The 57,671-nt window shown below is 67.2% G+C and carries 46 protein-coding genes (1 of these 46 running past the window's edge); 17 read left to right on the top strand and 29 right to left on the bottom strand.

Going from position 1 to position 57,671, the window contains the following annotated elements; genetic code table 11:
- The 3 genes in view from Q3A80_RS24245 to Q3A80_RS24235 are tightly spaced (each overlapping or abutting the next) and all read right to left on the bottom strand, a layout consistent with a single transcriptional unit that may run on beyond the window.
- A protein-coding gene (locus Q3A80_RS24245; RefSeq protein ID WP_446331400.1) for a PqiC family protein crosses the window boundary here: on the bottom strand, positions 1-428 show its 5' portion. It extends 214 nt beyond the left edge of the window; only the first 428 of its 642 coding nucleotides appear in the window; its start codon is at positions 426-428; the stop codon falls past the left edge of the window.
- Positions 425-1,720 carry an MlaD family protein gene (locus Q3A80_RS24240; RefSeq protein ID WP_446331399.1) on the bottom strand — a complete coding sequence of 432 codons (1,296 nt, stop codon included), beginning with the start codon at positions 1,718-1,720 and terminating at the stop codon, positions 425-427. Before Q3A80_RS24240 ends, Q3A80_RS24245 begins: the two co-directional genes overlap by 4 nt.
- The gene (locus Q3A80_RS24235; protein ID WP_446331398.1) at positions 1,717-2,922 is read right to left on the bottom strand and encodes a paraquat-inducible protein A; all 1,206 of its coding nucleotides are present in this window, start codon (positions 2,920-2,922) and stop codon (positions 1,717-1,719) included. Before Q3A80_RS24235 ends, Q3A80_RS24240 begins: the two co-directional genes overlap by 4 nt.
- 613 nt (positions 2,923-3,535) lie before the next feature.
- Here Q3A80_RS24235 and gfa point away from each other — a divergent pair.
- A complete protein-coding gene (gene gfa / locus Q3A80_RS24230) occupies positions 3,536-4,111 on the top strand; it encodes an S-(hydroxymethyl)glutathione synthase (protein ID WP_446331397.1) in 576 nt (191 codons plus the stop codon).
- 126 nt (positions 4,112-4,237) lie between these two features.
- Here gfa and Q3A80_RS24225 read toward each other — a convergent pair whose 3' ends face one another.
- Positions 4,238-5,911: an electron transfer flavoprotein-ubiquinone oxidoreductase gene (locus Q3A80_RS24225; protein WP_446331396.1), complete on the bottom strand. Its 1,674-nt coding sequence runs from the start codon at positions 5,909-5,911 to the stop codon at positions 4,238-4,240.
- Between the two features lie 294 nt (positions 5,912-6,205).
- The gene (locus tag Q3A80_RS24220; protein ID WP_446331395.1) at positions 6,206-7,561 is read right to left on the bottom strand and encodes an MFS transporter; all 1,356 of its coding nucleotides are present in this window, start codon (positions 7,559-7,561) and stop codon (positions 6,206-6,208) included.
- Positions 7,562-8,258: 697 nt separating this feature from the next.
- Between Q3A80_RS24220 and Q3A80_RS24215 the strand changes: the two genes are divergently transcribed.
- From Q3A80_RS24215 to Q3A80_RS24200, 4 genes are read left to right on the top strand one after another with little or no spacing between them, the layout of a single operon-like run.
- Positions 8,259-9,446, top strand: a complete 1,188-nt coding sequence (locus tag Q3A80_RS24215) for an NAD(P)/FAD-dependent oxidoreductase (RefSeq protein ID WP_446331394.1) — start codon at positions 8,259-8,261, stop codon at positions 9,444-9,446.
- Positions 9,447-9,456: 10 nt separating this feature from the next.
- Positions 9,457-10,056: a HutD/Ves family protein gene (locus tag Q3A80_RS24210; protein ID WP_446331393.1), complete on the top strand. Its 600-nt coding sequence runs from the start codon at positions 9,457-9,459 to the stop codon at positions 10,054-10,056.
- An 18-nt stretch (positions 10,057-10,074) separates the two neighbouring features.
- Positions 10,075-10,824, top strand: coding sequence for an electron transfer flavoprotein subunit beta/FixA family protein (locus tag Q3A80_RS24205; protein WP_446331392.1), 750 nt, complete (start codon positions 10,075-10,077; stop codon positions 10,822-10,824).
- Positions 10,825-11,754: an electron transfer flavoprotein subunit alpha/FixB family protein gene (locus tag Q3A80_RS24200; protein ID WP_446331391.1), complete on the top strand. Its 930-nt coding sequence runs from the start codon at positions 10,825-10,827 to the stop codon at positions 11,752-11,754.
- 163 nt (positions 11,755-11,917) lie between these two features.
- Here Q3A80_RS24200 and hutG read toward each other — a convergent pair whose 3' ends face one another.
- The 6 genes from hutG to pruA all read right to left on the bottom strand — a co-directional run bounded on the left by hutG (position 11,918) and on the right by pruA (position 22,083).
- Positions 11,918-12,721, bottom strand: coding sequence for an N-formylglutamate deformylase (gene hutG, locus Q3A80_RS24195; protein WP_446331390.1), 804 nt, complete (start codon positions 12,719-12,721; stop codon positions 11,918-11,920).
- Positions 12,722-13,051: 330 nt separating this feature from the next.
- Complete coding sequence (putA, locus tag Q3A80_RS24190; RefSeq protein WP_446331389.1) at positions 13,052-16,795, bottom strand: bifunctional proline dehydrogenase/L-glutamate gamma-semialdehyde dehydrogenase PutA; 3,744 nt, start codon at positions 16,793-16,795, stop codon at positions 13,052-13,054.
- A gap of 86 nt (positions 16,796-16,881) precedes the next feature.
- On the bottom strand, positions 16,882-17,712 hold the full coding sequence (locus Q3A80_RS24185) for an ABC transporter permease (RefSeq protein WP_446331388.1): 831 nt from the start codon (positions 17,710-17,712) through the stop codon (positions 16,882-16,884).
- A 4-nt stretch (positions 17,713-17,716) separates the two neighbouring features.
- On the bottom strand, positions 17,717-18,997 hold the full coding sequence (locus Q3A80_RS24180; RefSeq protein WP_446331387.1) for an ABC transporter permease: 1,281 nt from the start codon (positions 18,995-18,997) through the stop codon (positions 17,717-17,719).
- A gap of 224 nt (positions 18,998-19,221) precedes the next feature.
- The gene (locus tag Q3A80_RS24175) at positions 19,222-20,295 is read right to left on the bottom strand and encodes an ABC transporter ATP-binding protein (RefSeq protein ID WP_446331386.1); all 1,074 of its coding nucleotides are present in this window, start codon (positions 20,293-20,295) and stop codon (positions 19,222-19,224) included.
- A 177-nt stretch (positions 20,296-20,472) separates the two neighbouring features.
- Entirely contained in the window at positions 20,473-22,083 is a 1,611-nt protein-coding gene (gene pruA, locus Q3A80_RS24170; protein ID WP_446331385.1) for an L-glutamate gamma-semialdehyde dehydrogenase, read from the bottom strand.
- Positions 22,084-22,690: 607 nt separating this feature from the next.
- Between pruA and Q3A80_RS24165 the strand changes: the two genes are divergently transcribed.
- Complete coding sequence (locus Q3A80_RS24165; protein WP_446331384.1) at positions 22,691-23,350, top strand: TetR family transcriptional regulator C-terminal domain-containing protein; 660 nt, start codon at positions 22,691-22,693, stop codon at positions 23,348-23,350.
- 33 nt (positions 23,351-23,383) lie between these two features.
- Here the strand turns inward: Q3A80_RS24165 and Q3A80_RS24160 are convergent, their stop codons facing one another.
- Together Q3A80_RS24160 and Q3A80_RS24155 are read right to left on the bottom strand one after the other, a co-directional pair.
- Positions 23,384-24,394, bottom strand: a complete 1,011-nt coding sequence (locus Q3A80_RS24160; protein WP_446331383.1) for a LysR family transcriptional regulator — start codon at positions 24,392-24,394, stop codon at positions 23,384-23,386.
- Between the two features lie 46 nt (positions 24,395-24,440).
- The gene (locus tag Q3A80_RS24155) at positions 24,441-25,277 is read right to left on the bottom strand and encodes an N-formylglutamate amidohydrolase (RefSeq protein WP_446331382.1); all 837 of its coding nucleotides are present in this window, start codon (positions 25,275-25,277) and stop codon (positions 24,441-24,443) included.
- 284 nt (positions 25,278-25,561) lie between these two features.
- Here Q3A80_RS24155 and Q3A80_RS24150 point away from each other — a divergent pair, with 284 nt between their 5' ends.
- On the top strand, positions 25,562-26,626 hold the full coding sequence (locus tag Q3A80_RS24150) for a polyamine ABC transporter substrate-binding protein (RefSeq protein ID WP_446331381.1): 1,065 nt from the start codon (positions 25,562-25,564) through the stop codon (positions 26,624-26,626).
- A 118-nt stretch (positions 26,627-26,744) separates the two neighbouring features.
- On the opposite strand, the gene Q3A80_RS24145 is transcribed toward Q3A80_RS24150, so the two are convergent.
- The 3 genes from Q3A80_RS24145 to Q3A80_RS24135 all read right to left on the bottom strand — a co-directional run bounded on the left by Q3A80_RS24145 (position 26,745) and on the right by Q3A80_RS24135 (position 30,245).
- The gene (locus Q3A80_RS24145) at positions 26,745-27,734 is read right to left on the bottom strand and encodes a GlxA family transcriptional regulator (protein WP_446331380.1); all 990 of its coding nucleotides are present in this window, start codon (positions 27,732-27,734) and stop codon (positions 26,745-26,747) included.
- A gap of 97 nt (positions 27,735-27,831) precedes the next feature.
- On the bottom strand, positions 27,832-28,977 hold the full coding sequence (locus Q3A80_RS24140) for a 2Fe-2S iron-sulfur cluster-binding protein (protein WP_446331379.1): 1,146 nt from the start codon (positions 28,975-28,977) through the stop codon (positions 27,832-27,834).
- Positions 28,978-28,985: 8 nt separating this feature from the next.
- Positions 28,986-30,245: an aromatic ring-hydroxylating oxygenase subunit alpha gene (locus Q3A80_RS24135; protein ID WP_446331378.1), complete on the bottom strand. Its 1,260-nt coding sequence runs from the start codon at positions 30,243-30,245 to the stop codon at positions 28,986-28,988.
- Between the two features lie 274 nt (positions 30,246-30,519).
- Between Q3A80_RS24135 and Q3A80_RS24130 the strand changes: the two genes are divergently transcribed.
- On the top strand, positions 30,520-31,440 hold the full coding sequence (locus Q3A80_RS24130; protein WP_446331377.1) for a LysR substrate-binding domain-containing protein: 921 nt from the start codon (positions 30,520-30,522) through the stop codon (positions 31,438-31,440).
- 281 nt (positions 31,441-31,721) lie between these two features.
- The gene (locus tag Q3A80_RS24125) at positions 31,722-32,963 is read left to right on the top strand and encodes a M24 family metallopeptidase (RefSeq protein WP_446331376.1); all 1,242 of its coding nucleotides are present in this window, start codon (positions 31,722-31,724) and stop codon (positions 32,961-32,963) included.
- Between the two features lie 218 nt (positions 32,964-33,181).
- Here the strand turns inward: Q3A80_RS24125 and Q3A80_RS24120 are convergent, their stop codons facing one another.
- From Q3A80_RS24120 to Q3A80_RS24100, 5 genes are all read right to left on the bottom strand, one after another.
- Positions 33,182-33,370, bottom strand: coding sequence for a 4-oxalocrotonate tautomerase (locus Q3A80_RS24120; RefSeq protein ID WP_446331375.1), 189 nt, complete (start codon positions 33,368-33,370; stop codon positions 33,182-33,184).
- A 98-nt stretch (positions 33,371-33,468) separates the two neighbouring features.
- Positions 33,469-34,239, bottom strand: a complete 771-nt coding sequence (locus tag Q3A80_RS24115) for a pyrroline-5-carboxylate reductase (protein WP_446331374.1) — start codon at positions 34,237-34,239, stop codon at positions 33,469-33,471.
- A gap of 114 nt (positions 34,240-34,353) precedes the next feature.
- On the bottom strand, positions 34,354-35,310 hold the full coding sequence (locus tag Q3A80_RS24110; RefSeq protein ID WP_446331373.1) for a DMT family transporter: 957 nt from the start codon (positions 35,308-35,310) through the stop codon (positions 34,354-34,356).
- Between the two features lie 30 nt (positions 35,311-35,340).
- Positions 35,341-36,312, bottom strand: coding sequence for an Ldh family oxidoreductase (locus Q3A80_RS24105; RefSeq protein WP_446331372.1), 972 nt, complete (start codon positions 36,310-36,312; stop codon positions 35,341-35,343).
- 93 nt (positions 36,313-36,405) lie between these two features.
- Positions 36,406-37,458 carry a proline racemase family protein gene (locus Q3A80_RS24100; protein ID WP_446331371.1) on the bottom strand — a complete coding sequence of 351 codons (1,053 nt, stop codon included), beginning with the start codon at positions 37,456-37,458 and terminating at the stop codon, positions 36,406-36,408.
- Positions 37,459-38,252: 794 nt separating this feature from the next.
- On the opposite strand from Q3A80_RS24100, the gene msrB reads away from it, so the two are divergent.
- From msrB to Q3A80_RS24080, 4 genes are all read left to right on the top strand, one after another.
- Positions 38,253-38,804, top strand: a complete 552-nt coding sequence (gene msrB / locus Q3A80_RS24095; protein ID WP_446331370.1) for a peptide-methionine (R)-S-oxide reductase MsrB — start codon at positions 38,253-38,255, stop codon at positions 38,802-38,804.
- Positions 38,805-38,841: 37 nt separating this feature from the next.
- Entirely contained in the window at positions 38,842-40,710 is a 1,869-nt protein-coding gene (locus Q3A80_RS24090; protein WP_446331369.1) for a cytochrome c biogenesis protein DipZ, read from the top strand.
- Positions 40,711-40,768: 58 nt separating this feature from the next.
- Positions 40,769-41,512: a peptide-methionine (S)-S-oxide reductase MsrA gene (msrA, locus tag Q3A80_RS24085; RefSeq protein WP_446331368.1), complete on the top strand. Its 744-nt coding sequence runs from the start codon at positions 40,769-40,771 to the stop codon at positions 41,510-41,512.
- Positions 41,513-41,737: 225 nt separating this feature from the next.
- The gene (locus Q3A80_RS24080; RefSeq protein ID WP_446331367.1) at positions 41,738-42,859 is read left to right on the top strand and encodes a Rieske 2Fe-2S domain-containing protein; all 1,122 of its coding nucleotides are present in this window, start codon (positions 41,738-41,740) and stop codon (positions 42,857-42,859) included.
- A 45-nt stretch (positions 42,860-42,904) separates the two neighbouring features.
- Here the strand turns inward: Q3A80_RS24080 and hydA are convergent, their stop codons facing one another.
- The 5 genes from hydA to Q3A80_RS24055 all read right to left on the bottom strand — a co-directional run bounded on the left by hydA (position 42,905) and on the right by Q3A80_RS24055 (position 50,205).
- On the bottom strand, positions 42,905-44,362 hold the full coding sequence (gene hydA, locus Q3A80_RS24075; protein WP_446331366.1) for a dihydropyrimidinase: 1,458 nt from the start codon (positions 44,360-44,362) through the stop codon (positions 42,905-42,907).
- Positions 44,363-44,441: 79 nt separating this feature from the next.
- Complete coding sequence (locus Q3A80_RS24070; protein WP_446331365.1) at positions 44,442-45,950, bottom strand: NCS1 family nucleobase:cation symporter-1; 1,509 nt, start codon at positions 45,948-45,950, stop codon at positions 44,442-44,444.
- A 100-nt stretch (positions 45,951-46,050) separates the two neighbouring features.
- Positions 46,051-47,358 (bottom strand): NAD-dependent dihydropyrimidine dehydrogenase subunit PreA, encoded by a 1,308-nt coding sequence (gene preA, locus Q3A80_RS24065; protein WP_446331364.1) that lies wholly within the window; start codon positions 47,356-47,358, stop codon positions 46,051-46,053.
- A 100-nt stretch (positions 47,359-47,458) separates the two neighbouring features.
- Positions 47,459-48,796 carry an NAD(P)-dependent oxidoreductase gene (locus Q3A80_RS24060; protein WP_446331363.1) on the bottom strand — a complete coding sequence of 446 codons (1,338 nt, stop codon included), beginning with the start codon at positions 48,794-48,796 and terminating at the stop codon, positions 47,459-47,461.
- Positions 48,797-48,924: 128 nt separating this feature from the next.
- Positions 48,925-50,205: an allantoate amidohydrolase gene (locus tag Q3A80_RS24055; RefSeq protein ID WP_446331362.1), complete on the bottom strand. Its 1,281-nt coding sequence runs from the start codon at positions 50,203-50,205 to the stop codon at positions 48,925-48,927.
- Positions 50,206-50,569: 364 nt separating this feature from the next.
- Here Q3A80_RS24055 and Q3A80_RS24050 point away from each other — a divergent pair, with 364 nt between their 5' ends.
- Positions 50,570-51,262: a TetR family transcriptional regulator C-terminal domain-containing protein gene (locus Q3A80_RS24050; protein WP_446331361.1), complete on the top strand. Its 693-nt coding sequence runs from the start codon at positions 50,570-50,572 to the stop codon at positions 51,260-51,262.
- Between the two features lie 194 nt (positions 51,263-51,456).
- On the opposite strand, the gene Q3A80_RS24045 is transcribed toward Q3A80_RS24050, so the two are convergent.
- From Q3A80_RS24045 to Q3A80_RS24035, 3 genes are read right to left on the bottom strand one after another with little or no spacing between them, the layout of a single operon-like run.
- On the bottom strand, positions 51,457-52,647 hold the full coding sequence (locus Q3A80_RS24045; RefSeq protein ID WP_446331360.1) for an acetyl-CoA C-acetyltransferase: 1,191 nt from the start codon (positions 52,645-52,647) through the stop codon (positions 51,457-51,459).
- A gap of 18 nt (positions 52,648-52,665) precedes the next feature.
- Complete coding sequence (locus Q3A80_RS24040; RefSeq protein ID WP_446331359.1) at positions 52,666-53,433, bottom strand: 3-hydroxyacyl-CoA dehydrogenase; 768 nt, start codon at positions 53,431-53,433, stop codon at positions 52,666-52,668.
- Between the two features lie 27 nt (positions 53,434-53,460).
- Positions 53,461-55,134: an acyl-CoA synthetase gene (locus Q3A80_RS24035; protein ID WP_446331358.1), complete on the bottom strand. Its 1,674-nt coding sequence runs from the start codon at positions 55,132-55,134 to the stop codon at positions 53,461-53,463.
- A 135-nt stretch (positions 55,135-55,269) separates the two neighbouring features.
- Between Q3A80_RS24035 and Q3A80_RS24030 the strand changes: the two genes are divergently transcribed.
- The 3 genes from Q3A80_RS24030 (at position 55,270) to Q3A80_RS24020 (ending at position 57,502) form a co-directional block, all read left to right on the top strand.
- On the top strand, positions 55,270-56,274 hold the full coding sequence (locus tag Q3A80_RS24030) for an AraC family transcriptional regulator (protein WP_446331452.1): 1,005 nt from the start codon (positions 55,270-55,272) through the stop codon (positions 56,272-56,274).
- Between the two features lie 148 nt (positions 56,275-56,422).
- Entirely contained in the window at positions 56,423-57,022 is a 600-nt protein-coding gene (locus tag Q3A80_RS24025; protein ID WP_446331357.1) for a hypothetical protein, read from the top strand.
- Between the two features lie 105 nt (positions 57,023-57,127).
- A complete protein-coding gene (locus Q3A80_RS24020) occupies positions 57,128-57,502 on the top strand; it encodes a nuclear transport factor 2 family protein (protein WP_446331451.1) in 375 nt (124 codons plus the stop codon).
- Positions 57,503-57,671 lie beyond the last annotated feature (169 nt).

The following is a 57,671-nucleotide window of genomic DNA, read 5'->3' as shown; positions in this document are numbered from 1 at the left end:
GTGACGACGAGCGAACGTGTACCGGCCGGCCGCGGCGCGTCGGGCAGCACGACGGCGCCGTCGGGCAGGCGCGTGAGCAGATCCTGAGCGAGCGTGCGGCGCATCATCCGGTCGAGCGGCGCGCCCCAGCGCGCGCCGTCGTCGATCACGAGCCGGTTCGCCGAACGCTGCACGACGACTTCGAGGCGATCGAGTTCCGCCGGAACGTGCACGGCAGTCAGTTGTACCGGCGCGATCGGCTCGCTTGCGTGCGGCGCGGAGCCCGGCATCGCATTCAGCGCCACGTAGCGCGTCGGCGGGCTGTGCCCGCATCCGGCGACGAGCGCGGCGCTCAGCGCGATGACGATGACGGTGGCGATAGCAGCGCGTGCCGGTTCCGCCACCTTCCGCACCGCTATTGCGATCCATTGCCGCGCAATGCCGATCATGGCTTCTCCTCCTGCCTGCCGCGCACGAACGCTTCCGGATGCCGGTCGAGATAGTCGGCGAGCGCGCGCACCGAACGCGCGGTATCGGTCAGCTCGCGCAGCGCGGCGGGCAAACTGTTTTGCGCGGTCGCATCGTCGCCGAGCGTGCGATTGGCCGACGCCACGGCCTGATCCGCGGCATTCGCCGTGTCGCGCAGTTGCGCGACGAGCGGGCCGATCTGCGGCGATACCTGCTGCAGCGTCCGGTCGATCTGTGCGACCGCGCGGTCGATATGCGCAAGGCTGTCGCGCAGCTGCGGCGACGCGGTGAGTGCGTTGATCCGTGCGGCGATGCTGCGCACGTCGTCGCCGGTCTCCTTGATCGGCAGCGCATCGATCTTGCCGGCGATGTCGTTGGCGCGGGCCGCGATCGCGTCGAAGTCCGCGGACGAGACGCTCGGTATCTCGGCCGGCCCCTGCGCCGCAGCGAGCGTCGCGGCCGGCGCGCCGCTGACGAAGTCGAGGCTGATCATGCGCGTGCCGACCAGCGGCGGATCCTGCACGAGGCGCGCGCGCAAGCCCTGCGCGACGAGCCGCCCGAGCATCGCGTCGACGATCGGGCGCCAGTTGCCGTCGGCCGGCGGCCGCGCGCCGGTGATCCCCAGCGCCGACGGCTCGATTGCGATCTGCACGGGCGTACCGAGCTGCCCGGTGTCGACGTCGTAACTCAAACGCACGCGGGTGACGGTCCCGATCTGAAAACCGCGCAGCTTCACGGGCGCGCCGCCCTTGAGTTCGCCGGCCGCGCCTGCAAAGCGGATGACGTAGGTGACGACGGGCCCGTGCTCGGGCCCGAGCGCCGGCTGGCGCTCGGTACCGTCGAAGTGCCGCGCCGGCTTGCCGGGCCCCGGCTCCATGACGATTTCCGGCCCGACGATGAGTGCGCGCAGCGACGCCGGATCGCTCATCTCGGGTTGCGCGCCGCGCAGGAAAAACCGCGTTCCGCTGCGCAGGTACTTCTCCTCCGCCCGCGCGATTCTGAGCGTGGCCTCGACGTGCTGGCCATCGGCGGCCAACGCGATGCCCGACAGTTTCCCCACCCTGACGCCGCGCAGCGTGACTTCGGTATCGTCGACCTTCATGCCATGCGCGTTGGAGAACACGACGGTCACGGTTTCGCCGCGATCGGCCAGCGCGCGCATGCCGAGCCATCCGACCACGCCGAGCGTCGCGATCGGCACGGCCCAGATCCAGCCCGGCCATGCACTGCGGCGCACGTCGGCCCGCGTGCGCGGCGTGCGCGGCCCGTTCATCGGCCGCTCCTGTCGCGCGAGTCCCACATCAGCCGCGGATCGAATGCATGCGACGCGAGCATCGTGAAGAAGACCACGAGCGCGAACGCGGTGGCGCCCGCCGCCGGGTCGGCGGACGCGATGCCGTCGAAGCGAATCAATGGAATGAACGCCGCAATCGTGAACACGTCGACGTTCGACCATCGGCCGAGTTCGTCGATCCATCGGTAGAGTCGCCCTTTCATGCGCAGGTGCCGGCGCGAGCGCCGCAGCACGGACACGACGAACCAGGCCATCCCGACGATCTTGCCGACCGGTATCGCGACGCTCGTGATGAACGTCAGGATGCCGAACGGCCACAGCCCGACGTGGAACAGCTGCAACACGCCGTCCACGATCCGATGCGTGACCACGTGGCCGAACTGCATCGATCGCGTCATCGGCAGCAGGTTGGCGGGCACGGTCAGCACGAGCGCCGCCAGCGACAGCGCGCTCGCGCGCGCAAGCGGCGCCGGCTTACGTATGCGCAGCTTGAGTCCGCAGCGCGGACACGGATGCCCTTCGAGAGAAACCGGCAGGACCAGGTCGCAAGCGTTGCATGCGACGGTGACCTCCCGCGGTTCCGGGTACCGCTCGGCCGCGATGGCCCGCCACACGGTGCGCCGATCGAGCGACGCGCGCGTGATCATCGACATCAGCCCGGCGGCGACGAGGCAATAGCCGCCCGCGTCGACCGTGCCGGTCAGGTTCTGCGTGACGCGCGCGTAGCCGACGATGCAGCCGACCAGGTACACGTCCGGCATCGCCCATGCATCGAGCCAGAGCGTCCAGCGGAACAGCATGCCGATGCCGGTGAAACGCCAGCCGAAACGAACCGCGCCAAGCACCAGCATCAGGCCGCCGAAGCGCGCGAACGGCAGCACGATGCCGAACATCGCGAGCAGCGCGGCCAGGATCGCCCAACCGCCGTCCCACATAGTCAGAATGCCCGACGCCAATACCGACGAGTGCGCGGTTCCGAGCATCGTGACGGTCATCAGCGGCGCGAGATTGGCCGGAAACAGCAGGATGAACGTCGCGGTCGTGCATGCCAGTGCGGCCTGCACGCTGCGGCCGCTGCGGCGCTCCAGCGGCGCATGGCAGCGCCGGCAGCGCACCAGCGCGCGGGCGCCGAGCGGCGGAATGTCCTCGAGCGTTCCGCATGCGGGGCAGCCGATGGTCATGACGCGGCCTCGGCCGGGGTGCGCTTGCCGTTGCGCTGCGCGTGATGACAAACGTGACACGCGCGATGGCAGAACTTGCCCGCCATCCGTCCTTGTTCGCGCATTCCGGTTCGCATGGATTCTCCTGCTCGATCGCGCCGCCACCCCATCGCCGGACGCCGATGGTCGGCGCCCGGTACTCGTCGGCCCGGTTTCGTCGCTCGAGATGCACACGCCGGAACGCGCGGTGAGCGCGCACGAGCCGATTGCCGCCGTGTCGGCTAGCAAGCGTCGTGCCTCGGCTCGCCGCGCCGGTCGCCGGTTGGCGAGGCAGCCGTCGTCGCGCTCCAGGGTGCCGGCGCGAGACCGGCCCGGCAATGCCACGCGAAAGGGCGCGACGCATCCATGCGCGGCCCGCGCCTCACGCTTTCACCGCGCCGAACGCTGCAACCGCCCGCCTCGGGAATGGCCCGATATACTCCCTACCAGTATCCGGCATATACTCCCCCCCAGTTTCATTCGACGAATGCAAGCCGCCACACGGCCGCGCAGAATGAAGTGCGCGCGCTGATGCACGACGGGAAGCCGATCCGAACCGTCCCCCCCTGATGAAGCACCGAAAAGGAGCATGACCATGTCCGTCGCCATTCACCCCACCGTCGATCGCGGCATTCAGAAAGGAGCCGCTCAATTCGCGGGCGGCACGCTGCGCTGCCGGTGCACGCAGGATCCGGTCGAGGTCCGGATCGATTCGCAGGTCGCGTTCAATCACGCATGCGGTTGCACGAAGTGCTGGAAGCCGGCCGGCGCACTGTTCTCCGTCGTCGGCGTCGTGCCGCGCGACAAGGTCACCGTGACCGCGCATGGCGAGAAGCTGCGCGTCGTGGACGACAAGGCGCTGATCCGGCGCCACGCATGCTCCGCGTGCGGCACGCATTTGTTCGGACGGATCGAAAATCGCGATCACGCGTTCTACGGCCTGGACTTCATCCACACCGAACTGTCGCAGGACGCCGGCTGGGACGGGCCGGGTTTTGCCGCGTTCGTGTCGTCGATCATCGAGAGCGGCACGCCGCCGTCATTGATGGCGGACGTGCGCGACACGCTGCGCAGCAAGGGCCTCGAACCCTACGATTGCCTGAATCCGGCGCTGATGGACGCGCTGGCGACACATACGGCCAAGGCCAAGGGAACCTACCGCGACGCGTAACGGCAGCCGCGTGGCCGGTGCGCGGCAGGAGGTGTGCCGCGCACCGCGTCAGTATCGCCGCCGCGGACGCCGGCTCGCGCGGCGGCCAGCCGACGAATCCGACGTTCGAATCCGTCGCCCAGCGCGTCACATGTTCGGATAGTTCGGCCCCCCGCCGCCCTCCGGAGTGACCCATACGATGTTCTGAGTCGGGTCCTTGATGTCGCAGGTCTTGCAGTGCACGCAGTTCTGCGCGTTGATCACGAGCGCATCCGCACCGTCCGCGCCGGTACCGAACTCGTACACGCCCGCGGGACAAAACCTCGCCTCGGGCCCCGCGTACTTCGCCAGGTTCACGCGAACCGGCACGTGCGGGTCCTTCAACGTCAGGTGAGCCGGCTGATTCTCGTCATGGTTCGCGTTCGACAGGTACACGGACGACAACCGGTCGAACGTCAGCTTGCCGTCCGGTTTCGGATAGACGATCTCCGTGCATTCCGACGCCGGCCTGAGCGTCTCGTGGTCGGCATGCCGGTGATGCAGCGTCCACGGTACGCGCCCGCCGAGCACCTTCTGCTCGAGTCCCACCATGAAGCTGCCGAGATAGAGCCCCTTGCTCATCCACTGCTTGAAGTTGCGCGCGCGATGAAGCTCCTGCTTCAACCACGAACGCTCGAACGCTTGCGGATACTCGACCAGCTCGTCGCGTTGCCGGCCGCCCTGAATCGCGTCGTATACCGCTTCGGCGGCCATCTTGCCCGTCGCGATCGCCGCATGGCTGCCCTTGATCCGCGATGCGTTCAGGAAGCCCGCGTCGCAGCCGATCAGCGCGCCGCCGGGAAACGTCAGCTTCGGCAGCGACATCAGGCCGCCCGCCGCAATCGCGCGCGCACCGTACGACACGCGCTTGCCGCCTTCGAGGAACGTGCGGATCGCCGGATGCGTCTTGTATCGCTGGAATTCCTCGAACGGCGACAGGAACGGGTTCGAATAGCCGAGTCCGACCACGAAGCCGACGACGACCTGGTTGTTGTCGAGGTGGTACAGGAACGATCCGCCGTACGTATCGCTCGAGAGCGGCCAGCCGGCCGTGTGGATCACCAGCCCCGGCTGGTGCTTCGCCGGATCGATTTCCCACAGTTCCTTGATGCCCAGCCCATACACCTGCGGATCGGCGCCGTCGTTCAGCCTGAAGCGGTCCATCAACTGCCGGCCGAGATGGCCGCGCGCCCCTTCCGCGAACAGCGTGTAACGCGCGTGCAGTTCCATGCCGAGCTGAAAGTTGTCGGTCGGTTCGCCGTTCTTGCCGATACCCATGTTGCCGGTCGCGACGCCCGCCACTTCGCCGCGTTCGCCATACAGGATCTCCGCCGCCGGAAAGCCCGCGAAAATCTCGACGCCGAGCGCCTCCGCTTGCTGGCCGAGCCAGCGCGTGACGTTCCCGAGGCTGACGACGTAGTTGCCGTGGTTCTTGAAGTTGTCGGGAAGCAGCCAGTTCGGCACCTGCGTCGCGCCGCTTGCGGACAGGAACAGGAAGCGGTCTTCGGTCACCTCGACATCGAGCGGTGCACCGTTCGCGCGCCAGTCCGGCAGCAGTTCGTCGAGCGCGCGAGGATCCATGACGGCGCCGGACAGCGTGTGCGCACCGATCTCGGAACCCTTCTCGAGCACGCACACACTGACGTCGCCGCCCTTCTGCTGCGCGAGCTGCTTGATCCGTATCGCCGCCGACAGCCCTGCCGGCCCGCCGCCGACGATGACGACGTCATACTCCATGGAGTCACGCGGGCCGAACTGTTCGACGAGAGTCTGTGTATTCATGACTGTGGATTTCAGATAGTCAGGTTACGAAGCATTCCTGAATTCATGCATTGAATCTCGATGATTGAACAGCGTGAATTCCGGCCTGCTTCAGCGGTGATGCTGGACGAATCTTAGCCGCCGAAAAGATGGTCACGCGCGATATAAGGGGCACTTATGCTGCAAACAATCGTCGATTGGATTGCCTGAAGCAGCATCGTGCAAGCGCAGGTCTTGCCGGGCGATCGTTGTTGGCGCATCGCCCGGCGGGATCCCGATGATGTACGTCGATGCCGCGTCAAGCGCGGCGCACGATCATCCGCGGCGCGGTGCCGACGCCTCGCCGAGCAATTTCCCCTTCGTCTCCGGCGCGAGTGCATACGAAATCACGCCGCCGACGAGGCTGATGCCTGCCGCGATCATCAACGCCGTGCCGACGCCGCGCGAATCGATGATCACCGGCAGCAGGAACGTCCCCATCGCGGCGCCGATGCGCGAGATGGCCGTGGCGACGCCCACGCCGATCCCGCGGATCTCGGTCGGAAACACTTCGCCCGGGTAGACGCCGGTCAGCGTCGTCGAGATTGCATTCACGAACGAGAACGTGAAGAAGCACACGAGGATGAGCTCCGACGACACATGCGAGAACAGCGCGACGCTCAGCAGCGCGATCGCGGAAATGAAGAACGGCGGAATGGCCAGCATGCGGCGTCCAACCTTCTCGATGAACATCACCGCGACGACGGTCCCGAGCACCGCAACGCCGTTGAGCACGAGGCCGCCCGTCAACCCTTCCTTGAGCCCGAGCCGCTCGAGCACGATCGGCGCGAACGCACCGATTGCGAAGTACGGCGTCACGTTGCAGACCCAGAACATCGACACGAAGAACGTCGTCTTGAAGTAGTCGGCCGAGAACAGCGAGCGGAACCCGAGCTTTCGCGCGCCGGCGCCGTGGCTGTGCAGATCGCCGTGCTCGTCGTGCCCCATGTATTCGAGCGCCAGTTCCTTCGCTTCGTCGACGCGCCCCTTCGTCATCAGCCAGCGCGGCGACTCGGGCGTGCCGAGACGCATCAGGAACACGATGACGGTCGGCACCGTGCTGAGGCCAAGGATCACCTGCCATCCCGCGATCGCGGACTCGGTCAGCCCCCAGCCGATCGCATAGGACATCAGGTAGCCGACGTACCAGACCAGTTCCAGCACCGCGAGCAGTTTCCCGCGCAGCCGCGCCGGCGCGAATTCGGCCAGCAGCGGCCAGCCGATCGAGTAATCGGCGCCGATCGCGATCCCCATCACCAGCCGCACGACGAACAGCTGCCAGGCTTCTGCGACGAAGAACTGCGCAACGGAGCCGACCAGGAAGATCGCGAGGTCGATCGTGAACATCGGACGGCGCCCGACCTTGTCCGCGAGCCACCCGCCCACCGGCCCGCCGATGAAGATGCCGATCAGCGCGGACGCGCCGATCAGCCCCTGCCAGGCCGGCGACAAATGCAGATCGCGGGTGATCGCCGGCATCACGATGCCGATGCAGCCGAGGATGAACCCGTCGATGAACATGCCGCCCGCGATCACGGCCGTGAGCTTGGTCAGAAATTTCCGGTGCTTGCCGGACAGCGCCACCACGCGCGAACGATGGGTCGGAACGGGACGAGAGAAAGCCTTTGACACGATGAAGTCTTACATGGGCACCTTCCGGAGCGACAGGCGAGCGTCAATGTGGCGCAACAGCCGGCAGATCGATGCCGGGCGGGCGGACAGGCGCACTCGTCCACCGCGGGATCGGTATTGTCGGCACATGACGGTCAACCCGTTCACCCTGTCGGCGTCCAGTCTCCTTGGTAAGTTGATTTTCCGCGCGGCATGCGCCGCGCAACCGTGTTGCCACGTCGAGCGCGACGTCGCACAGCCGTCGCTGCCGCGGGCGCCGGCACGTCGCCCCGGGGGATCGGGCGTATCGATGCGCCGCGCGCGACGTGGACTGAAGGATCGACGATCCACCTTCATGAGCCGGCCGCCAAGGGTGACGGCACCGCACCGATCCTAGTCGCCGCTAGCGTCACGGCGTGCCGGCATAAGCGGTTCTTATGCTCGACTCAATCAGCAGTTGATTTGGCCTGCCGCAGTGGTGTGCGGTTCGTCGCTGCCGTCCGATCCGGTCCGGCGCCGCGGACGAATCGGCGTTCACGGGCGCGATTGTGCGCCGCGCATTACACGATCGCCATCCGGAGTTTCAAGGGTGTGGACAGCGGCCGGCGGCAGCGCCCCGGCTGCCGGTTTTGCTAAAAATAGCGCCCGCTTATATTGCCGTGCGCCCGTTCGTTCCGCGTCAGACTCGCCCATACCCTGACCAGAAGGAAACGGAATCATGAACTCGTATGACGTCGTCGTAATCGGTGCTGGCGTGATCGGCAGCTCCGTGGCGTTCCACCTGTCGAAGCTCGGCGCCAAGAACGTGCTCGTTCTGGACCGGGGCACGATCGGCGCCGGCACCACCTCGCAGTCGTCGGGCATTCTGCGCACGCACTATTCGGTGAAGGAGAACGTCGAACTCGCGCGCAAGTCGTGGCACGTCTTCAACAACTTTGCCGACTACCTCGGCGACGACGAAGCGTCGTGCGGTCTCGTCAAGTGCGGCTACATGATCGTCGCAGCCGAAGGCGACAAGCTCGAACCGCTGCGCGCATCGCTGAACCAGCAAAAGGAACAGGGCATTCCGCTGGAACTGCTGAGCCGCCAGCAAGCCGCCGAACTGCTGCCGATCGCGCGGTTCGACGACGCGGCGCTGATCGGCTACGAGCCGGAGGCCGGTTTCGCCGATGCGTATCTCGTCGCGACGAGCTTCGCGCGTGCGGCACGGCGCGCCGGCGTGACGGTGAAGGAAAACGTCAACGTCAAGCAGGTGCTGATCGAGAACGGCAAGGTGGTCGGCGTGTCGACCGACATCGGCGACTTCAGCACGTCGATGGTCATCAGCACGCAGAACATCTGGACGCCTGAACTGGCCGGCTGGACCGACCGCGCGCTGCCGATCATGCCGGAACGGCACGCGGTGCTCGCGCTCGAGTGCGATGCCGCCAGGTATGCGTTCACCATGCCCGTCTTCAAGGATCTCGCGTCGCCCGGCATGCTGTATTACCGCAGCTACGGCGGCAACCAGATGCTGGTCAGCGAAGGCGTCGTCGGCGAGAAGCTCAATACGGCCGAAGTCGAGCAGGGCGACATCCCGATGGACTACATCGTCGATGTCGGCGCGCAGGTCGCCGAGCGCTTCCCCGCATACGAAACCGCCGGCATCGCGTCGTCGTGGACCGGCGTGTACGACGTGACGCCCGACTGGAATCCCGTGCTCGGCAAGCTGCCCGGCATCGACGGCCTCGTCGTCGGCTACGGCTTCTCCGGCCACGGCTTCAAGCTGTCGCCGACCGTCGGCCTCGTGCTCGCGCAGGAAGCGCTGGGCGTGCCGACCGAGGTGTCGCTGAAGCCGTACTCGATCGAGCGCTTCGCGACGGGCGAGCTGCTGACCGGCAAGTACGGCCTCGGTGCGGTGTCCTGAGGATCGCGCGATGACGCAGATCGACGTCCATCCGCTCGATTCCGTCGCGCCGGAAGCGTGGCGCAACGGCGGCGGCACGACGAGAACCCTCGCAACGGGCGGCGACGCCTGGCGTGTCAGCCTGGCGTCCATCGAGCGCGACGGCCCGTATTCGCGCTTTCCGGGCATCGAGCGCACGTCGCTGATCGTAAGCGGCGCCGGCGTCACGTTGACGAGCGATGAAGCCGTCGTGCAACTGCGCCCGTTCGCCGCCGAAACGTACGACGGCGACGTCGCGTGGGCCGCCGCACTCGTCGGCGGCCCGTGCGTGGCCCTCAACGCGATGACCGCGAAGGGCCGCTACCGCGCGCATGTATGCGTCGTCGACGCGCCCGTCGTCGTACGCCCCGGATGCACGGCGATCGCGGTCGCGCTGGGCGCCGGCTACAGCGTCGCCGAAGGCGATGAAACGCCCGGCCGCGACGTCGGCCCCGGCCACGTGCTGGTATCGGAACATCGTGCCCGCGCGCTGCGGCTCGTCCCGCTCGCTGTCGCTGCCGAACGCGACGGGCAAAACGCTTGTGCGGCGCTCGTCGTCATCGAGCCCGCTTCCGTTCAGAAATACGCTTGAAATCCACAGGTATCCGACATGAAAGTTATTGCAGCCGTAAAACGCGTGGTCGACTACAACGTCAAGGTGCGCGTGAAGTCCGACCACACCGGTGTCGACATCGGCAACGTGAAGATGTCGATGAACCCGTTCGACGAAATCGCCGTCGAAGCGGCGACGCGACTGAAGGAAGCCGGCACGGCGACCGAGGTCGTGGCCGTCACGTGCGGCGTCGGCCAGTCGCAGGAAACGCTGCGCACCGCACTCGCGATCGGCGCCGACCGCGGCGTGCTGGTCGAAACCGACGCGGAACTGCAGCCACTCGCCGTCGCGAAACTGCTGAAGGCCGTGATCGATAACGAACAACCGCAACTCGTGATCCTCGGCAAACAGGCGATCGACGACGACGCCGGCCAGACCGGCCAGTTGCTCGCTGCGCTGCTCGACTGGCCGCAGGCGACCTTCGCGAGCCACATCGAGATCGGCGACGGCATCGCCACGGTCACGCGCGAAGTCGACGGCGGACTGGAGGTGATCGCGCTGAAGCTCCCCGCGATCGTGACGACCGACCTGCGCCTGAACGAGCCGCGCTACGTGACGCTGCCGAACATCATGAAGGCGAAGAAGAAGCCGCTCGATACCGTGACGCCCGCGGCGCTCGGCGTGGATCCGTCGCCGCGGCTGAAGACGCTGAAGGTCGTCGAGCCGCCCGTCCGCAAGGCCGGTGTGCAGGTGCCCGACGTCGCGACGCTGGTCGAGAAACTGAAATCCGAAGCAAAGGTGATCTAAATGACGACGCTCGTGATCGCAGAACACGACAACGCTCAACTGAAGAGCGCCACGCTCCACACCATCGCCGCCGCACTGAAGCTGTCGAACGGCGTGCACGTGCTGGTCGCCGGCAGCGGCGCGCAGCCGGTCGCGGAAGCGGCCCGCAAGGTCGCCGGCGTCGACAAGGTCATCCTCGTCGATGCGCCGCATCTCGCCGACGGCCTGGCGGAAAACGTCGCCGCACAGGTGCTGGCATTCGCGAGCGACTACTCGCACCTGTTCTTCCCGGCCACCGCGGCCGGCAAGAACGTCGCGCCGCGCGTCGCCGCGAAGCTCGACGCCGCGCAAATCTCCGACGTGATCGCGATCGATTCCGCCGATACGTTCCAGCGGCCGATCTACGCAGGCAACGCGATCGCCACCGTGCAGTCGCCCGACCCGGTGAAGGTCGCGACGATCCGCACGACGGCGTTCGACGCCGCGGCCGCGGACGGCGGCAATGCACCGGTCGACACGGCGCCGGCCGTGGCCGACACCGGGCTGTCGACGTTCGTCCGCCGTGAAGTCGCGACCAGCGACCGGCCGGAACTCACCGCCGCGCGCGTGGTGGTATCGGGCGGCCGCGGCCTCGGCAGTGCCGAGAACTTCGCGCTGCTCGACCCGCTCGCGGAAAAGCTCGGCGCGGCAGTGGGCGCATCGCGCGCCGCGGTCGATTCGGGCTACGCGCCGAACGACTGGCAAGTCGGCCAGACCGGCAAGATTGTCGCGCCCGAACTCTATATCGCGGTCGGGATTTCCGGCGCAATCCAGCATCTGGCCGGCATGAAGGACTCGAAGGTGATCGTCGCGATCAACAAGGATGCGGACGCACCGATTTTCGGCGTCGCCGATTACGGTCTCGTCGGCGATCTCTTCGAAGTGGTTCCGCAGCTGAACGCGCTGCTCTGATATCGATCGTCGCTACGACTCGTCGCTACGACGCGCGGGTAGCCGGTCTGGCTCCCGTCTTTGCCGCCATCTCTGGATCTCCGCGATGGCGGTTTTTTTGCGCCCGTTTTTTTGCGCGATCTGCAAGAGCCGGCATCGACGCCGGCCCGCACTTGCGCATGGCCTACTTTCCGATCGCGTGCAACGCATCCACTGCCGCGAGCACCATCCGCTCGACGACGGGCTTCACGTCGTCCGCGCGATCCGCACGGTATGCGAACGGCGGCGTCTCGTCCATGTACGTCGACTGGCACATCTCGAGCTGGATCGCATGGATACCGTCCGCCGGCCGCCCATACTCGCGCGTGATGTAGCCGCCCTTGAACCGGCCATTCGCGACCCACGTGAACGGCTGCGCGCCGAGCGTACCGGTCACCGCGTCGAGAATCCGCGCGTCGCAGCTCGCACCCGAATTCGTGCCGAGGTTCAGATCCGGCAGCTTGCCGTCGAACAGCCGCGGCAGCACGCTCGCGATCGAATGCGCCTCCCACAGCAACACCGCGCCGTGCCGCGCTTTCAAGCGTGCGAGCTCGTCGTGCAGCCGTGCGTGATAGGGCTTCCAGTACGCGTCCAGACGCTCGGCGATGTCGGCGGCGTCGGGGCCGGCGCCGTCCGCGTAAAGCGGCTCGCCATGAAACGTCTCGGTCGGGCAGAGTCCGGTGGTCGTCTGTCCCGGATACAGGCTTTCTCCACCGGGCGGCCGGTTCAGGTCGATCACGTACCGGGAAATCCGCGCGCCGAGAATCGATGCGCCGGCGGCTTTCGCGAACGCGTACACGCGGTCCAGATGCCAGTCGGTATCGGCGACGTCGTCGGCGATCGGCGCGAGCCGGCTCCGGATCGGCGCCGGGATGTCGGTACCGAGGTGGGGAATCGAGATCAGCAGCGGCAGCTCGCCCTGGTGAAAATGAAATACGGTGTCGGTCAAGATTGAACCTCCATGGATGATTGGATTCCGGATCCGCCGCGCTGACGCGAAACGGCAGGCGCCGGCACGCGCCGTCCCCGGATGTGCACAAACGGCAAACGGCCGCGCACGAACGGACGGACACGCAACTGGATTGCACGCTATCCGTCTGCCCGTCGCGGCCGTTTCATCGCGCGACACCAGCGCTACTGCGCTGCCGTCCGCGTCGGACCGTGTGGCAATGGGCCGGCGCACGCGGCCGGCCGGTTTGCGATTCGGCGTTGATTCGCCGGTTTCGTTCTGGTCGTCGATGCAACCAACCTGCGCTGGCCAACAACGACGCGCACACCGTTACGCCACATCCTCGCTCAGCACCATCAACTGCGTATTGCCGCCCGCGGCGCTCGCGTTGACCGTCGTCACGCGCTCGCGAACGAGGTGCGTCCAGTCGTACATCCCGTGAACGTCCGGTTCGAGCACGAGCGCGCCGCCATCGGTCGCCGCGGCGCGAATCGCCGCGAGCCTCGACTCGTCGACGTCGGCCAGCACGACCGCAGGACGCACGCCCGCGACTTCGCCGCGTATCACGCGCAGCACATCGTCCGACTCGACGATCCGGCATTGGCCCGCAACACGCGCCGCCACGTCGCCGGCGATGGCGGACTTCAGCAGGATCACTTCGTTGCCGAACGCCGTCGCGGCGATGGCCTGTGCGATGACGGCACCGCTCGACGCGCCTGCGCACAGCACCTGGCCGCGGCCGAGCACCTCGATCGTGTTCTCTTCGCCCGTCAGCGCCGGCAAGCCGACCGGCGCGGTGTCCGCAATCAGCCGGGACAGCCGGATGTTCGCCTTCGCGATCACGTCGGCGGCCGCCAGTCGCCGCTCCGATGCCAGCGCGAACAGCGCGTCGACGCGCGCGCGGCTCGCCTGTTGCGCGTGCTGCAGCGCAGTCTGGCGCGGCACGAACCTGCGTTCGGCGGTCTGCACCGGAAACTCGTAGAACTTTTCGCTGGTGAGCGTCGGCGACGGCGCGAACGGTCCGGTTGCCGCCACGTACGAATCCGGCGTCTGCCGCGTCAGCGCGAACAGCGTCAGCGGGCCGCCCAGCATCGGGCCCGTACCGGAAGCCGCTACGCCGCCGAACGGCTGCATGCCGATAAACGCGCTGTGCATCGCGCGATTCACGCACACGCTGTTGGCCGTCGAACGGGACAGCAGCTGGCCCGCGGCCTCGTTGATCCGCGTATGCAGCCCGACGACACCGCAACCGATCGCGTTCAGGCGATCCAGCAGCGCGTCCATTTCACCGGTCTTCCAGCGCACGACGTGCAGCACCGGGCCCGCGAGCGTCAGGTCGAGCCCGGACAGCGCGTCCAGTCCGCCGACGTCGACGATCGCCGGCGTGACGAACAGCCCCTTCGGGCAATCGCCGGACACCGGCGCGCGCACGATCCTGAAACCGCGGCGCGCCATCTGCGCGAGATAGGTGTCCGCATGATCGCGGATCTTGCGCGACGCGACCGGACCGATGTCGGTCGCGGTGTCCAGCGGATCGCCGGTGCGGCGCTCGCTCAGCATCCCGGTCAGCATCCGCAGCACGGTATCGGCCGATGAATCCTGCAGGCACAGGACCCGCAGCGACGATGCGAGCTGGCCCGCATGCTTGAATGCCGACACCATCGCGTCCGAGATGACTTGTTCCGGCAACGCGGAACTGTCCACCACCATCGCATTGGCGCTGCCGACGGCGGCAATGAACTTCGCCGGATGCGCGCCCTGCGCGAGCTGCGCGGCGATCGTCTTCGCGACATGGGCCGTACCCGAGAAGAGCACGGCAGCAACCCGTGGGTCGGCCACGAGCGCGCGCCCGACATCCTGCCCCGTGCCGAGCAGAAGCTGGACGACGGCGTCGGGCATGCCGGCATCCGCGAACAGGCGGACCGCATCGTGCGCAACCAGCGCGCCGGCCGCCGAAGACGGCTTCGCGACCACCGCATTGCCGGCCGCAATCGCGGCCGCGATCTGGCCGACGATCGTCGCGAGCGGCGATGCCGCGGGCGTGATGCTCGCGACGACACCCAGCGGCTCCGCCGCCTCCAGACGACGGTCGGTGCGCAATTGATACGCATACAGACGACAGAGGTTGACCGACTTGCGAACCTCGTCGGCCGCTTCGGCCAGCGTCGCACCGCTTTCCAGCACGAGCAGCGCACCGAGTCGGTTCGCGCTCTTCTCGATCCGGTCGGCCGCCGCGTCGAGGCGTGCCGCGCGCTCGGCGGCCGGCGTGCGGCGCCATGTCGCCGTCGCCTGCATGGCAGCGTCGAGCGCGGCCGCGACGGCGTCGGACCGGCACGCGGCCACGCTGCCGATCACCGCGGACGAGTCGCTCGCACTGAACACCAGCGCGGTCGCATCGGACTGTACGTCCGGCGCGCCGGCGACGATCGATTGCGCGCTCGTGCGGTTCGTACGCAGCTCGGCAATCGCGGCATCGAATCCCGGCGACGCACCGAAGTTCAGCGCGCCGGCGTTGACGCGTCCCGGCAGCACACCAGTAGGCGCAACGATGCCCGCGTGCGGGCGGCCACCGGTGCGCGCCGCGCGTTCGACCGGGTCTTCGACGATATCGGCGATGCTGACCGCTTCGTCGACGATCTGGTTGACGAACGACGAGTTCGCGCCGTTCTCGAGCAGGCGGCGCACCAGGTACGCGAGCAGCGTCGCGTGCGGCCCGACCGGCGCGTAGATCCGGCACGCGCGCCCGAGCTTCGACTTGCCGACCACCTGGTCGTACACCGTCTCGCCCATCCCGTGCAGGCACTGGAATTCGAATTCCTGGTTGCCGCCGAGCGTGAACGCCGCGGCGAGCGAAAATGCATTGTGCGTCGCGAACTGCGGGAAGATCGCGTCCGGCGCGGCGAGCAACGCCTTCGCGCATGCGATGTAGCTGACGTCCGAGTGCACCTTGCGCGTGAACACCGGATAACCCGCGGCACCGGCATCCTGCGCGAGCTTGATCTCGGTATCCCAGTACGCGCCCTTCACCAAGCGGATGTTGATGCGGCGCCCGGTCGCGCGTGCCAGCGCGATGATCCAGTCGGCCACCGCGCGGCCGCGCTTCTGGTACGCCTGCAACGAAATGCCGATGCCGTTCCAGCCGCGCAGGCTCGGTTCGCGGCACAGCCGCTCCAGCATCTCGAGCGTCAGGTCGAAGCGTGCCGATTCCTCCTGGTCGAGGTGGAAGCCGATCTGGTAACGCTTCGCGAGCTCGGCCAGCTGCAGCAGCCGCGGATACAGCTCCGCAATCACGCGTTCGCGCTGCGGCAATTCGTAGCGCGCGTGCAGGCCGGAAATCTTCACCGATACGCCGGGGCCTTCGATCGGCCCGAGCCCTTTCGCGTCCTTGCCGATCGCCTCGATCGCATGCTTGTACGAGTTGAAGTACGCGAGCGCGTCCTCGTCGGTCAGTGCCGCTTCGCCGAGCATGTCGTACGTATAGCGATAGCCGCTCGCTTCATGGCCTTTCGCGACGCCGATCGCCTCCTCGATCGTCTGCCCGGTGACGAACTGCTTGCCGAGCATCCGCATCGCATACGCGACCCCGGCGCGCACGACCGTTTCGCCGCCCTTGCGCAGCACGCTCATCAGCGCTTCGGTCAATGCGGCATCGTCAGGCTTCTTCAACAGCTTGCCGGTCACCAGCAGCCCCCATGCGGTCGCATTGACGAAGAACGACGGCGACTTGCCGATATGCGCGCGCCAGTCCGCATCGACGATCTTGTCGCGGATCAGCTGGTTGCGCGTTTCGGTGTCCGGAATGCGCAGCATCGCTTCCGCGAGACACATCAGCGCGATCCCCTCGCGGCTGTCGAGCGAGAACTCCTGCGTGAGCAGATCGACGCCGCCCGCATCGATGCGCGCGTCGCGCACGCCCTGCGCGAGCTTGCTCGCGAGCGCCTGCGCCTTCGCGAGCGTCGGGCCGTCCATCCTGGCTTCCTGCATCAGCGCGTGGACGACGACCTGTTCCTCCATCGAGGAAGCGTCGACGATACGGCGGCGCAGTTCGCCCAGATCCGTCGAGACCGGTTGCATTGCTTTGAATTCCGTCAGCATTTTGATTGACCCACTGTTTGCTTCGACAATTTGTTTGGTTGCGCTTGCGCCGCGGCTCGCGTCGTTCAGCCCGCGTGGCCGCGCAGCCGTTCGGTGCGGCGCCGCAGCCATTCGAGCGTGACGAGCAGCAGCGTCGACACGACGACGAGCACGGTCGCGACGGCGAGGATGGTCGGGCTCAGCTGCTCGCGGATGCCGGCCCACATCTGCCGCGGAATCGTGCGTTGATCGGGGCCGGTCAGGAACAGCGCGACGACGATTTCGTCGAACGACGTCGCGAACGCGAACAGCGCGCCCGAGATCACGCCCGGCGCGATGATCGGCAGCTTCACCTGCCAGAACACGCGCATCGGCGATGCGCCGAGACTGCGGCCGGCGCGCGTGAGCGTCTCGTTGAAACCGGCGAGCGTGGCCGTCACCGTCACGACGACGAACGGCACACCGAGCGCCGCATGCGCGAGCGTCAGGCCGAACAGGCTGCTGGTCAGCCCCAGCGGGCTGAATGCGAAGTACACGCCGACCGCGGTGATGATCACCGGCACGATCATCGGCGACACCAGCACGCCGGTGATGAACGACTTGCCCTTCAGACGCGGATGCATCAGGCCGAGCGACGCCAGCACGCCGAGCGCGGTCGCGAGCAGCGTCGAGCACACGCCGACGATCGCCGTGTTGCGCAGCGCGAACATCCATTCGGCGCTGCCGAAGAATTCGTCGTACCAGCGCAGGCTGAACCCGGGCATCGGATAGGTGAAGTACGGCTGCGAATTGAACGACAGCGGCATCACGACCAGCACGGGCAGCACCAGGAACACGAGCACGAGCAGCGACAGCGCGACGTGCGCATAGCGGCCCGCACGCCCCCAGATCGTCACGTAGGCAGGAAAATTGAACATGGCTTCACCCCAGCTTCACGCCGGCACCGCCGGTCAGTCGAACGAACATTCCGTACACCAGCAGCACGCCCGCCAGCAGGATCGTCGCGAGTGCGCTCGCGAGCCCCCAGTTCAACGTCGTGTTCACGTGGTTCGCGATGTAGTAGCTCGCCAGCTGGTCTTCAGGGCCGCCGACGATCGCCGGCGTGATGTAGTAGCCGACCGCGAGGATGAAGGTCAGCATGCCGGCCGCGCCGACACCGGGCAGCGTCTGCGGGAAATACACCTGGAAGAACGAGCGGATCGGGCCGGCGCCGAGCGAGCGCGCCGCCTTCATGTACAGGTTCGGCACGCCCTTCATCACGCTGTACAGCGACAGGATCGCGTACGGCAGCAGGATGTGCGTCATCGCAACCAGCACGCCGAAGCGGTTGTAGATCAGCGGCAATGCGCTGTCCGTGACGCCGAGCCGGATCAGCCAGTCGTTGAGCACGCCGTTGGTCTGCAGCACGACGACCCACGCGGTCGTGCGCACGAGGATCGACGTCCAGAACGGCAGCAGCACCATGATCATGAACACGTTGCTGTAGCGCGCCGGGATGTTCGCGAGGAAGTAGGCGACCGGATACCCGAACAGCAGGCACAGCAGGCTCACCGAGATACTCACCCACGCGGTGCGCAGGAACACGCCGATATACAGGCGCTCGCCCTTCGACTGCAGCACGATGTCGCCCGTGGCGTCGCGCCGGAAGTCGAGCGCCTTCAGGTAATAACCGAACGTCCACGGCGACGATGCGTACTTGATGGTCGACCACGTGCGCAGCTCGTCCCAGCGCGGATCGATCGCGCTCATCCGTTCATGCCAGGTGCCGCCCGTGTCTTCGGCGAGATGCCGGGCCGTCTTCATCAACAGGCCGCGCATCCCGGTCTCGTCGTAGTTCAGCCGCGACGCGACGCGGCTGAGTCCCTCGCCCGCGCGGCTCGCGACCAGCTCCCTGGCGAACGTCGCGTACAGCTGCTCGTCCGGCAGCTTGCCGCCCTTCGGCTCCCAGGCACGCAGCATCGCGGCAGCCTGCGGCAGCTCCTGCGACACCGTCGGGTCGCGCAGGCTTTTCAGCAGCAGGCTGCCGATCGGAACGAGGAACGTCACGAGCAGAAAGGCCAGCAGCGGAAACATCAGCAGCATCGCCCTGATCTGCCCCGCCCGCTCGGTCCTGCGCAGTTTGGCCTTCAGCGCCTTCGAATCGGGAACGGCCACGTTCTCGATGCCGTGCGTCATCACCGTCATATCACTGGGAAGAATCATCATTTTCAGCGGTCGCTACCGCGCCTCCTGCTGTGAACAGTCGTCAGTCCGCTTGTTTCCGGATCGCCCGGCCTGCGAACCTCTGGTTCGAATCGTCCGTGTGGTTCGCTCGGACACATCCCGGTACATTCAGGACCGCCAACGATTGCTTTCTCATTGCTGTTGTGTCTGCACCCGATGTCTGCGCGGCGCCTCGCCGAGCCGTCCGCGTTGCTACGGCGAAACTACAGTGCCCGACACGCGTCGGCCATCCAGCCGATCGCGACGGAGTCGCCGACCCGCAGGTTGCGCGCCGCGCCGTCGTTCGGCAGCTTCACGATGAAGTCGTTGCGGCCGCAGACCTGCATCACGATGCGCAGGTGGTCGCCGTAATAGATCAGGTCCTTCACGCCGGCATCGAACACGTTGTCGCAGCCGCGCGCCTGCTCGCCGACCGCGATGCGCTCGGGGCGCAGCGACACGCTCGTGTTGCCGGACAGCTGGATCCCGCCGTTCGGGCACGCATGGATCGCATGCCCGCCGTCGAGCCGCACGACGCAGCGCTGGTGGTCGAGCGACGACACCACGCCGTTCAGTTCGTTGCTCTCGCCGATGAAGCGCGCGACGAACGCATTTGCCGGCTTCTCGTAGAGCTCGGACGGCGAGGCGAGCTGCTGGATGATCCCGTTGTTGAACACCGCGATCCGGTCCGACATCGTCATCGCCTCGCCCTGGTCATGGGTGACGTACACGACGGTCAGACCGCTCTGCTCGTGAATCTGCTTGATCTCGTACTGCATCTGTTCGCGCAGCTGCTTGTCGAGCGCGCCGAGCGGCTCGTCCATCAGCACCAGCGCGGGTTCGAACACGAGCGCGCGGGCCACTGCGATCCGCTGCTGCTGGCCGCCCGACAGTTGCGCAGGCATCCGGTGCGCGAACTTCTCCATGTTCACCATGCGCAGCGCGCGCATGACTTTCGTTTCGATGTCGCTTTTCGCGACCTTGCGCACCTTCAGCGGGAACGCGAGGTTCTCGGCCACCGACTTGTGCGGAAACAGCGCATAGCTCTGGAACACCATGCCGATGTTGCGGCGCTCCGGCGGAATCCGGTTGATCGGCTTGCCCTGCAGCAGGATCTCGCCGTGCGTCGCGGTCTCGAAGCCGGCCAGCATCATCAGGCAGGTCGTCTTGCCCGACCCGGACGGCCCGAGCATCGTCAGGAATTCGCCCTGCTCGATGTCGAGGTTGAGATTCTTCACGACCAGCGTTTCGCCGTCGTAGGTCTTCTGGACGTTCTTGAAAGAGACAATCGTCGACATCGTGTTCTCCAGTGGATCGGCGCAGGCGCATCGGCGCGTACCCGAATCCGATGCTTCGCGGGCGACCCGGACGGATGCTCTCGCGGCGTGTCGGGCGGGTCCGGTGCGCCTGCACCGGACCCGCCCCATGCGCCGCACCCGGATCCCGTGCGACGCGCCGACGAAGCGGTTCCTGCGTTACGCGCCGAAGCGCCACTCGCGCGGCGGCAGGTAGGTTTCCTTCACCACACGCGGCGACGCCCAGCGCAGCAGGTTCAGATACGAACCGGCCTTGTCGTTGGTGCCGCTCGCGCGGCCGCCGCCGAACGGCTGCTGGCCGATCATCGCGCCGGTCGGCTTGTCGTTCAGATACAGGTTGCCAGCCGCGTTGATCAGCGCGCCTTCCGCCTGATGCAGCGCGAAGCGGTCGGTGCTGAAAATGGAGCCGGTCAGCGCGTACGGGCTCGTCGCGTCGATCAGCTCGAGCGTATCGGCCCATGCGTTGTCGTCGTAGACGAACACCGACAGCACCGGGCCGAACAGCTCTTCCGTCATCAGCGCATGGCGCGGATCCGACACCTGCAGCACGGTCGGCTCGACGAAGTAGCCGGGATCCGACCACGTCTTGCCGCCGGCCACGATCGTCACGGCCGCATCCTCGCGCGCGGCACCCAGCACGCGGCTCAGCTTCTGATGCGACGCCTGCGAGATCACGGCGCCCATGAACGTGTCGGCGTCGGCGACATCGCCGACCTTCAGTTCCGCGAGGCGCTCGCGCAATTCCTTGCTCACCGCCGGCCACAGGCTCGCCGGGATATACGCACGCGATGCGGCGCTGCACTTCTGGCCCTGGTACTCGAATGCGCCGCGGATCAGCGCGATCGCGACTTCGGATGCGTGCGCCGATGCGTGTGCCAGCACGAAGTCCTTGCCGCCCGTCTCGCCGACCAGGCGCGGAATCGTGCGGAACGCATCGACCTTCGATGCGACGCCCTTCCACAGCGACTGGAACACGGCCGACGAGCCGGTGAAGTGGATGCCGGCGAGGTCGCGCGAAGCCAGCACCGCACGCGTCGTCATCTCGGCGTCGCCCGGCACGAAGTTGATCACGCCCGGCGGCAGACCGGCTTCCTCGAGCGCTTCGAAGAAGATGTAATTCGCGAGCGCCGATTTTTCGGACGGCTTCCACAGCACCGTGTTGCCCATGATCGCCGGCGCCGTCGTCAGGTTGCCGCCGATGGCCGTGAAGTTGAACGGCGAGATCGCATAGACGAAACCTTCGAGCGGGCGCCAGTCGGCGCGGTTGACCGCGGTCGGCACCGACAGCGGCTGCTCCGCATACACGCGCTGCGCGTTGAACGCGTTGAAGCGCAGGAAGTCCATCAGCTCGCACGCGCTGTCCGGCTCCGCCTGGTCGATCGTCTTGCTCTGGCCGAGCATCGTCGCCGCGTTGATCTTCACGCGCAGCCGCGTGCCGATGATTTCAGCGGCGCGATGCAGTATCGTCGCGCGGCTCGCATACGGCATGCTCGCCCAGTCGCGCGCCACCGACTTCGAACTCGCGATCGCATCGGCGACCTGCGCTTCCGTCGGGCGATGAATGCGCGCGAGCACACGCTGGTGATCGTGCGGCGCACGCACCTCGACGGTGTCGTTCGAGAAGAACTTCTTCCCGCCGATCACGGTCGGGATATCGACGATCTCGCGTTGCTCGAGGGCCTTGCTCAACGCAGCGGCGGCCGCGGTGCCCGGGCGGAACGAGACTTCCGGTTCGTTGGCCGGCAGCGGAAATTGTGGACCTGAACTCACGCTAACTCCTTATCAGAACGTTTCGATAAAACCGGTCGCGGGTGTCGCATGCGGCTGCGGGTTTTTCCCGTCGGGCGGTGCGGTTCGGCAGACCTTCCCGGACCGGTCACTTCAGTTTCGAGAGTAGTGGGTGCATAAAAACCGCCGCCCTTCTTCATCCCGACTTATGCAAAGAATCGGACATCGTTATGGAACGCCGTCGCTGAGCAGCGGTTCAGTCGGCAGGGCCGACGAAGTGGAATCCGATTGTCCCGGACACGCGCCCTCGCTGCGGCTCCTCTTTCAGCTAAGCTTGACACGCTGAACACACGTTCAGTTTCAATCGAGCTCTCGCAACTATATCGACTGTCGAACGCTGGTCAAAAACAATTTCATCGTGGAAATATAGGGGTTTACACGAATCAAAACACCCGGTTTCCACTGAAGATGACCGCCATCCATCCGATAATGGATGAACATTCGTTCAGCACTTTATTAATACCGCGCGGGAACGGCGCCGGGATGCGAATGAACAGTTGTTCAGGTCACGAAAATCGGCGCTATCATCGACGGCGCCGTTCATCGCGATGCGGCGACGACGGGCATCCAACCAGGAAGGGAACGGAGCGTGGAAACAAGCGACAACGACCTCGAGTGCATCCCCCGCGACGCGCGCCGCGACGAGTCGGCGCAGTACGAAGGCATGCGCATGAAGCTGATCAACTCGACGCTGGAAGTCGTCGGGCAGCTGGGGCTCGAGAATCTGACCATCCGCAAGGTGAGCGAACATGCGGGCGTGTCGGTCGGGCTCGCGCACCATCACTTCACCAACAAGGACAATCTCGTCTACAAGACGTTTCTGTACATGATCTGGCGAGTCCGCGCGCAGCTCACGGCCGGGCGACGCAATATCGCCGATCCGGTCGAGCGGATGAAGTTCACGGCGGACATGTGTTTCAGCGACGAAGTGATGAGCCCCGGTGCGGCGAACGTGTGGCCGCACATGTGGAGTTCGTCCGCGCACGACGACGAAGTGAAGCGGCTGTGCACCGCGTTTTCGCGGCGCCTGCGCTCGAACTTCATACACGACCTGCGACAGGCCGGCTGCGACCGCACGATGGCGACCATCTGGGCCATTCAGGCGATGGCACTCGTGCACGGGCTCTGGATCGAGCATCGCGTCGCGGCGACGATCACGCTCGATCAGGTGATCGGCATCTTCCACGGGATGATCGACGACGCGACCGGACAGAGCTGGCGGCAGAACCTGCGCCGCGCGGTCCGCTAGGATGCGCGCGGCGCGGGTCGGCCGGCGCCGGCATCACTCCGCGTCGGCAAGATAGACGTCGTCCTGCTTCAGCGACAGCGCCTTCGCGACGTCGCGCGACACCTGCCGCTCGTATGCGCGGCGCAGCAGGTCGTACAGATCTGCTGGAAGATGGCCGAGTTCGTTCTCGCGATACGACAGGAAAAACGACCGGCTCAGCGTCGCATACGGCCGCCCGTGGCGCGAGAAGCTCGTCAGCGGCACGACCTTGATGTCGGGCGCGTAGTGCCGCGATTGCCACACGCAAAGCGGCGTCGTGATCGCAAAGCCGAGCCCGGCGGCCACGAGACTGAGCACCGGATCCGTCGCATCGAATTCGCACGATCGCTCGATGTTTTCCGCATGGGCGGCCAGATACGCGTCGATGTGCTGGCCGATGACCGAACGCGCGCTGTAGCGGATGAACTGCAGGTGCTTGCTCAGTTCCGCGAGCGTCGTGAAGCGGTCGACTTCGAAGCCTTTCGGCAGCACGACGAAGTACGGCTCGGAAAACAGCTTCTGCTTGCGAATGCCGAGCGCCGGCGTGGAACCGCTCGTCGTCACGGCGACGTCCAGCTGACGCGCTTCCAGCTGCGCGTCGAGCGTCGGCGTGATGCCCGACCACAGCCGAATCTGGTGCGACGCGCCCGACAGCGCCTTGATGATGATCGGCCCGATCGTCGCGGCAAACGAATCGACGCATCCGAGCCGCACGACCACACGCTTGGCGCGCGACACATTGCGCACGCTCTCCACCATCTGGTCGGCGCCCTGCAGCAACACCGTCGCGTGTTCGAACAGCCGCTGGCCGGCCGCGGTCGGCCGCGCGGGACGCGTCGCACGGTCGAGCAGCGTGGTATCGAGCAGCGTCTCGAGCGCCTTGATGCGTTGCGACACCCCGGCTTGCGAGATGTTCAGCCGGTCGGCCGCATCGGAGATGGAACCGGCTTCCACCACCGCGAGCCAGCTGGCAAGGAGATCCCAGTCGGGATACCGCTCGGGTCCGCTGTCTTTCATGGTCGGCATCAACGTGACAGATGAGGTAGCACGATAGCGCGCCCGTTCGAATTCGTCACGTGGATGGCCCCGTTGCCGAGCCGGCGCGCGCGGCCCGGTCCGGCGTACGCGACAGCGGCAGCTCGTCGAGCAGCCCGGCGAGCACCGCCGCGAACTCATCGACCGCCGACGTACCGGCCGGCGGCGCCGTGCACGCCTCGCGCCAGTTCCCCGCGACCTCGACTTCGACGACGTGAATGCCGTCGGCGGGACACCCGTAGTGCTGCGCCGCGAACGAATCCGCGAGTTGACCGTTCACCACCCACGACCGCCCGCTGCGCTGCACCGTCTGCGTGAGCGCGGTCACGAGCCGCCTGCTGGACGAAGCCCCGTGGTTCGTGCCGACGTTGCAGTCCGACGCGCGATAGGCAGCGCGATACGGCGCCAATCGCGAGCCCGCATGCGACACCAGCAGCAGCACGTCGTCGTGCGCCGCGCGCAGGCGTTGCAGCTCCGCGCGCAATGCGTCGTGATACGGCACCCAGTACCGCGATATGCGCCGCCGCACGTCCGCTTCCGACGGCTCGCCCGCCTCGCCGTACAGCACGTCGCCCGACGGCGAATGCGTGCGGCACAGCACGTTGCGTCCGAGTTCGGAGCCGACCGCCTGACTGTCCGCGGCCGCATTGACGTCGATCACGCACGGATGCGCGCGCGCCGCGATGCACGAGATCCGCAGATTGGCGGCCGCTTCGAGAAACCGCTCGCCGGCCGGATCGGCCGGACGCGCGTGCACCGATTGCCACGCGGGCGACCGCATCAGTTCGTCCGGAACCGCCGTCCCGACATGGGGCGCCGCAACCAGGACAGGCCGGTCGCCCCGATAGATCCGATCGTAGGCTTCATCGTGCATCGGGCGCCTCGCTTTCATGTCCGGGGCGCACGGCCGCCGATCGACAGCCCGTTCGCCCACCCTGTTTCATTCCATTGGCCGACAGTACCGGCCGCGCGCGACGCCCGCGCGATCGTAAGCGCTGCTTTAGCTAAACATAAGCAGCAGTTGCGAAGAAACCGCCCAATTTCGGCCACAGCACGATGGCTTCGCGACCGGAATGTACGATCGCCGGCCGCGGGATCGCGGGATTAGCTGCCTATAACAATCGCGGAGACATCTGCACTTTTCTGATGAGGATTCAAATGAGTATCTCGCTGAAGACGTTAGCGCTGGTCGCCATGGGATTGGCGACCGTTCATGCCACTGCATCCGAACTGGTGTTCGCAAGCTGGGGCGGCTCGTACCAGGACGCGCAGAACGCGACTGCCGTCCGGCCATTCGCGGCGCAGTCGGGCGCGAAGGTAAAGCTCGACACCTATAACGGCGGTATCGCGCAGATCCGCAGCCAGGTCGAGACGAACAACGTGACGTGGGACGTCGTCGACATGCAGCTGGCCGACGCCACGCGCGCGTGCGACGAAGGCCTGCTGGAGAAAGTCGGCTCCGTCACGCTGCCGGCCGGGAAAAACGGCGCCGCGGCGAAATCCGACTTCCTGCCCGGCGGCGTGTCGGACTGCATGATCGGCAACGTTTCGTGGTCGACGATGATCACGTACAACAAGAACGCGTTCAAGAGCGGCGAACCGACGAAGATCGCCGACTTCTTCGACCTGAAGAAATTTCCGGGCAAGCGCGGCCTGCGCAAGTCGCCGGAAGGCGCGCTCGAATGGGCGCTGCTTGCCGACGGCGTGCCGGCCGCGAACGTCTACAAGACGCTCGCCACGCCGGAAGGCCTGCAGCGCGCGTTCAGGAAGCTGGATACGATCAAGTCGTCGATCGTCTGGTGGGAGGCCGGCGCGCAGCCGCCGCAGCTGCTGGCCGACGGCGAGGTGTCGATGACGAGCGCCTATCCGAACCGGATCCTGACCGCCGTCATGCAGGACAAGAAACCGTTCGGGTTCCTCTGGGATGGCGAGGTCAAGAACATCGAAGGCTACGCGATCGTGAAAGGCTCGAAGAACCTGAAGGCCGCGCAGGACTTCATCCGCTTCTCGACGTCGACCGAAGCGCTGGCCAAGCTGTCGTCCGCGACGGCGCTCGGGCCGATGCGCCAGTCGTCGATCCCGCTCGTCGATCCGAAGATGCTGCCGTACCTGCCGACCGCGCCGCAGAACCAGAAGAACGCCGTCGACGTCAACGTCCCGTTCTGGGCCGACCATTCCGACGACCTGAACCAGAAGTTCGCCGTGTGGCTCGGTCAGAAGTAAGCCGTCGAACGCGCGGGTAGCGCGCTGCGCCGGGTGCGGTGCGATGCAGGATGATCGTCCGCCCTACCCGGCCTCGCATCGCGCACCGCACCCGCGATGCGAGGCCCCGCGCATACGATCATGCCGTCACGGGCCGCGGCGCGCGGCGCTCGACGATCGGCGCATGGCCGAACTCCTTCCGATACGCCTTGCTGAACGTGCACGCCGACGGAAATCCGCAGCGCGCCGACACATCGCCGACGAAATCGTTGCCGCGTCGCAGCAGTTCCCGTGCGTGCCGCAGGCGAACGCTTCGGTAGTAGTCGCGCGGCGACACGTTCAGATGTTCCTTGAACACGCGCTGCAACTGCCGTTCCGACAGCCCGACCAGCCGCGCGATTTCGGTGAACGTCAGCGGCTCCTCGACGTTGGCTTCCATCAGCTTCACCGCTTCCACCAGATCGTCGCGCGTCGACTCGAGACGCGCACACACCGGTATCGGCTGCGATTCGTTCACGCCGCGCAGCCGGCTGACGACGAGATGCTTCGACACGTCGACGACGAGATGCGGACCGAAGTCGCTCGACATCAGCGTGAGCATCATGTCCATCGGCGCGATGCCGCCCGTACACGTGATCCGGTCGCGATCGATCACGAACAGCGCGTCCGTGATCTCGACATCGGGAAACTCGGCACGCAGCGCGTACAGGTCGGCCCAGTGCGCCGCGCACCGGTACCGGTCGAGCAGGCCTGCGCTCAGCAGCGCATACGCGCCGCTGCACAGCGCGCCCATCGCGATCCGGCGCCTGGCGAGCGCGCTCAGTGCGTGCCGGGTGCGCGCGTCGACCATCTCGCGGATCCGCGTCCCGCCGCACACGATCATCACGTCGGGCAGCGGACCCGACACGTCGAGCGCCTGCGTGGGCCGCATCGCGATGCCGTTGCTGGCTTCGACCGGGTTGCCGTCGATGGAAAACACCGTCCACCGATAGTGTTCGGTACGGTCGACGTAGTTCGCGACGCGCAGCGCTTCGATCGCGTGCGTCAACGCGATCATCGAATACGACGGCAGCGTGAGAAAGCCGAAATGGCGCGGACGTGAAGCGAGGAAAGCCGGGGTATCGAACACGTTGGCAATACCGGAAGGACGACGGGTCGACGGGTGTCGGGCGAGGCGGGGCGCGCCGATCCGGCTCGGGATCGGCGCGTATCGGGACGACGAACCGCTACAGATCGAGCACGAGATCCGACGTGGGACGGCTGCAGCACATCAGGCGCAGCCCCTTGTCGATTTCGCGCTGACGAATCCCGCCGTTGTGCTGCATGTCGACCGTGCCGTCGAGCACCGCGGTCTTGCAGGTTCCGCAAATGCCCTGGCTGCACGACGACGGCAGCGCGACGCCGGCCTTGCGCGCGGCCGACAGTACCGTCTCCGCCCCGCTCATCGGAAAGGTCTTGCCCGACTTCGCGAGGCGCACCGTATATGTGCGCACGGCCGCCGCCGGTTGCGGCGCATCGGCCGCGCCCGCGGCCGGCTCGACCGTTTCCGCGAAGTTGAAGCTTTCCTGGTGATAGCGGGCCGGATCATGCCCGCCCTGCGCGAGCAGGGCCTGCGCGGCGTTCATGTAGCCCGCGGGGCCGCACGTGAAGACTTCGCGGTCGCGATAGTCGGGAACGTGCCGTTGCAGCAGCTCGAGGCTCAACCGGCCGGTCGGCCCGCACCAGTCCGGCTCGGATCCGAGCGCCTCGCAGACGTGGATCACCTTGAGACGGTCGGCTTCCGCGCTCAGCCGCTCGAGCTCGTCGCGAAACACGATGTCGGCGGGTGTTCGCGCGCTGTGCACGAACACGATGTCGCGATTCAGTCCGAGGTCGATCGCCGCTCTCGTCATCGACATCAGCGGCGTCACGCCCGATCCGGCGGACAGGTAAAGCACCTTCGCGGCCGGCCCGGAGGACGGCGTGAAAATGCCGGACGGCCCGAATGCACGCAGCTCGACACCCGGCTTCATGTTCGCATGCAGCCAGTTCGACATCACGCCGCCCGGCGTGCGCTTGACCGTGATCGACAACGTGTACGGCCGCGTCGGCGGCGACGACACCGTATAGCAGCGGCTGACCGGCACGCCGTCGACGTCGGCCGACACCGTGATGAACTGGCCGGGCTCGAAGCTGAACGGACGCCCGTCTTTCGCGCTGAACACGAAGCTGCGGACGTCGTGCGTCTCGTCGCGCACGCGGCAGCACACCAGCGTCTTCTGTTCGCTGCTGTCCCACTGGACGTCCGCGCGTTCCCAGGTAGCGGGGTCCGACAAGCGATCGGTCGCCGCGGCGGCCGCATCGGCCACGCAAAAGTTCTCTCTGACTGTCATGACGATACTCAGATGCCGTGAGCCTTCAGGCGCGCGTCGTACCACCGCGCGAACTGATCGAGCGCGCCTTCGGTGTACGTCGAGTACGGGCCCGGGACATACGCGGGATCCTGCGTCCCGCTATGCGTGATCGCGACGAGGTCGGCGTCCTGCCGGGTCGTGGCGTCCCACACTTCGGTCAGCGTCTTGACGTCGTAGTCGACGCCTTCGACCGCATCCGCGTGCACGAGCCACACCGTGCGCACCACCGTCTTGTCCGGCGCGATCGGCAGGATGTACGCGACGACCGCGTGATCGCTCATCACGTGCGTCCACGAATGGTGGGTCCACATGTGCACGTCGCCGAGATCGCGGCGCGGCAGATCGCCGAGCAGCTTCGTGCACGCGACCTTGGTGTCCATCGTCTGCGATTCGCACGCGCCGGCGATCACGAGCCGCTGCGAGCGGAAATTCGTCTGGACGCTCTCGTCGACCGATTCGAACGCCTCGCAGATATAGCCGTCCTCTTCCCACTCCTTCTTGCGCGCGGCATTGTGCGCGAGATACGCGTCGTAGTCGCGCAGCGCTTCCTCGCTCTGGCCGTCCGGGCAGAAGCCGAAGTCGTGCGCGAGGAACGATTGCGTGAGTTCCGGGTGCGTACCGCCGCAGTGGTAGCACTCGCGGTTGTTCTCCATCACGAGCTTCCAGTTGCCGTTCTCGACGATGGTCATCTCGTGCGCGATCTTCGTGCGCTGCATGTCGTGCGGCGCGAAGCGCGGCGTCATCACCGACTCGAGCTTCGAGAAATCCTCAGGCGCGTCGTCGGCGAGGCAGACGAACACGTGCGCGCCGACCACCTTCACGTGCACCGGGATCAGGCTGCGGCACTTCGTGTCGAATTCCTTGCCCATGTGCGTCGCGTGCTTGAGGCTGCCGTCCAGGTCGTACGTCCACTGGTGATACGGGCAAACCAGCATGCCGACGGTGGCCTTCGTCGCACTCTTCATCAGGCGCGCGCCGCGGTGGCGGCACACGTTGCGGTACGCACGGATGTTCTCGTCGTCGTCGCGCACGATCAGGATCGACGACTTGCCGATATCGACCGCGTAGACGTCGCCCGGCTCCGGCACGTCGGCCGTCACCGCGACGAAGATCCACAGCTTCTCGAAGAACACCTCGACGTCCGTCTCGAACACGTCCTGTCGGCCCAGCAGCCCGGCCGGCAACCCGTGCCCGGGTTTGCGGCTGTCGAGCAGTTCGCGGTGGCTCTTGAGCGGAATGGCAGACATCGTACTCCTCCAATGGGGTTGATTTTCGCTATGCTTTTTTCAAACTTTGAGCGAAGTATTGGAGGGGCAATTTCACCCGTCAACGCGCTATATTTTCTCGTTCGCATTACTTTAGGTTATGCAAGAACGCACGCGGCGCCGGCCCCTTGGTTAACCCGGATTCGTGCGACGCAAACCTGCCATTGGGTACCCGTTTTCATCGCAACGTCGGCGACTTGACCGGTACAATTTGGAGACAGACGATTCGCCCCCGCCGCACGAAAAACAGACTCAAATGACGAAAGGAACAAAAGGATATCGGCGGATCGTCCCGTCGCTGACTGCCCTGGTCGAATTCGAAGCGGTCGCCCGCCTCGGCAGCTTCACTCACGCGGCGGCCGAACTCGGCGTGACGCAGGCGGCGGTCAGCCGGCAAGTGCGCTTTCTCGAGGAAACGCTCGACGTGCGCCTGTTCCATCGTCTGCACCGTTCGATCTCGCTGACCAACGAAGGCGAAATGCTCTATCTCGCGGTCGCGGAATCGATGCAGCGGATCGCCGGCGCGTTCGACCGCCTGTCGACGGGCGCCGACCAGCAGGAGCTCGTGCTCGCGTCGACTGCGCCGTTCGCGCAGTTCCGCCTGCTGCCGAGGCTGCCGAAGCTCAAGCACCTGAACCCGCCGTTGAAGCTGCGGCTGACGACGCAGATGTTTACCGCGGACCTTCGGCATGTCGAAGTCGACGTCGCGGTGCGCTACGGCGACGGCAAGTGGGCGGACGGGACGTCGATCCTGCTGTTCGACGAAGAAGTGTTCCCGGTGTGCTCGCCGGCGTTCCTCGAGGAAAACGGGATGCCGGCATCAGTCGAGGCGCTCGGCGCGCTGCCGCTGGTCGAATCCGACTCGACGTCGGAAGGCTGGATGGGTTGGGAAGCGTGGTTCCGCTCGGTCGGCTACCGGCCGGCCAAGCTCAACTACGCGCTGCGCTGCAGCCTCTACACGGATGCGGTACAGGCGGCCCGATACGGACAGGGCGTCGCGCTCGGCTGGAGCCGGCTCGTGCACGACCTGCTGGCGACCGGCGAGCTGGTCCGGATGCCGCTCGGGTCGTGCAAGACGAGCGACGCCTATTTCGTCATCGTGCCGCACGGCCGTTCGTTGACGCCCGCGGTCACCCAGTTGATCGACTGGTTGCGCGAGGAACTGCCGGTTCGGTAACGCGCCCTCGCCGGCTCGATTGCCGCCGGCGATCGCGATTCGCAAGGCATCGGCAGCATGCCGCCTGCTTCTGTCGCGCGCGGTCGAGCGCGACGACATCGCGGCCATCGTCGAGCGCGGACCTTCGCATAACTTAATGTAATGCGATCATGAAAATATAGCGCGTTGACCGACCTTTTCGGCGTTTCGATACTGCTTCAAAGGACCCGCCGGCGCCCGGAGCGGCACGCGCGGCGCTGCCACGAGTCCGGACGGATCCATAACGACGAACTGGAGGAGCAATGTCAGCGGTCAGTACGCTTCATGCGGCGACAACGATGCAAACGAACGGGGCCGCCAGCGTTCCGGACGATCTGATGGAGCGCGTGCGCGCGTATCGCATCGAGCGGGTCAGGAAGGAACTCGTTCAGCGGGACTGTCCGGCCATCGTCCTGTACGACCCGGTCAACATCCGCTATGCGACCGATACGTCCAACATGCAAGTCTGGACCGGGCGCAACCCGACGCGCTACGTGATCGTGTTTGCGCACGGGCCCGTCATCGGTTTCGAGTTCCACAACTGCGAGCACGTGTGGAACGACAGCACGCTCGACGTCGAGCTGCGCGGCGCCACCTGCTGGAATTACTTCAGCGCGGGCCCCGAATCGACGCGCAAGGCCCGCCAATGGGCGCGCGAAGTCGCCGGCCTGCTGCGCCAGCACACGCCGTCGGAGATGCGCATCTCGGTCGACCGGCTCGATCCCGAGGGCGTGTACGCGCTGCAGCAGGAAGGCGTCCACGTGGCCGACGGGCAGGCGTTGATGGAACACGCGCGCGCCGTGAAATCCGCGGACGAACTGCAATTGATCAGGACGGCCGTCGACGTGTGCGAGCAAGGCATCCGGCGCATGCACAACGTGTTGACGCCGGGCATGACCGAACAGGATCTGTGGGCCCACCTGCACTACGAGAATATCCGGCTCGGCGGCGAATGGATCGAAACGCGGCTGCTCGCATCGGGGCCGCGCACCAATCCGTGGATGCAGGAATGCAGCGCGCGCACCATGAAGCAGGGCGAGCTGATCGCGTTCGATACCGATCTCGTCGGCCCGTTCGGCTATTGCGCGGACATCTCGCGGACCTGGACCGTCGGCCACGTGCGCCCGACCGACGCGCAGCGCCGGCTCTACGCCGCCGCGTACGCGCAGTTGACGACCAACATGGATCTGCTGCGCCCGGGCATGGCGTTCAGCGAGTTCGCCGAGCGCAGCTGGAACGTGCCGCACGCGTATCGAAAGAACCGCTACAGCTGCCTCGCGCACGGCATCGGCATGGTGGACGAATATCCGTCCGTCGCGTACTACATGGATTGGGACAGCGCCGGCTACGACGGCACGTTCGAGAGCGGAATGACCTTGTGCATCGAAAGCTATATCGGTGCGGAAGGCGGCGACGAAGGCGTCAAGCTCGAGCAGCAGGTGCTGCTGACCGAAACCGGGTGCGTGCCGTTGTCGACGTTCCCGTTCGAAACGGACTGGCTGTAAGCAATGCGGTCACGCGACGGCCACGGGCAGGTGCTCGCTGGCTGTCGCGAACGCCTTCCATCGATCCCGCGCCGTCGTCGGCGCGATACAAACGACAACGGCCGCATCCGAAGCGAAGCGGCCGTCTCGATCGCACTGCGCGACGATGATCGCGTCGATCGCCTCGCAATGCCACGCGGCCGCGCGAACCAACGCGGCGCGTGCGTGCGCCATCGCGACTACTTCGGCTGCGCGTAGAACTTCCCCGCATGCGCCCAGTCGGTTGCGGGAATCTCGATGAACATCACGTCGATCGATTCGACCGGGCACTTCAACACTTCGGATGTCAGTTTCGTCACTTCCTCGACGTACTTCGTCTTCTGCTCGTGCGAGCGGCCGGGTGACAGTTCAACGCGAACGATAGGCATGGTCGGGCTCCTTGATATCGAATCGAAACGGAAATCGCTGGTTGGATGGCGGACGCGTGCATCACGATCATCACGCGAGCCGCCGCCGAAGATCGCGTTTACACCCGGCCTTGCACCCGCGCGAGCACGCGATCGAGCGCTTTGCCGTAGTGGTCGTATGCACCGTGCGACGACAGCTCCGCGTGCAGCTGTTCGTTCAGGCCACCCGGCGTCATCAGATAGTCGATCATCGCCGAGAATGACCGGTCGGTCCGGGTGGTCTCGTGTGCGAGGCCCACGCAGTAGCCGGACAGGAACGCACGCGCCGCGTCGTACGGCAGCCCCTGCGCGGTGAGCCATCGAGCCTGATGTTCGAGCACCGCGTAGAAGCTCGCCATCGTCGCCGTGACCGTATGCAGCGCGTCGAACTGGCGCTCGTCCGTCACCTCGATCGCGCCGCCGATCGCATCGAACAATGTCCTTGCCGTGTCGTCCGGCGGGTAGACGGCCGTGCACCCTTTGCCATCGGCCACCGCCGGCAGCGGAATCGCGCGGGCAACGCGCTTCGCCGGATGGACCATCTGCAGCAACGCATCGGCAGTAAAGCCCGGCACGAACGTGATCACGTGGTGCCGCGCGTCGAACTGCAGTGCGCGCAGCACATCGGCCGTGATCTGCGGCACGACGGCGATGCACACCACATCCGACGAATCGAGCACGTGCTGATTGCTCCGGCATACCCGCACGCGCGCATCGAGCCGCGCGAGTTCCGCGGCCGTCTGCGCGTTGCGAGGCGACAGCGCGATCTGCTCGAACGGCATGCGGGAATGGACGAGGCCCGTCACGATTGCCTTCGTGATGACACCGGTTCCGATAAATCCAAGCTTCATTCGATTTCGCCTATGCGAGGTTGAGGTTTGATGAATCGCGAAGATCCGCGGCGCTACCGCATGCGTGCGGATCCGCTCACGGACACGGCCACGTCGAAGCCGCGCGCAACGCGGTCAATCGAGACCGACCGCACCGCGCAGCGGCGCTGCTTCGCGGGACGCGGCACGCTGCCGCCCCATCTCCAGCAGCGCAATGCTGCCGACGATCAGCACCACCGCGACGATTTCCACGGGCCCCACATGCTCGCCGGCAGCCCCGCCGATCAGCAGCGCAACGACCGGCGTGATGTACACCGCGCCGGCAGCCGCGACGGCGCCCAGTTCCTGAAGAATGAAGTAGTACAGAAGAAACGCGCCGGCCGTGCCGAGCAGTCCCAGGCCGATCACCAGCCCGGCGAACGCGCGCCAGTCGGACAGGATGCGGCCGATGCCGGTGAAGTCGGTCGTCAGCGCGAGCATCACGAGCGCCAGGCCGAGCTGCCACGTGACGACGGCCAGCGGCGCAAGATTGGCCGGCGAAAGAAACCGCCGCACGTAGATGTACGACAGCCCGAACACGATCGACCCCGCCAGCATCCACGCAACGCCGGTCAGGTCGAGCGCGGCATCGGCGCCGATGCTCGCCCACGGACGCGCGATGAGCGCGATGCCGCCCAGCCCGACCGCGACGCTCCACGTCATCAGCCGGTTCATGTGTTCGTGGCGCAGGAACAGCGCCGACGCCATCGACGTGAACAACGGCGGCGATCCGCCGAGTACCCCTGCGATCCCGGACGGCAGCAACGCCGTGCCCTTCGCCATCGCGTAGTAGGAAAACGCCGTCGTCAGCGCGGCCATCACCACGAAATGATGCAGATGACGCAGCTGGTCGAGTCCGATCGCGCGCCGCCGCCACGCAAGCACCGCCAACGGCACGAAGCCGAACAGCACGCGCAGCAGCGAGATCTGACCGGGGCTGATCAGCGCGGCAGCCCATTTCATGTAGATGAAATTCGATCCCCAGAACACGCCGAGCAGCACGAAGGCGGTATAGGTTCGTATCAAGGTACGCCCCGAGCGGTTGTCAGTCATGAGCCGGCCTGTGATGGTCGCGCGTTCCGGTCAGCCGCGCATGCCGAACGAACGCACGTTGTTCATTACGTCGTCCGCGACGTCGATCTCGCGCACCGTGATGTGGCTTCCCGGTATGCGGACGCCCGCCTTACTCAGCCTGTCGATCTGCGCGGCGAGCCGCGCAGCGAAATCCGCGGCAAACACGTCGGCCTTCACGGCCACGAGAAAGAGCCCGACGCCCGGCGACTCGCTGCCCTTCGCATAGTGAGGCGCATCCATCGACCAGTTGCCGCCGGTCACGCCCGCCGCGAGGATCTCCATCATCATCGCGAGGTTCGCGCCGCGCGCGCCGCCGAACGGCAGCAGCAGGCCGTTTATCGCTGCTCGCGCATCGGTGGTCGGCCGCCCGTGCTCGTCCACGGCCCACCCTTCGGGGATCGCCTCGCCGGCTTGCGCGGCCTTGCGGACGCTGACGAATGCCGTCGCGCTGGATGCCTGGTCGATCACGAACGGCCGCGCATTCGCGACCGGCGCGGCGAACGACACCGGGTTCGTCCCGTACACGGCCTTGCCGCTTTCGAGCGTCGTCATCTGCGCGGTCGCGTTGCAGGTGCCGAGCGCGACGAGGCCGCGTTCCGCCAGCCGGCGCGTGTAGTAGCCGAGCTCGCCGACCGTGAAGCTGTTCGACACCGCCAGCGTGACGACGCCGTACGCGTTCGCCCGGCCGACGAGCTCGTCGAACACGCGGTCGTACGCCAGTTGCGCGATGCCGTCGCGCGCGTCGGCCCGGATCGCGGCCAGCGCCGGAAAACTGACGTCCGGTTCGGCGTTCGCGGCGATCCTGCCCTTGACGAAACCATCCAGGTAATCCGGAAGATGCGCGAAGCCGACCGCCTTGCTGCCGGCCAGTTCGGCCGAAATCACCGCATCGGCGAGCGAATGCGCGACCGCCTCGCTCGCGCCGGCCCTGCCGATCGCATCGAACGCCATGCGCCACGCCGCTTCGTGCTCGTATTTCATCGTCTCGTCACCCGGATGCAAATCGCGGGCGACGCGGGCCGCATCGATGCGCCCGCGCCGCCCGCATGTCGTTGAAACTGGCGGCCGCCGCCGTCAAGCCCAGATATCGCCCATCGTGAAGCCGTTGACGAACGGATCGTCGGGATCGAGCACATAGGTGTTGTAGCCGTAGATCCACGAGCGGCCGGAGATCGTCGGCACGACGGCCTCGATGTCGCCGATCTTCGTCTGCTCGACGAGGTTGCCCGTAAATACCGTGCCGAGCACGCCCTCGTGCCGGAACGGCTGGTTCAGGTCCAGCTGCCCCTTCGCGTGCAGCGTGGCCATCTTCGCCGACGTGCCCGTGCCGCACGGGCACCGGTCGATCGCGCCCGCCCACGTTGCCGGGTTGTCGAAATCGATCGCGCCGCTGGCGACCGTGACCGCGTTCTTCCAGTCCGCGTCCGGATTATCGGTCGGGCCGGACAGCTGCGCGATCGTGATGCCGTAGCCGGGGTAGTGCGGATGCGCGACCGGCAGCTGCTCCTGCGCGGCCTTCAGGATCAGCGCGGACACGCGGGTGATCTCGCGACCGTGTTCGGGCCTGAGTTCAAGCCCCTTGAACTGGCGGACGTCGGCGATCACGTAGAACATGCCGCCCCAGCCGACATCGACCGTGACCTTGCCGAGATGCGGCACGTCGATGACCTGCTCGAGGTGCGCGGCGAATGCCGGCACGTTCCTGAACGTGACCGACGTGACCTTGCCGTTGCTGCACGCCGCGCGGATGCCGATCAGCCCGGCCGGCGCCTCGAGCTGAAACTCCGTCACGGGCTCCTGCATCGGGATCATCCCCGTTTCCAGCAGCACGGTCGCCACCGAGATCGTGTTGCCGCCGCTCATCACCGGATACTCGACCTGCTCCATGATGATGTAGCCGGCCGCGGCGTCCGGATGTTTGGCCGGCACGACGAGGTTGCAGCACAGCGGCGGATAGCCGCGCGGCTCCCGCAGCATCAGCATGCGGATCTGGTCGTCGTTCTTCTCGAGCCATTTCATCTGCTCGTACACCGTGTTGCCCGGAATGTGCGGCACACCACCGGTGATCACGCGCATCGGCTCGCCGGAGTGGGTCTCGACCGCGTGGAAGGTACGTTTGAAGGTCATGATCGGCTCGATCCTTGTGCTCGACGACGGGCTGGGAAACCTGCCGCGCTCGACACGTTGCGCGAGCGCCGCAGCATGCCGGGCCGCGTTTCGATGCCAGTGCCCGGCGACTTCAATCCATTCGTGCCAAGCATAGGCGCATCGCCGCGCCGACCGGTCAGCTTCAGCGGACGTGTTGCTGATCATAAGGGCCGCTTAGGCAAGCGGCCGGGCGGGCGTCGGCGAGCGTCGCCGACCGGGGCCGGCGACGCCGGGGAACGTACCGGAACGCGCGGGCTCACTCAGCGCGGTCCCGCATTCGCCGCGCATTTGCCGAGCATTTGCCGTGCATTTGCCGTGCATTTGCCGTGCATTTGCCGTGCATTTGCCGTGCGTTTTCCGCGCATTGCGCGTCACGCCGTTTCGCCGTCGTGCATCGTCGCGGGGACAGCGTTGCGCAGCACGTCCGCGAGTTGCTGGTTCTCACGGCAGGATGCAAGCTGGCCTGCGCCATCCTGTTGCTTGTGCCCCGCTCGGCGCCCCGGTCGCATACCGCAAACGCTCGGGGACGGATCGGAACCCCGCCGTCCGTCGCCGTTTCGCAACGCCGCGGTCGCGGTCGCGGTCGCGGTCGCGGTCGCGGTCGCGGAAAAAAGGATCGCCTGCGCACAATGCGCTATCCACGTGGCGAATCGGTCGAGCGCCCGGCAGGTTCCGCAACCATCACAATTCATTTAACTTTCCGTGAGGACTTCGACACCGCCCGCTGCCTACTCTGTGCGCATGTTTTCAGGACCCGCTTCCAGGAGCCGATCATGCCCACCCGCAGACATCTGCTGTTCGCCGGCGCCACCGGCGTTGCCGCGCTCGCGGCGCTGTCATCCGCCGGCCGCCGCGCGCTCGTCGGCCGCGTGTTCGCCGCGCCGCCCGCCGCGCCCGGCCCCGGCCCAGCTGCCGCACCGGCGCCCGCCCCGTTCGAAGTCCAGCGCAGCGACGCCGAATGGCGCCGCCGCCTCACGCCCGCGCAATACACGGTGCTGCGAGACGCCGGCACCGAGCCGCCGTACAGCAGCCCGCTGAACGGCGAACACCGCCGCGGCACCTTCGCGTGCGCGGGCTGCGACCTCGCGCTGTTCTCGTCGGCCGCCAAGTTCGACAGCCACACCGGCTGGCCGAGCTTCTGGAAGCCGCTCGACCACGCGGTCGCGACCGAGGCCGATGCGTCGTACGGGATGGCGCGCACCGAAGTGCACTGCCGCCGCTGCGGCGGCCATCTCGGCCACGTATTCGACGACGGCCCGCCGCCGACCGGCCTGCGCTACTGCATGAACGGGCTCGCGCTCGCCTTTCACCCGGCCGCCGCCTGACGGGCCGCCGCTTCCCCGAACGACCGGAGACTGCCCCATGCTGCTCATCGTCCTCGCCTATCTCGGCGGCGTGCTCACGATCCTGAGCCCGTGCATCCTGCCTGTGCTGCCGTTCGTGTTCGCACGCGCCGACCAGCCGTTCGTGCGTACCGGCCTGCCGCTGCTGATCGGCATGGCGCTCACGTTCGCCGTCGTCGCGACGCTCGCCGCCGTCGGCGGCGGCTGGGTCGCGCAGGCCAACCAGGCCGGCCGCTGGCTCGCCATCGTGCTGCTCGCGGTGTTCGGCCTGACGCTGCTGCTGCCGCGCTTCGCCGAACACCTGACGCGCCCGCTCGTCGCGGCCGGCAACCGGCTCACCGGCTTCGCGCAGCGCGATGGCCGCGCGGCCGGCCCCGTGTCGTCGCTGCTGCTCGGCGTCGCGACCGGCCTGCTGTGGGCGCCGTGCGCGGGCCCGATCCTCGGGCTCGTGCTGACCGGCGCCGCGCTGCGCGGCGCGAGCGTCGGCACGACGCTGCTGCTCGTCGCGTATGCGGCCGGCGCGGCGACGTCGCTCGGTGTCGCACTGGTGATCGGCGGCAAGGTGTTCGCCGCGATGAAGCGCTCGCTCGGCGCCGGCGAATGGATCCGGCGCGCGATCGGCGCGGCGCTGCTGGCCGGCGTCGGCGCGATCGCGCTCGGCCTCGATACGGGTGCGCTCGCGCAACTGTCGACCGTCACGACGGGCAGCCTCGAGGCGAAGCTCGTCGACCGGCTCGGCGGACGCTCGCATCGCACGCCGGCGGCGATGGCCGCGGCGAACGACGCGGGCGGCAACGGCGGTGCGGCAGGCAGCGCGATGATGGCCGCGACGTCCGGCGGTACCCCGCCCGCCGGCAGCGCGATGATGCGCGCCGCCGCTCCGTCGCCCGCGCCGCGCGCGTCGGCGGCGCTCCCCGTCGAAGGCACGCTGCCGTCGCTCGACGGCGCCGTGCAGTGGCTGAACTCGCCGCCGCTCACTGCGGCCGGCCTGCGCGGCAAGGTCGTGCTCGTCGATTTCTGGACCTATTCGTGCATCAACTGCCTGCGCACGCTGCCGTACACGAGCGCGTGGGCGCGCAAGTACGCGCCGTACGGGCTCGTCGTGATCGGCGTGCACGCACCGGAGTTCGCATTCGAGCGCGACATCGGCAACGTGAAGAAGGCCGTGCACGACCTCGGCATCGACTATCCGGTCGCGATCGACAACGGCTATGCGATCTGGCGCGCGTTCGGCAACGAATACTGGCCCGCGCACTACTTCGTCGACGCGCAAGGGCGGATCCGCCATCACCACTTCGGCGAAGGCGAATACGCGCAGTCGGAACGCGCGATCCAGTCGCTGCTCGCCGAAGCCGGCCACCCGGAAGCGCTGAACGTGCCGCTCGGGCTCGCCGGCGCGCCGGCGAAGGGCGCGCTCGCGGCTGCCGACAGCGCGGATGTCCGCTCGCCCGAAACCTATGTCGGCTATGCGCGCGCGGAAGACTTCACGTCGCCGGGCGGCGTCGCGCGCGACACGGCGCACCGCTACGACGCGCCCGCGCACCCCAACCTGAACGACTGGGGCCTCGCCGGCACGTGGCAGGTCGGCGCCGAGCGCGCGACGCTCGCGGCGCCGGCCGGCAGGATCGTCTATCGCTTCCATGCGCGCGACCTGCACCTCGTGCTCGGCCCGGGCGCGAACGGCAAGCCGGTGCGCTTTCGCGTGACGCTCGACGGCGCGGCGCCCGGCGCGGCACACGGTGCCGACGTCGACGCGCAGGGCTACGGCACCGTCACCGGCCAGCGCCTGTACCAGCTGGTGCGGCAGCCGGGCGCGATCGCCGACCGCACGTTCGCGATCGAGTTTCTCGACCCGGGTGTCGATGCGTATGCGTTCACGTTCGGTTGAGCGTCCCCGCCGCCACGTGCGCACCCGTATTCCGTCCCGCATTTCGAAGGAGCAATCCATGATCCCGATCTCCACCCGCGCTGCCGTCCCGCGGCGGCGGGCCGCCATGCTGCGCCGCATCGGCGCGATCGCCGTCGCGGCGGCCGCCGTGTTCGGCTACCAGCGCATCGTCAGTTCCGCGGAGCCGATGCGCACCGTGCCCGCGCCGGCGCTCGACGAGACGCCGGGCACATCGCACGACGAAACCGCCGTGTTCGCCGGCGGCTGCTTCTGGGGCGTGCAGGGCGTGTTCGAGCACGTGAAGGGCGTGAAGCAGGTCACGGCCGGCTATGCGGGCGGCGTGTCCGAAACCGCGCACTACGCGCTCGTCGGCACCGGGCTGACCGGCCACGCGGAATCGGTGCGCATCGTCTACGATCCGACGCAGATCACGTATGGCCGGCTGCTGCAGGTGTTCTTCTCGGTCGCGCACGATCCGACTCAACTCAATCGGCAGGGCCCCGACGAAGGGTCGCAATACCGGTCGGCGATCTTTCCGACCACCGCGCAGCAGCGGGCCGTCGCGACCGCGTACATCGCGCAGCTCGGCGCCGCGCACGCGTTTCCGGCGCCGGTCGTCACGCGCGTCGAGCCGTACAAGGGCTTCTATGCGGCAGAGGCATATCACCAGAACTATCTCGAGCTGCATCCGGACGCGCCGTACATCACGTACAACGATCTGCCGAAGGTCGCGGGGCTGAAGCAGCGCTTCCCGGCGCTGTACCGCGCCGACGCGGTGCTGTGGCGCGACGCGCGGCTGTAAACGGGCAGCCGACGACGGGACGGCTGGCGCGTTGCGCAAGCACGGCGTGCGTTGCCGCGCCGCCGCCCGCATTTGCGCTGCATCAACGAAACGCACGCCGCCCCGACCGGGCAAACCCGCATCGGATCAGCTTCGCTGGCCAACTTCGCGTAGACTTCTCCAGATCAGTCCCCGCCGCGCGCCGCGCGGCGCCTGGAACTCTTCAGCCAGCAGGAGGCGTCACGCATGCGCGCAGTGCCTTTGTCTGACAGCAGCACCCTCGAAGAACCGTCCACCGGCGCGGTCGTGCGCGACCTGCGCCGCGTGCCGATCCATCCCGATCACTGGTATCCGCTCGCGTGGTCGCGCGAACTCAAGCGCGGCAAGACGCTCGGCGTGCGCTTCGCCGGCGATCCGATCGTGCTCGTGCGCACCGAATCCGGCGCCGTGTATGCGCTCGAAGATCGTTGCGCGCACCGCCAGGTGCCGCTGCACGCGGGCGTCGTCGACGGCGAAACGCTGCGCTGCTGCTACCACGGCTGGACCTACGCGTGCGACAGCGGCCGCTGCGTCGACGTGCCGTACCTCGGGCGCGAGCGCCTGCCCAACGGCGTGCGCGCGTATCCGTGCCGCGAGGCGCACGGGGTGATCTTCGTGTTCCCCGGCGACGCGACGCTCGCCGACGAACGCCCGTTTCCCGCGCTCGCGTCGGCGGACGACCCGGCCTTCAAGACCCGCCGCTTCGGCCGCGAGGTCAAGTGCCACTACTCGTTCATGCACGAGAACCTGATGGACATGAACCATCAGTTCCTGCATCGCAAGCAGATGGGCCAGATGCGTGCGCGCTCGATCGGCCGCCGGCGCGGCGACGACTGGGTCGAGGTCGACTACACGTTCGCGCGGATGGAGGGCAAGCAGCCGGTCGGCGAGGCGCTCGTGTTCGGCGCGAGCAAGAAGCCGACCGACCAGGCCGACAAGAGCGTGATGACGGTGCGCACCGGTTATCCGTACCAGACGCTGCAGATCCGCTCGAGCGAAGGCACGCTCGTGATGGACCTGTGGATCGTCTACGTGCCGCTCGACGCGGAGCAGCGCACCAACCGCACGTTCGGACTGCTGTCGATCCACAAGCCGGGCATCCCGTTCGCGCTCGATCTCGCGTGGCCGCTGCTCGTGTGGTTCACCGAGCGGATCTTCCGCGAGGATCGCTGGATCGTCGAACGCGAGCAGGAAGCGCACGACCGGCAGGGCGCCGACTGGAACCACGAAGTGTTCCCGGTCATCAACGAACTGCGCGACCTGCTGCGCCAGTGCGGCGCACGCACCGTGATCCCGATCCGCGAAGCGCACGCGAACGACGCGCGCTGAGCGCCGCGGCGAGCGCGCCGCAGCGCGCCCGCGCGGCGGATGCGCTCAGCCGTTGCGCTCGACCGGATGCGGCTCGCGCAGCCGGTTCGCGATGCGTGCAGCCTCGTAGTAGCCGGCCGCGGGCGGCCGCTTCAGGTAGCGGCCCGCGCCGCGCACCGCACGCAGATCGCCGTCGGCCCATGCGAGCGCGCCGCGCGTGAGCGTATGCGTCGCGACGCCCTGCACCGTCATCCCTTCGAACACGTTGAAGTCGACCTGCTGGTGATGCGTCTTCACCGAGATCGTCTTCGTCGCGGCCGGGTCCCAGACGACCAGGTCGGCATCGGCGCCGACCTGCACCGCGCCCTTGCGTGGATACAGGTTGAAGATCTGCGCGGCGTTCGTCGACGTGATCCGCACGAACTCGTTCGGCGTGATGCGGCCATGATTCACGCCGTGATGCCATAGCACCGACATCCGGTCTTCCACACCGCCGCAACCGTTCGGGATCTTCGTGAAGTCCTCGCGCCCCATCGCCTTCTGCGACGCGCAGAACACGCAGTGATCGGTCGCGGTCGTATGCAGCTGCCCGGCCTGCAGCCCGCGCCACAGCGCCTCGCGATGCTCGGCCGAGCGAAACGGCGGGCTCATCACGTGCGCGGCCGCACGCGTCCAGTCCGGGTCGCGATACACGGCCTCGTCGATCACCAGATGGCCGGGCAGCACCTCGCCGAACACGCGCAGCCCTTCGCTGCGCGCGCGCGTGATCGCATCGACCGCGTCCTTCGCCGACACGTGCACGATGTACACCGGCACGCCGAGCACCTGCGCGATGCGGATCGCGCGATTGGCGGCTTCGCCCTCGACCTCCGGCGGACGCGACAGCGGATGCGCCTCCGGCCCCGTCATCCCGCGCGCGAGCAGCGCTTTCTGCAACTGGAACACGAGCTCGCCGTTCTCCGCGTGCACGGTCGGCAGCGCGCCGAGCTCGAGCGAGCGCGAGAAGCTGTTCACGAGCACCTCGTCGTCGGCCATGATCGCGTTCTTGTACGCCATGAAGTGCTTGAAGCTCGACACGCCGTGCTCGCGCACCAGCGTGCCCATGTCGCGATGCACGGATTCGTCCCACCATGTGACGGCCACGTGGAAGCCGTAGTCGGCCGCCGCCTTCTCCGCCCAGCCGCGCCATTGATGAAACGCCTCCATCAACGGCTGCTTCGGGCTCGGGATCACGAAGTCGATGATGCTCGTCGTGCCGCCCGACAGGCCGGCCGCCGTGCCCGAATAGAAATCGTCGCTCGCCGTCGTGCCCATGAACGGCAGTTCCATGTGCGTATGCGGATCGATGCCGCCCGGCATCACGTACTGGTCGTGCGCGTCGACCACCGCCGCGCCGGCCGGCGCGTCGATCGTTTCCGCGATCTGCAGGATCGTGCCGCCGTCCTGCGGGTCGGCGCACAGGACGTCCGCACGATAGGTGCGGTCCGCATCGACCACGGTGCCGCCGCGAATCAGGATTGCCATTTGATTGCCTCCTCGTTGACTGTCGGGTGCCGCATCGCACGCGTGCCACGTATTGCACGCATCGCGAGCGTCTCGCGCATCACGCGCTCGCGATCTGCGCGCGCTGCGCGGCGCGCCACTTCATCCAGCTGCCGTACACGCACGACGCCAGCACGAGGCCGACGAACCACGCGTACGTGTAAAGCGTATTGAAGAACGCCGGCACGTTCGGAAACGACGCCGGGAATGCGGTATGCAGGAAGCCGGGCAGGTTCGGCAGCACGCCGATCGCGAGCGCGGCCAGCGCGGCCGGGTTCCAGCCGCGCGCATAGCTGAAGTCGCCGCGCTCGTCGAACAGCGCGCGCGTATCGAGCCGCGTGCCGCGAATCAGGAAGTAGTCGACCATCAGGATGCCCGCGACCGGCCCGAGCAGCGCCGAATAGCCGACGAGCCAGGTGAAGATGTAGCCGTCCGTCGTCGCCAGGATCTTCCACGGCATCATCACGATCGCGATCGTCGCGGTGATCATCCCGCCGGTTCGATACGAGATCGCCTTCGGCCACAGGCTCGAGAAGTCGTAAGCGGGGCCGACGAGATTCGCCGCGAGGTTGCAGCACATCGTGTCGAGCGTGAGGATCACGAGCGCGATGCCGACGCCGATCCCGGTCATCCGGCTCGTCAGGTCGATCGGATCCCAGATCGCGTTGCCGTAGATCACGACGGTTGCCGACGTGACGACGACCGACACCACCGACAGCAGCGCCATCGGCAGCGGCAGTCCGATCGACTGCCCGATCATCTGGTCGCGCTGCGAATGCGCGAAGCGCGTGAAATCGGGAATGTTCAGCGCGAGCGTCGCCCAGAAGCCGACCATCGCGGTCAGGCCCGGCCAGAACGTGGCCCAGAAGAGCCCGGCCTTCTTGCCGCCCGCGACGAACTGCGACGGCGCCGACAGCATCGAACCGACACCGCCCGCCTGCGACGTCGCCCACCACACGAGCGCGACGCACATCACGACCTTGATCGGTGCGGACCAGCTTTCGAGCCAGCGGATCGAATCGGTGCCGTGCAGGATGAAGTACAGCTGCAGCGCCCAGAACACCAGGAAGCACGCGAGCTGCCCGAACGAGATGCCGACGACCGGCAGCGCCGCGCCATGCAGCGCGTTGCCGGTCAGGATGTTCAGCAGCGTGTAGATCGCGCTGCCGCCGAGCCAGGTCTGGATGCCGTACCAGCCGCACGCGACGATCGCGCGCAACAGCGCGGGCAGCTTCGCGCCCTGCGTGCCGAACGACGCGCGCACGAGCACCGCGTACGGAATCCCGTGTTTCGCGCCCGCATGGCCGATCAGCAGCATCGGCACGAGCACGATCAGGTTGCCGAGCAGCACGGTCAGCACCGCCTGCCACGGCGACATGCCTTCCTGGATCAGCCCGGCCGCGAGCATGTACGACGCGATGTTCATCACCATCCCGACCCACAGCGCCGCGAAGTGATACCAGCGCCAGGTGCGCTGCGCCGCCGTCGTCGGCGCGAGGTCGTCGTTGTACAGGCTGCCGGCGGGCGCCGCGGCGCTGTCGGGATCGGCGGAAATCGCTGCGGGTTTCATCGAACGCTGCTCCTTGTAAACGTCGGCGCCGGCATCGTGCGATGCCGGCAGAACAGGACACCGGCAGCAGCGCGGGCGATGCCGCGCCGCCGGCCGCCGGTCAGGCCGCCTTCGCGTGCTTCGCGGGTTCCGCCGGGCCTGCGCCCGCATCGGCGCGCGCCGGGTTGTTCGGGTGCGTGGTCCAGTTCGCGTAGTCGCCCGCATCGACCCGCTCCATCGTGATGCATTGCTCGACCGGACAGACATGCATGCAAAGATTGCACCCGACGCATTCCGAATCGACCACTTCGAAATGCCGCACGCCGTCCTTCACCGCGGTGATCGCCTGGTGCGACGTGTCCTCGCACGCGATATGGCACAGCCCGCACTGGATGCAGCGGTCCTGGTCGATGCGCGCCTTGATGTCGTACTTCAGGTTCAGGTATTTCCAGTCGGTGACGTTCGGCACCGCGCGGCCGCGAATGTCGTCGAGCGTCGCGTAGCCCTTTTCGTCCATCCAGTTCGACAATCCGTCGACGAGATCCGACACGATCCGGAAGCCGTAATGCATCGCGGCGGTGCACACCTGCACGCTGCCGGCGCCGAGCACCATGAATTCGGCCGCGTCGCGCCACGATGAAATGCCGCCGATGCCGGAGATCGGCAGGTTCGGCGTTTCCGGGTCGCGCGCGATTTCCGCGACCATGTTCAGCGCGATCGGTTTGACCGCGGGGCCGCAATAGCCGCCGTGCGTGCCCTTGCCGTCGACGGTCGGCATCGGCGCCATCTGGTCGAGGTCCACCGCGACGATCGAGTTGATCGTGTTGATCAGCGACACGCCGTCCGCGCCGCCGTTGTATGCGGCGCGCGAACCCATCCGGATGTCGCTGATGTTCGGCGTGAGCTTCACGAGGCACGGCAGCTTCGAGCCTTCCTTGACCCAGCGCGTGACCATCTCGACGTATTCCGGCACCTGGCCGACCGCCGCGCCCATCCCGCGCTCGCTCATCCCGTGCGGACAGCCGAAGTTCAGCTCGACCGCGTCGGCGCCCGTATCCTCGACGAGCGGCAGGATCCATTTCCAGTCGCGCTCGTTGCACGGCACCATCAGCGACACGATCAGCGCGCGGTCGGGCCAGTCGCGCTTCACCTGCGCGATCTCCCGCAGGTTCACGTCGAGCGGACGATCGGTGATCAGCTCGATGTTGTTCAGCCCGGCGATCCGCTGGCCGTTCCACTGCACCGCGCCATAGCGCGAACTCACGTTGACGACGTGCGGATCGAGCCCGAGCGTCTTCCACACGACGCCGCCCCAGCCGGCCTCGAATGCGCGGTTGACGTTGTACGCCTTGTCGGTCGGCGGCGCGGAGGCCAGCCAGAACGGATTCGGCGACGTGATGCCTGCGATGGTGCAGCGAAGGTCGGCCATGTTCGGCTCCGTGAGAATGGGGGCGGTTATCGTGATCCGGGTAATCCGCGTCGCGCGCACGACAGGTGCGACGCGCACCGCGGCGTTGCGTATCCGGCGTTCATGCGGCCTGTGCGTCGCGCTGCGCGAGCGCCGCGTCGATCGCGGCCGCCGCACGCTTGCCGTCCTGCACGGCCTGGACGGTCAGGTCGATGCCGTCCGTCGCCGCGCAGTCGCCGCCGGCCCACACGTCGGGCAACGCGGTGCGTCCGTCCGCATCGACCGCGATGCGCGTCCCGTCCGCGGTCAGCAGTGCGGCGTCGATACCGTCCGGCACCAGCGTCTGGCCGATCGCCTTCAGCACCATGTCCGCGTCGACCGTGAAGCGCTCGCCCGACGCGGCTTCGAATTCGACGCCCGTCACGTGAGCGTCCGCGCCCGCGATGCGCACCGGCTTCGCGTGCGTGATCAGCGCGACGCCGCTCTTTTGCGCGAACTCGCGTTCGGCCCACGTCGCGCTCATCGCGTCGACGCCGCGCCGGTACACCATCGTCACGCGCTGAGCGCCAAGCTTGCGGCTCTGCACGGCCGCGTCGATCGCCGTATTGCCGCCGCCGATCACGACCACGCGCCGCCCGACCGGCACGTTCTCCAGCGCGTCGGCCTGGCGCACCTGCTCGATGAAGTCGACCGCGTTCATCACGCCTGCCAGCTGTTCGCCGTCGATCGCGAGCGTGCGCACGCCGGTCAGGCCCATCGCGAGAAACACCGCGTCGTGCCGCTCGCGCAGTGCGTCGAGCGTCACGTCGCGGCCGAGCGCGACGCCGGTTTCCACCGCGATGCCGCCGACCGACAGCAGCCATTCGACTTCGCGCTGCGCGAAATCGTCGACCGTCTTGTATGCGGCGATCCCGTATTCGTTCAGGCCGCCCGCTTTCGCGCGCGCATCGAACAGCGTGACGCGATGCCCGGCCAGCGCGAGCCGGTGCGCGCATGCGAGGCCCGCCGGCCCGGCGCCGACCACGGCGACATGCCGCCCCGTGTCGGGCGCACGCGTGAAGCGCACCGCGCCGCTCGCCATCGCCCAGTCGGTCGCGTGCCGCTGCAGCGCGCCGATCGCGACCGGCTGCGCGTCCTGGTGATTGCGCACGCACGCGCCTTCGCACAGGATCTCGGTCGGGCACACGCGCGCGCACATGCCGCCGAGCGGATTCGCGGACAGAATGTCGGTCGCGGCGCCCTTCAGGTTGCCGTTGCCGATCTTGCGGATGAAGCTCGGGATGTCGATCCGCGTCGGGCAGGCCTGCACGCACGGCGCGTCGTAGCAGTAGTGGCAGCGGCTCGCGGCGGCCGCGGCGGCAGTCGGGTCGAGCAGCGGCGCGATATCGGCGAATTCGCACGAGAGTTGCGTGGACGACAGGCGATGCGCGGCGATATCGCCGGTTGGCTTGGTGGTCATACGCGTTCCTTCGACTGGTTGAGACAAAGCCGTCCCCGCCGGCTGCGGATGCACAGTCGGGGCGGTCATGCTTCGGAGTGCTACGTTCGAGCGGTGCGCAGCCTGCCTGCTGCGCTATGCCTGATTCGTCATGAAGCCGGCTCGCATGCGCGCGACAGCATCGCGTGCAGCAGCACGTTCGCGCCGGCCTCGATCCATGCGGGCGTCGCGTCCTCGATCTCGTTGTGGCTGATCCCGTCGACGCACGGCACGAACACCATCGACGTCGGCGCGACCTGCGCCAGATAGCACGCGTCGTGTCCCGCGCCCGACACGATGTCGCGATGCGAGTAGCCGAAGCGATCGGCCGCATCGCGCACGGCGGCGACGCAGGCCGGATCGAACGCGACCGGCTTGTAGTAGAAAATCTGCTCGAGCGCGGTGTCGAGCCCGATCTCGCCGGCGATGCGCGCGACGCCGTCGCGCAACGCCGCGTCCATCTTCGCGAGCACGGCGTCGTCCGGATGACGGAAATCGACGGTGAAGAACACGCGGCCCGGAATCACGTTGCGCGAATTCGGATGGACCTGCATCATCCCGACCGTCGCGCAGCCGAACGGCGCGTGATCGAGGCCGATCCGGTTCACGAGATCGACGACGCGCGATGCGCCGAGCAGCGCATCGCGACGGCGCGGCATCGGCGTCGGCCCGGCGTGCGCTTCCTGGCCGGTGAACGTGATCTCGTACCAGCGCTGCCCCTGCGCGTCGGTCACGACACCGATCGTCTTGCATTCCGCCTCGAGTATCGGCCCCTGTTCGATATGCAGCTCGAACGCCGCATGCAGCTTGCGGCCGCCGCACGGCACGTCGCCCGCATAGCCGATCCGCGCGAGCTCGTCGCCGATCGTCTTGCCGTCGACGTCCTTGCGCGACAGTCCGTACTCCAGCGAAAACACGCCCGCGAACACGCCGGACGCGACCATCGCCGGCGCGAAGCGCGAGCCTTCCTCGTTGGTCCAGATCACGACCTCGACCGGATGCTCGGTCTCGATGCCGTGATCGTTCAGCGTGCGAATCACTTCGAGGCCGCCGAGCACGCCGTAGATGCCGTCGAAGCGGCCGCCGGTCGGCTGCGAATCCGCGTGCGAGCCGGTGACGACCGGCGCCGCATCGGCCACGCGGCCTGCGCGGCGCATGAACACGTTGCCCATCTTGTCGACCGTCACCGTGCAGCCGGCGGCCTGCGCCCAGCCCACGATCAGGTCGCGGCCGGCCTTGTCGAGGTCGGTCAGCGCGAGACGGCAGACACCGCCCTTCGGCGTCGCGCCGATCTTCGCCACCTCCATCAGGCTGTCCCACAACCGCCGCCCGTCGACCTTGATCGACGTGTCGAATGCTGCCCGCTTCACTGTTTCCGATACCGCGTCCATTCGTATCGCTCCTGTGGGGTCGGTCATGTCGTCATCCCGGTCGATACCGGGGCGCGCATTGCTGCCGTCGGGGCAAACCCGCACCTGCGAGGTGCAGATGTGCATCGTTCGCGCGATTCGTCCGATCGATCGGCGCGGCGCCGGCACTGCGTTACGCCGTTCGTTGAATCCTGTCCGATTGGACAGGTTTTAGACGATCAAAATGCGCAGCGCAATGTCTTTCTTGCGCGGCTCGACCGAGCGAGAAACGTGCCACCGCATCGCAGCATCGCGCATGCACCGATCCATGCGCGCACGTGCGTTCGATGCGAACCAGCGGCTAGAATGAAGCGCAACGCGGCATGCATGCCGCGCGAGGGTAACGATGAGACATGACGAAGCGGCCTCCGAAGCGACCGGCCACGACGAAACCGGCGCGCCTTTGCGGCGACGCAAGGCGCACATCCGCGCGTCCAACGAAGCGCATCTGCTCGCCTGTGCGGAAGCCGTGTTCGCGGAACGCGGGCTCGACGGCGCGAGCACCGCGATGATCGCGGAACGTGCGGGCGTGCCGAAGGCGAACGTGCATTACTACTTCCCGACGAAGCTTGCGCTGTACCGTCGCGTGCTCGAGGACCTGTTCGAGGACTGGCACCACGCGGCCGGCTCGTTCGAGGCCGGCGACGATCCGGTCGACGCGATCGGCAGCTACGTGCGCGCGAAGATGGATCTGTCGCGACGGCGCCCGCTCGGCTCGAAGGTGTGGGCCAACGAGATCATCCACGGCGCCGCGCACATGCACGACATCCTGTCGGAACGCGTGAAGCCGTGGTTCGACACGCGCGTGAACGTGATCGAAGGGTGGATCGCGCGCGGGTTGCTCGCGCCGATCGACGCGCACGCGTTGATGTACCTGATCTGGGCGACCACGCAGCACTACGCGGATTTCGATGCGCAGATCCGCGCGTTGAGCGGCAAGCGTGCGTTCACGCAGAAGGCATTCGCCGAGAAGACCGAACAGGTCGTGCAGCTCGTGATCCGCGCGTGCGGTGCGGTGTCGCCGCGCGCGAACGCGTAGATTTCCCGGGAAAAGCAAAACGGGCGGCGGACACGATGCAGGGATGCCCTGCACGATGCCCGCCGCCCGCGGCGCGGGACGGCTTGCGTGCCGTCCTGCGCGTGATGCGTTTGTTTGCGTTTGCGTTTGCCTGCGTTTGCATTCGCGTGCGTTCGCGCGCGTCTGCGTGACGCGCCTCCGCGTGCGAGCGCGCGTTACGCGACGCGCTCGATTGCGATCGCCGTCGCCTCGCCGCCGCCGATGCACAGCGACGCGATGCCGCGCTTCAGCCCGTACGCTTCGAGCCCGGCCAGCAGCGTGACCATCACGCGTGCGCCCGATGCACCGATCGGATGACCGAGCGCGCATGCGCCGCCGTGCAGGTTCACCTTGTCGTGCGGCAGGTCGAGATCGCGCATCGCGGCCATTGCGACCACCGCGAACGCTTCGTTGATCTCGAACAGGTCGACGTCGCGCAGGTTCCAGCCGGTTTTCTCCGACAGCCTGCGGATCGCACCGATCGGCGCCGTCGCGAACAGGCCTGGCTTGTTCGCGTACGTCGAATGCCCGACGATCACCGCCTTCGGCGCGAGGCCCAGGCGCTCGGCTTCCGAGCGGCGCATCATCACGAGCGCGGCCGCACCGTCCGAGATCGACGACGAGTTCGCGGCCGTCACCGTGCCGCCTTCGCGGAACGCCGGCTTGAGCGTCGGGATCTTGTCGAGCTTCGCTTTGCCCGGCTGCTCGTCGATCGACACGACGGCTTCCGTCTTGCCGGTCTTCACGGTCACCGGCGCGATTTCCGACACGAAGCGCCCTTCGGCGATTGCGCGTTGCGCGCGCGTGAGCGACGCGATCGCGAACGCGTCCTGCTCCTCGCGCGTGAACTGGTAGGCCTGCGCGCAATCCTCCGCGAACGTGCCCATCAGCCGGCCCTTGTCGTATGCGTCCTCGAGCCCGTCGAGGAACATGTGGTCGAGCACCTGCCCGTGGCCCATGCGCATCCCCGCGCGCGCCTTCGGCAGCAGGTATGGCGCATTCGTCATGCTTTCCATCCCGCCCGCCACCGCGACGTCGGCCGACCCGGCCAGCAGCAGGTCGTGCGCGAACATCGCGGCCTTCATCCCCGAGCCGCACATCTTGTTGACCGTGGTCGCGCCCGCGCCGAGCGGCAAGCCGGCCTTCAGTGCGGCCTGCCGTGCCGGCGCCTGGCCCTGGCCGGCCGGCAGCACGCAGCCGAACACGATTTCATCGATGCGCTCGGCCGGCACGCGCGCCCGTTCGAGCGCCGCGCGAATCGCCACCGCGCCGAGCTCGCTCGCACTGGCCGCCGCCAGATCGCCCTGAAAGCCACCCATCGGCGTGCGCGCCGCACCGACGATTACGATCGGATCCTGTGTCGTCATGATTGATTTCCTCCAGTGTCAGCGCGGTGCCATGCGCAGCGCGCCATCGAGACGGATGACTTCGCCGTTCAGCATCGTATTCTCGGCGATGTGGCGCACCAGCGCCGCGAATTCGTCCGGGCGGCCGAGCCGCGGCGGAAACGGCACGCTCTTGCCGAGCGCGTCCTGCACGTCCTGCGGCATGCCGGCCATCATCGGCGTCGCGAAGATGCCCGGCGCGATCGTCACCACGCGGATGCCGAAGCGCGCGAGTTCGCGCGCGATCGGCAGCGTCATGCCTGCCACGCCGCTCTTCGATGCCGCATACGCGGCCTGCCCGATCTGACCGTCGAACGCCGCGACCGACGCGGTGTTCACGATCACGCCACGCTCGCCGTCCGCGTCGGCGTCCTGCTTCGACATGACATCGGCGGCCAGCCGGATCATGTTGAACGTGCCGATCAGGTTGATCGATACCGCGCGCGCGAAGCGGTCGAGCGAATGCGGGCCTTCGCGGCCGACGACCTTCTCGCCCGGTGCGACGCCCGCGCAGTTCACGAGCGCGTCGATGCGGCCGAACGCGTCGCGTGCGGCGGCAACCGCGGCTTGCCCGTCGGCTTCGCTCGTCACGTCGGTCTTCACGAAGCGGGCGGCCGCGCCGAGGTCGTGCGCGACGCTCACCCCGGCGTCTTCATTGACGTCCAGCAGCACCGCGTTGCCGCCCGCGCCGACCACCATGCGCGCCACGGCGGCGCCGAGGCCCGAACCGGCGCCCGTAATCAGAAAAACGCGATCCTTGATATTCATTCGCAGTCCGTATTCAGTATTCGAGAGTCAGGAGTGAGCGGCCTTCTCGGCTTCCATCTTGCGCAGCACGAAGCGCTGGATCTTGCCGCTCGGGGTTTTCGGCAGCGCGTCGACGAATTCGATCGCGCGCGGATACGCGTGTGCGGACAGCCGCCGCTTCACGTGCTGGCCGAGTTCGTCGGCGAGCGCCGGCGTGCCGTCGAAGCCCTTCGACAGCACGACGAACGCCTTGACGATCTCCGTGCGCTCCGGATCCGGCACGCCGATCACGGCCGCCTCGCTGACGGCCGGGTGCTCGATCAGCGCGCTTTCCACGTCGAACGGGCCGATCCGGTAGCCGGACGACGTGATCACGTCGTCCGCGCGGCCGATGAAGCTCACCGTGCCGTCCGGTTCGAGTTCGACGTTGTCGCCGGTCCGGTAGTAGCCGCCCGCGATCGCGGGCGTGTCCTGCTGCCAGTAGCCGGAGAACCACAGCAGCGGCGAGCGCGCGATGTCGATCGCGAGCGTGCCCGGCTCGCCGGGACCGAGTTCGCGGCCGGTTTCGTCGAGCACCGCGACGCGATAGCCGGGCATTGCCAACCCCGCCGAACCGGCATGGACGACGTGCGTGAGCCCGTGGTGATTGTTCACGACCATCCCGAGTTCGGTCTGGCCGTAGTGATCGTAGATCGGCGCGCCGAGCGCCGCATGGAACCAGCGCACGACTTCCGGGTTCAGCGGCTCGCCCGCGCTGCTGACGACGCGCAGTTGTCCTTTCAGCCGCGCGGCCGCTTCGGTGCCGGCCGCCATCAGCATCCGGAATGCGGTCGGCGAACCGGCGAGGCTCGTGATGCCGAGCCGTTCGATCACGTCGTAGGTGCTGTCGACCGTGAAGCCGCCCTCGTACAGCGTCGTCGCATGGCCGAGCAGCAGCGGGCCCGTGATCGCGTAATAGAGGCCGTATGCCCAACCCGGATCGGCGATGTTCCAGAAGCGGTCGCCGTCGCGCAGGTCCACCGCGTCGCGCATGTACGCGCCGAACGCGAGCAGCGCACGCAGCGGCACCGGCACGCCCTTCGGCAAACCTGTCGTGCCCGACGTCGACATCATCATGAACAGGTCGGTACCTTTGCGCGGCACCGGGTCGAACACGTCGGACTGCGCATCGAGCGCCGCACGGAAGTCGATGTCGCCGGCCGGCAGCGCGTCGCCGGATTCGCGCACCGTCGCGACCCGCGGGCAATCCGCAATCTCGTCGAGCTTCGCGCGATTCGCGATGTTCGTGACCACCAGCCTCGCATCGCTCATGTGCAGCCGGTGCTCGATCGCCTTCGGCCCGAACGCGGTGAAGAGCGGCTGGTAGACGGCGCCGGCGCGCCACGTGCCGAGGATCGTCGCGACCAGCTCGGGCGTGCGCGGCAACAGGCCGGCGACCACGTCGCCCGGCTTCACGCCCTGCTCGCCCAGCAGATTCGCGACACGCGCCGACAGCGCCTGCATCTGCGCGAACGTGTAGCTGCGGTGTCGACCAGCGGCGTCGATCCAGTCGAGCGCGACGGCGCTCGGGTTTGCCGCCGCATGCCGGTCGCAGCATTCGACGCAGGCGTTCAGGCCCTGTTCCAGATCGCCGTGCAAACTGGCAGCGGCCGTCTCGATACGGAAGCCGGCGACGGCGTCGGCGTAGGCCGGCACCACCCGGGCGGTTGCTCCATTACGCATGCGTGTCTCCTGTTCGTTATGACCGCCGGCGAGCCGCGGTATATCGATGATGGTAGACAGCCGTCACATTGCAATCAATGACAAACAGAATCTAGAATCGTGATCGCTTTTGCCATGTCTGGAGGGCATGAAGAAATGGGGCCGCAGATGATCCCGCCGGGCTTCGTCGAGGATGCGCTCGAGAGCCTGCGTCGGCAGCGCATTCCGACCGCGCCCGTGCTGCGCACGGCCGGCCTGCCGGCCGCCGTGCGCGAGCCCGTGACGCCGCAACAGTACGGGCGGCTTTGGGTCGCGATCGCGGGTGCGATCGACGACGAATTCTTCGGGCTCGCGGCGCGGCCGATGCGGCGCGGCAGCTTCACGCTGCTGTGCCACGCGGTGCTGCACGCGGGTACGCTGGAAAAGGCGCTGCGGCGCGCACTGCAGTTCCTGCGTGTGGTGCTCGACGAACCGCACGGCGAACTCGTGATCGCCGACGGCCAGGCGCAGATCGTTCTCACGCAGGCAGGCGCGCCGTATTCGGCCTTCGCTTACCGGACCTTCTGGCTGATCCTGCTCGGCGTCGCCTGCTGGCTGATCGGCCGGCGCATTCCGCTGCAGCGGATCGATTTCGCGTGCGCGAGCCCGGACCAGCGCAGCGACTACCACCAGTTCTTCGGCGTACCGGTACATTTCGACCGTCCCGACAGCCGGCTCGCGTTCAACGCCGCGTACCTCGCGCTGCCGACGATCCGCTCCGCGCAGGGGCTGAAGACCTTCCTGCGCGGCGCACCCGGCAATCTTCTGGTGCGTTACCGGCACGACACCGGCTGGGTGGCAAAAACGCGCGCGCATCTGAAGGCGCTGCCGGCGGCGGAGTGGCCGGACTTCGACACGCTGGCCGTGCGCCTCGGCACGACACCGGCCACACTGCGGCGCCGCCTGCGCAGCGAGGGACAGAGCTTCGCGTCGATCAAGGACGAACTGCGCGGCGCGCTGGCTCAGTCGCTGCTGCGCGGGCAAACGCTCAGCGTCGCGGAAATCGCGGCGGAACTCGGCTTTACCGAGCCAAGCGCGTTTCATCGCGCGTTCCGGAAATGGACCGGCACGAGCCCCGGCGCGTTTCGTCGCGACGTCAACGCGGCGCAGCCGGAACAGTGAACGACCGCTTGCACGGGAGCCGGCAACCACCGGCGCATCGGACTTGCACAATGATGCGGCACGCAACCGGTGCAGGATGGTCGTGCGACGTTGCGTGTCGCACGGCGCAACCACATACTGACCCGTCCGTACGAACAAGGTCGCTGCAATGGTGACTGTCGATCAGGGTGCCGCTTCGGTGGCGGGTGTCATCGGAACTGCCGTGTCCCTGCTGGCAGCGGTTCCGTACGCGCTCGCGATTTACCGCGGGACCGTTCGCCCGCACCTGTTCACGTGGCTCATCTGGTCGGTCGTCACGGTGATCGCGGCGGCCGGCCAGTTCGTTGCCGGCGCCGGACCTTCGGCATGGTGCACGGCGGCAATCGCGCTCACGTGCTTTCTGACTTTCGTGGCCAGCATTTTTCGCGGTGAACGCAGTTGGACGCGCATCGACTGGTTCTTTCTGTGCGCGGCGCTATCGGCGATTCCGCTGTGGATGTTGACCGACGATCCAACGCTGTCGATTTGCCTCGTCACGCTGATCGAGCTTGCCGGCCTGGGGCCGACCGTGCGCAAGACGCTTCTCGATCCATGGAGCGAGAGCCTCGCGTATTTTGCGCTGTGCGTGCTCAAGTACGCGCTGGCGCTGTTGGCACTGCGCACATGGAATGTCGCGGTGGCGTTCTACCCTTCGGTCAACGTCCTCGCTTCGCTCGGCATCTGCGTCGTGATGATGGTGCGGCGCGAGACGCTCGCGAAAGCGGAGTAGCCTTTGTCGAGTATGCCGAAACCCGGATGCGGGGATGCGGTGGCCACCGCCCGCTCGCCAGGCATGCGTCCAATCCCGATTTTCGAACCGATGCGAGGCCCCGATATGGATTCAGTACGTGCAGTCATCGAGCCGTATGAAGCCGCACTGCGCGCGGCGATGCTCGCGAACGATGTCGATGCGCTCGACGCATTGCTGGACGACGAGCTGATCTTCACGATTCCGAGCGGGGACATCATTTCGAAGCACGACGATCTGTCCGCGCATCGTGCGAGGTTGCTGCGACTGGACGTGCTCGATCGACAGGAGATGCACGCACATGCGATCGGAGAAATGATCTTGACGACGACCAAAGCGGCGCTTGCCGGTCGATTCGACGGCAGCGCGTTCAACGGCACGTTCGCCTATACGCGCCTGTGGCGTCGATCGGAGAACGACACCTGGCGCGTCATTGCCGGACATGCGTCGCTGATCGGCTGAATCCCTGGGCATTCACACGCCGACGATCACGCTGTGCTCGAGTCGATGGTGAGGGAAGCAACGGTGCAGGAGGCGGTGGGGTGATCCGCGCTGACGCCATCACGCTTTCCGTCGCACATGTGAGGACGTGGACGGTTGAGCCAGATGCCCCGGCCCTGGAACAATGAGG

It is taken from the genome of Burkholderia sp. SR8 (assembly GCF_052851275.1).
Note: the sequence above shows the minus strand (reverse complement) of the source record. Positions and strands in the feature narration are given on the sequence as shown.

Bases quoted from the DNA above. Each gene is read 5' to 3' on its own strand.
- Q3A80_RS24030 (WP_446331452.1), top strand. From the start codon at position 55,270: ATGGGGCCGCAGATGATCCCGCCGGGCTTCGTCGAGGATGCGCTCGAG.
- Q3A80_RS24205 (WP_446331392.1), top strand. From the start codon at position 10,075: ATGAAAGTTATTGCAGCCGTAAAACGCGTGGTCGACTACAACGTCAAG.
- preA (WP_446331364.1), bottom strand. From the start codon at position 47,358: ATGGCCGACCTTCGCTGCACCATCGCAGGCATCACGTCGCCGAATCCG.
- Q3A80_RS24050 (WP_446331361.1), top strand. From the start codon at position 50,570: ATGAGACATGACGAAGCGGCCTCCGAAGCGACCGGCCACGACGAAACC.
- Q3A80_RS24020 (WP_446331451.1), top strand. From the start codon at position 57,128: ATGGATTCAGTACGTGCAGTCATCGAGCCGTATGAAGCCGCACTGCGC.
- Q3A80_RS24100 (WP_446331371.1), bottom strand. From the start codon at position 37,458: ATGACCTTCAAACGTACCTTCCACGCGGTCGAGACCCACTCCGGCGAG.
- Q3A80_RS24180 (WP_446331387.1), bottom strand. From the start codon at position 18,997: ATGATTCTTCCCAGTGATATGACGGTGATGACGCACGGCATCGAGAAC.
- Q3A80_RS24125 (WP_446331376.1), top strand. From the start codon at position 31,722: ATGTCAGCGGTCAGTACGCTTCATGCGGCGACAACGATGCAAACGAAC.
- Q3A80_RS24215 (WP_446331394.1), top strand. From the start codon at position 8,259: ATGAACTCGTATGACGTCGTCGTAATCGGTGCTGGCGTGATCGGCAGC.
- Q3A80_RS24185 (WP_446331388.1), bottom strand. From the start codon at position 17,712: ATGTTCAATTTTCCTGCCTACGTGACGATCTGGGGGCGTGCGGGCCGC.
- Q3A80_RS24055 (WP_446331362.1), bottom strand. From the start codon at position 50,205: ATGGACGCGGTATCGGAAACAGTGAAGCGGGCAGCATTCGACACGTCG.
- msrB (WP_446331370.1), top strand. From the start codon at position 38,253: ATGCCCACCCGCAGACATCTGCTGTTCGCCGGCGCCACCGGCGTTGCC.
- Q3A80_RS24240 (WP_446331399.1), bottom strand. From the start codon at position 1,720: ATGAACGGGCCGCGCACGCCGCGCACGCGGGCCGACGTGCGCCGCAGT.
- Q3A80_RS24200 (WP_446331391.1), top strand. From the start codon at position 10,825: ATGACGACGCTCGTGATCGCAGAACACGACAACGCTCAACTGAAGAGC.
- Q3A80_RS24105 (WP_446331372.1), bottom strand. From the start codon at position 36,312: ATGAAATACGAGCACGAAGCGGCGTGGCGCATGGCGTTCGATGCGATC.
- Q3A80_RS24120 (WP_446331375.1), bottom strand. From the start codon at position 33,370: ATGCCTATCGTTCGCGTTGAACTGTCACCCGGCCGCTCGCACGAGCAG.
- Q3A80_RS24070 (WP_446331365.1), bottom strand. From the start codon at position 45,950: ATGAAACCCGCAGCGATTTCCGCCGATCCCGACAGCGCCGCGGCGCCC.
- Q3A80_RS24175 (WP_446331386.1), bottom strand. From the start codon at position 20,295: ATGTCGACGATTGTCTCTTTCAAGAACGTCCAGAAGACCTACGACGGC.
- Q3A80_RS24150 (WP_446331381.1), top strand. From the start codon at position 25,562: ATGAGTATCTCGCTGAAGACGTTAGCGCTGGTCGCCATGGGATTGGCG.
- Q3A80_RS24135 (WP_446331378.1), bottom strand. From the start codon at position 30,245: ATGTCTGCCATTCCGCTCAAGAGCCACCGCGAACTGCTCGACAGCCGC.
- Q3A80_RS24235 (WP_446331398.1), bottom strand. From the start codon at position 2,922: ATGACCATCGGCTGCCCCGCATGCGGAACGCTCGAGGACATTCCGCCG.
- Q3A80_RS24210 (WP_446331393.1), top strand. From the start codon at position 9,457: ATGACGCAGATCGACGTCCATCCGCTCGATTCCGTCGCGCCGGAAGCG.
- Q3A80_RS24040 (WP_446331359.1), bottom strand. From the start codon at position 53,433: ATGAATATCAAGGATCGCGTTTTTCTGATTACGGGCGCCGGTTCGGGC.
- Q3A80_RS24080 (WP_446331367.1), top strand. From the start codon at position 41,738: ATGCGCGCAGTGCCTTTGTCTGACAGCAGCACCCTCGAAGAACCGTCC.
- Q3A80_RS24090 (WP_446331369.1), top strand. From the start codon at position 38,842: ATGCTGCTCATCGTCCTCGCCTATCTCGGCGGCGTGCTCACGATCCTG.
- gfa (WP_446331397.1), top strand. From the start codon at position 3,536: ATGTCCGTCGCCATTCACCCCACCGTCGATCGCGGCATTCAGAAAGGA.
- Q3A80_RS24140 (WP_446331379.1), bottom strand. From the start codon at position 28,977: ATGACAGTCAGAGAGAACTTTTGCGTGGCCGATGCGGCCGCCGCGGCG.
- Q3A80_RS24110 (WP_446331373.1), bottom strand. From the start codon at position 35,310: ATGACTGACAACCGCTCGGGGCGTACCTTGATACGAACCTATACCGCC.
- hydA (WP_446331366.1), bottom strand. From the start codon at position 44,362: ATGGCAATCCTGATTCGCGGCGGCACCGTGGTCGATGCGGACCGCACC.
- putA (WP_446331389.1), bottom strand. From the start codon at position 16,795: ATGCAACCGGTCTCGACGGATCTGGGCGAACTGCGCCGCCGTATCGTC.
- Q3A80_RS24025 (WP_446331357.1), top strand. From the start codon at position 56,423: ATGGTGACTGTCGATCAGGGTGCCGCTTCGGTGGCGGGTGTCATCGGA.
- Q3A80_RS24115 (WP_446331374.1), bottom strand. From the start codon at position 34,239: ATGAAGCTTGGATTTATCGGAACCGGTGTCATCACGAAGGCAATCGTG.
- Q3A80_RS24225 (WP_446331396.1), bottom strand. From the start codon at position 5,911: ATGAATACACAGACTCTCGTCGAACAGTTCGGCCCGCGTGACTCCATG.
- Q3A80_RS24155 (WP_446331382.1), bottom strand. From the start codon at position 25,277: ATGCACGATGAAGCCTACGATCGGATCTATCGGGGCGACCGGCCTGTC.
- Q3A80_RS24130 (WP_446331377.1), top strand. From the start codon at position 30,520: ATGACGAAAGGAACAAAAGGATATCGGCGGATCGTCCCGTCGCTGACT.
- Q3A80_RS24160 (WP_446331383.1), bottom strand. From the start codon at position 24,394: ATGCCGACCATGAAAGACAGCGGACCCGAGCGGTATCCCGACTGGGAT.
- Q3A80_RS24060 (WP_446331363.1), bottom strand. From the start codon at position 48,796: ATGACCACCAAGCCAACCGGCGATATCGCCGCGCATCGCCTGTCGTCC.
- Q3A80_RS24045 (WP_446331360.1), bottom strand. From the start codon at position 52,647: ATGACGACACAGGATCCGATCGTAATCGTCGGTGCGGCGCGCACGCCG.
- Q3A80_RS24035 (WP_446331358.1), bottom strand. From the start codon at position 55,134: ATGCGTAATGGAGCAACCGCCCGGGTGGTGCCGGCCTACGCCGACGCC.
- msrA (WP_446331368.1), top strand. From the start codon at position 40,769: ATGATCCCGATCTCCACCCGCGCTGCCGTCCCGCGGCGGCGGGCCGCC.